This window comes from Aliirhizobium wenxiniae (assembly GCF_014201355.1).
In the GTDB taxonomy this organism is placed as follows: domain Bacteria; phylum Pseudomonadota; class Alphaproteobacteria; order Rhizobiales; family Rhizobiaceae; genus Neorhizobium; species Neorhizobium wenxiniae.
Window position 1 is genome coordinate 113,460 of sequence record NZ_JACHEG010000002.1, and the last position, 57,671, is coordinate 171,130.

The window sequence follows — 57,671 nt, forward strand, 5'->3', positions numbered from 1 at the left end:
AGACCGGTTTCCTTGGAATAACGCACTGGGGCTGCACGTCGTTGATGACGCGCTGAACGGCCTGCGAAGGCGGATCCAGAAAACGACGCATATCATTGCCACTGGCGGAACATATCGCCCGGACATCATTGGCAATAATTTCGCCGACGAGTTGCAGGCTTGCCTCCGTAAGATGTCCATAGAAAGCGTAACGCGCAGCCAGAACCTGGGGCTCCGCCGGTGCGTAGAGCTGGGAATTATTCAGAAACTGAAGCATCTCGCTCGGCTGTTCGCCGGTCGCCTGATGCAATCTGGCCAATTTAAGCCAGAAGTCCCCATTCGTGGGCAAACAACCTAGTGCGTGGCGACCAAAGGCTTCGGCTCGCTCCATGGCCATTACCCAGCTATCATAACCGGTATCTTGGTTTTCAGTCTCCAGCTCCGCCAGCAAAATGGTGTAACCGCTTTTGACGAATATCCCCTGACAGATGCCGGCTTCCCGTACACCCTCTGCAACAGGAACCAGCTCCCTGACCGCCTGCGTTGCCGTTGGCGTGCCGCTTTCAAGGCGGTGAGCCATCGGTAAAAGAGCACCGAAGCGGACAAAACGTGCGATTTGTGTCGCGGAAAGCCACAAGACAAAGATCGACAGCGCGAGGAGGATGCCGACAAGCGCAGGGCTTCTTCCACGATGCATGTGGTTTAACTAGACTCGTGATAATAGCGGGAGTAGCGGGAGTAGTAATAATCGTTGGAGCCATAGTCGTGGTACAGCTTCAATCGATCCTGATCGACTTTGTTGAGGATCACACCGATGCATTTGTCCCGCACCTGCGGATTTGCATTGAGGACTTCGATCGCAACCCGTCGCGCTGTCGCACCCCACTCCGCCACAAAGATGAAGCCATCGACGCGATCCGCAATTGCGCGCGCATCCACGACAGGGCCGAGCGGCGGCAAATCGACAACAATATAATCGTACTGTTCGCTCACCTTCTTCAGCAGCCCTCGCATGCCTGACGAGGCCAGCAGTTCGGAAGAGTGCGGCGTTCTCTGACGCACTACCGCCGGCAATACCGACAGGCCGGTTGCATCGTCGCTCAAGAGCAGGCGATCCAGATCCTGGCCGTCCAGCAGCGCTTCCAGCAAGCCTGCATCGGCATGACGTGCAATGGCTCGCGTAGTACCCGGATTGCGAAGATCAGCATCGATCAGAAGCGTCTTGCTGCCCTGGCGAGCAAGAAGTTCGGCGAAGTTGATCGAGATTGCAGACTTTCCTTCGGCCGGCAGTGACGACACGACGCCGATCACCTTACAGGGCTTATCCGAGAAACGAAGATCTGCCGCAATCTTTGCGCTTCTGAGAGTTTCGGCAAACGGTGACAACGGGTGCTCAACCACATAAGTCACAAGCGGGCTTGTCTTCTGAATGAGCCCCGGCTTCTGCTGGACATCGCTCTTGGCACGACCTGCAGCATTCACAACAAGCGGCGTCATGCCGAGGAATTCAAGGCCCAGGTAATCCTGGACCTGTTTTCCGGTGCGGAAGAACCGGTCCCGATATTCCCTCCAGCCTCCAACGCTCGCACCCGCAGCAGCCCCCAGAAGGAAGAAAAGTGCAAGAGTTAGAGGCTTTTTCGGATGGCTGGGGCCTGCAGGCGGAACTGCATTGGTAATAATGCGCGCTTCGGTAACAGGGAAAGACTGTTGCTGGATTGCTTCCTGATATCGCTGCAGGAAAGTCTGATACAGGTTCTTGTAGGTCTCGGCCTCGCGCTCTAGTTCACGCAACTGAACCTGGGTCAGGTTGGCGGTTGCGCTCACGCCCGTCGCCTGACTAACAGATTGCGTCAGGTTCTTCTCGCGGGCAATGGCAACATCGAGATCGCTCTTGTAGCTTTCGGCGATACGATTGAGTTCAGCGAACATCTGCCTCTGATACTCGGCCATTTCGCTACGCAGGCGAGCAGCCTGAATGTGGCTCGAGCCCAGCCGGTCGGAAATCTCCGTCTCACGCTTGGATGCAGCAAGATACTTCTGCCGCAACTCATTAGCGACAGGATTGTCGAGTAGATCAGTCACCATTGCATCGGACTGGCCCGATGCAATGATATTTTCGATGCGCTCAAGACGTGCCTGAGCCTTCGACGTATCGGACTGAGCGACGATCAGCGCGCTGTTCAGTTCCGACAACTGCTGATCAGACATAAGCACGCTACCAGCAGCAACGAGCCCATGCTCGCCGCGAAATTTCTGAACCGCGAGATCGGAGTCGAGCGCCTTCTGGCGCAGTTCCGCAATGCGATCCTGCAACCAATCACTTGCACGACGCGTCGCATCATATTTCGAATTCAGCTTGTCGACGAGATAAGAGTCACCGATCGCGTTTGCGACGCGCGCTGCCATATCCGCAGATGGAGACCTGTAGCTTACTTCGAGAACGTAGGTGCGATCGACCCTCATCACACTCATATTGGCAAGGACTGCATCAGCGGCCGCGCGGCGCTTTTCCTCGCTTGTCGGGATGTCAGCCGGTTTGGACCCAAGCCAACCGGTCACAGTTACCAGCGACCGCACGGTTCCCATGATCGTCTGTATCAACGAGGGTCTTGCCGTCATGAATGTCGGATCATTCGACAGGTCGAGCTTGTCCACCACGGTCAGAGCCACGGTATCCGACATCAGCAACTCAACTTGGCTGAGGACAGTCGGCTCGTCATCGGTAACACCGCCGATGGTGGAAAGCTGCTGGACGACCTCGCTGTTACCGCGGTCGATCAGGATCTTTGTGCTCGCAGTGTAAAGCGGCACGGCGGTGATGATGTTCACGACGCCGAGAGCAAGCGCCACAGCAATGCAAACGGCAACAACCAACCATTGCCGGCGGACTATTGCGAAAATCGCCTCGAAGTCTATGCCACGGGGCGATTTATCGTCATCCGTGTCGTCAACCCGCCAGTTTCTCTGAAAGTCCCGGTTATGGAGCTGCAATTGACGACCTCGATATGGGATGGCTTAGCAGTTCGGAGTGGAGCAGCTTATGTCGCCGCTATAAGTAACGTTTCGCAGACTGAAGGTCTGCACGCTCGTCGGCGTTGAAGTCGAGCCGTCACCGGAAGTGCCGGCACCACCATCGGAGGCCCCTCCTCCGCCGATCGCAGATGCGCCGCCAGCCGCCGCAGCGCCACCAGCAGCGCCTCCACCGAGCGCCGCGGTCTGTGTTTCATTCAGACCTGAAGTAAATGCCGTCTCAAGCCCGGCCACTTCGACATCGGCAATTGCGGCCTGGATCTGGGCAACATATTCAGGATCGGCTGCAACGCATGAGCGAGCCACGCGCGCGAGACCGGCGCCGATCGCGGCGGCCTGGGATGGGCTGGCCTGCTTGGCAAGAGCCAGAAGCGGCGCAAGCGCATCGGCGCTGGAACCGGCAAGAGAGCGCACTTGGCTGGAAAGAGTGAGGCCACCGGATGGAAACTGGGTCAGCAATGCATCAGGAGCATCGAGAAAGGCCTGAATATCGGCGTTCGGCAGCTTGGCCGGCTCAACGAAACAACCTGCAGCCGGAGCGCTTGTCTGAGCACTGGCGCCAGCAATTCCAAATACTGCTGAGATAATCGCACCTGCAGCGGCGATTTTAGTGATGTTATTGATATAACGAGCACGCATTATACTTCTCCACCTTGGGCACTTCGACTGCAGCTTTTGCACGGATACATGCCACGATCAAGTTAAAGGTTAAGCCAAAGTTAATAACGATAGAAACCCAATATTTACGTCAGTTTAAGTCCCGAATAGCATCACGCGTGGATACTGCATCGGACGTTACGCCGGAAGCAGTCGACGTGACAGCATTCAGAATCTCCAGGAACTTCAGGACTTCCACGGAGTCGGAATTCGATACGTAAATGACGTCCTTGTCCTGCATCGGGAACTTCTGTACCGCGAAGAACGCACCGGGATCACGAAGATTGGCTCGGAAGATAACGGGGACGGTATTTCCCGTAAACTTCGCCGTATCTACACCAAGCTTGGACAGGAAGCTCTTTTCCACAGTGCGATAGAGCATCAACTGAGCCGGGTTAGCCCGGGCATCAAGAAGCCCGCCGGCCTTGCCGAGGGCTTCACCCAAAGTCAGGTTCGACTCCTCGAAATCGAAGCGACCATTCAGGCCGGATGCGCCGAAGGCCAGATAAGTACGGCGCTCGCGATCAACGAGGATCGTATCGCCGGGAGCAACATAGATATTTTCAGACGGCGTCGCCACGAGATGATCGTACTGTACGGTCGCAGACTTGCCGCGACGCTGCAGCGTCACATAAGTTTCGACGCCCGGCGCGCTCAGGCCACCGGCTTCCGACAGGACATCAAGAATGCGTTCGCCGGCTTCCGTAAGCTCGATCTTTGACGGAGTGCGAACGTCGCCGAGAACGGAGACCTGCGCCGAACGGCTTTCAACCTTCGTTATGACTACCTGTGGCTCGATCGCGCGGTTAGCGAGAACGTCTTCAATGTCACGCTGGACATCTTCAACAGCGCGACCAGCAGCACGAACACGGCCGGCATAAGGAACGCTCAACGTGCCATCGCGGTCGATCGTCTGCTGCGGAAGAGTTACATAATTGCCGGGACGGCTGCCTGCGTCGTTGGGGATGAACAAACCGCCAGATTGCGATTCAAAAATGGAAACCTGAACGATGTCACCGACACCGAGGGGCAGGCTCGGGGCGCCACCACGCCCACCACCGAAACCACCAACGAGCGAGGTGGCGGTTGCCGACTGGACAAAATTCAGGACGGTCTTGTTGAGATCGACCAAAGCATAGTCGATGCCAACAGCCTGCGGTTTTTTCGCAGAGGTTACCCTCGCCGTCGCCTGTGACTCGACATCTTTCACTGCCGGGCCGGAGCTCGGCAAGGATGTGCAACTCGTCAATGCCGTCGTCGACATGATTAGGAAAGTAGCGGCGGCTTTGATTTTCACTTTTTATCCCCTGAAACCCGCCGCCAATATGCATGAACCAGCCGCTCTGGCCAGACCAGTTGCCCCGACCAATTTGAAACAAGTAGTTCTTGCCGACGAGCTGTTGCGCCCTCGCAACATATTACAAATACACGAATAACGAATGGTTACGCTTAAGTTAATCCCGCACAATAACTGGGCGATGAAATGTTCAGAAGATTAGTTAACAGGCATCCTCTTTATTCCTGATCGCAGCGGCAGCAGATTTTCTGTCAGTAACTCAACAGGAAAACACCGAAAAATAACAGTCCTCAATTCTCGACAAGAAAAACTAAGGATTGATATTGCCGCTCTTCACAACCATCACGGATATCGTGCCGACGATGATTTGCCTGGCGGGTTCAGGCTGATTGTTACAAGTGGCGCCAGCAGGACCGCGACGATGACAGCCATCCCCGAGATCTGCAGTGAAAAGTCGAAGGCCGAATGAATGGCGACAAGCAAAAGGGCAGAAAGGCCTATCTCTGGCCCAAAGCGCAGCCCACGCCGCTGTCGCAAGCCGATCCAGAAAAAGCGGAGCAACATCAGAAATGCTACCATCGCCATCATCACAAACATCAGGCCGAATGTAAAAATTCCCTCCAGATAGAAGTTATGCGCCCGGCCCCAAATACCATAGAGGCCACAGGCCGGATCGCGGTAACCGGGAAAAACATCCTCGAAGCTTGCAAGACCCGCCCCCCACGGAAACTGGTTGGCAACCGCAGACAAGATGCCCGGCATGACACAGTAACGACTATCGCCCACCCCCTGCGCCTCCGCCCGCAACAATGTTCTGCCGCCGAAAATCTGAAGCACCAGGAACAAGATCAGCACGATGGCGACCAATTGGAGGCTGCGCTTCAGCCATGGCGCAATGCGCGGTGCAGAAGACGGCCGTCCTACTCTTTGTCTTTTAGACCGGCGGAACAGCCGGAGTACAAGGAGGCAGGTTATTGCAAAGAGACAGGAAAGAAGACCAGCGCGAGATTTAGTCAGCATGAGCGCAATCAGCGAGGTCGAAAACCACAGCCCATAACCAAGCGCTCGCCACTTGCTGTCGCGGTACCACCAGCGTCGCAAATCGGCAAAACCGATCCCCGGATCACCTAGCGCGTGAAGAAGCAAGGCGAGGTTCAGCAGGAGGATCAGACCAAAGTAGGTGGCTGCGGTATTTCGATTGACGAAAAAGCCGGTGAGGCTATCCAGATAGGCAATCTTGGGCCAGAAGAGCAAGGCATCCGGCGCAACCTCGAATTGGAGGATAGACAAGACAGAAACGATTCCGCCTGATACCGCAAGGGCTTTGACAGCTCCAACTGCACGATCATCAGTGTCGAACAACAGCAAGGCGAGCATAAATATTCCGAGCGGCAGGGCGATCCGCAAGGCAGAGGGCCAATCGTCTCCTGGCGCAAGCGATATGCTCGCGCTGCCGGAGGGCGCGATGCCGGCAACATCCTGCCAAGCAGGCTGCGCAAACAAAGCGGAAGGCAGGGGCATCGCCTGCAGCGCAACCCACGCAAAAGCCATGATGATCAGAACCAGAGCCGAAACCAAGGCAACCCTGGTTCGCTCCGATATGCCGTTTACGATCGACACAACGGCGATCATCAAGAACACCGGCACGACCATTAGCGCGACCGTCTGGATCTCGACGGCACCGTAATTCAGGAGCCCGATCACGATCGGCCCCCAGAACAGCAGAACCAGCATGTAGCGCAGCCCCTTGCTGCCGGTGCGTTCCAGCGAAAGTTCCGACATCATCTCCTCAGGCCCCTTAGCCATGCGCCCGGTCGCTGTCGCAATAGACATCCAGACAGCTCATAAGCTCCCGCGCCCGCCAGCAAGATCGAAATCAGCATTCATACAGTCGGCCACGAGGTTTGCAGACGTGAGCTTGTATCGAATACACCGATGTAACGAAAGCATAGACGACAGTAGAGCAAAGCATTTTTTGTATACACTTAAAAAACCCGTGTGCATCACCATGAAAGCCGAAAGCAGCTGCAACGAACCATCTTGGCGATCGTGATAAAAGCGCCACGCCGTCCTTTGCGATCCTTACCTTCTGCAAGAATTCGGCCAGCCGATTGAGACAGCCCGATCTGCTCCGCCTCAGGAACTCGCCCCTCCCCCAGAACTGCCAGTCGAAAAGGCGATCAGGAACGCTCATCCACAGGCATGTCGTATTGTTTCAATGCACATTCCCGAAACAGCGCGTTCGGCGCCAGCTGAAATTAAAGAAGCATAAACCATATGCTTTGACAGCGTTTTAACCATCGCCAAAGCCGAGGCATGATCAGAATCATGACACGGCGTTTTAAAAATTATCTCCTGGTTTTCAGTATCTCGTTGGCGATGTGGGCACTCGTCATCGGGTTCATATTTTACATGTGGTAACGGGCCACCTTCCGAACAATAACGCCTAAGTTGCACCATTTCTCGCCCAGCGTTAATGCAAATTCGCACAACAACTCCCGCAAATAAAGGCGTACGGACGGTACAGGCGCACGCAAACCGCGCATCTAGGAGAGAGATGGATGCGCCTTAACCCACTATAAACAGGCACGAATCGACCGGCATTACTTGGGATTGCTCACTTAAGTGCAGCCCACATGCGTGCATATACATCGCAACGGGCATCGTATTTAACCTTTTTTTAATTTCTTCGCTGACAGCGCGATAGTTGTGCGCTATTAGATCAATATAAAGTTGATCCATAATATACTTGTGCGGTGAATCCGGTGAATATCCTACAGTTGGACGGACCCGAAACATTATCTCCCAATAGCGCGACATCGCAATTGGGGTTGAACCAGCTGCGGACCAGGATTTACTGGCATTTCGTGGCCAAAAGGTTCATCGACGTCATAATTTCGGCCAGTGCTCTGGTAATTCTGGCACCGGTGCTGCTGACTGTCTGCCTACTCATCAAGATTGAGAGTAAAGGTCCGGTTTCCTTCAGGCAGAACCGATGGGGCAAAGATTGCAAGCTTATCAGGATCTATAAATTCCGCTCCATGTATGTCGAACAATGCGACCACTCCGGAGTTGCTCAGACCGTTCGGGATGATCCACGCATCACCAGAGTGGGACGGGTCATACGGCGCCTGAATATCGACGAACTGCCACAATTGCTGAACGTGCTGAAGGGTGACATGTCACTTGTCGGTCCTCGCTGCCACGCTGTCGGGATGCTTGCGGCCGGCATACCCTATGAAGAACTCGTGCCGGACTATCACGATCGGCACACAATGCGCCCCGGCATGACTGGCCTTGCCCAGATGCGCGGCCTCAGAGGACCGACCGATCGTGCCTCCAAGGCAAGGGCACGCATTGCCTGCGACCTCCACTATGTCCAAAACTTCTCTCTGTGGATGGATATTTCAATCATGGCGGGAACCGTCTACTCCGAAATCAAGGGCGGCAACGGGTTTTGAGCATGGGTTGGCATCCAACTGTCCCAAGCCTTAATAATCGCGCCAAGCACATTATCATCCGCTTTGCGAAGCAGGTTTCAGGCTGAATCTGCTGGCGGCGGGTATTCTGCCGATAACTGTCGCCGAGTTCGGGCGTTAAATATATTTTCTGAAAGTCGGGCAAAATCTGAGCGTATCGTCTAAGTAGACGAGGCTTACAATATAATGGATTGGCGATGAAATTCGGCACGAGCGGACTGAGAGGCCTGGTTACCGATCTCGAAGGGCGTGCATCAGCACTTTATGCACAGGCATTCGCGACCCACCTGATTCGAAGCGGTCTTGCAAAGACCGGAGATCATATTCTGGTCGGACGTGACTTCCGCCCTTCCAGCCCATCCATCACCGCAACCTGCATAGGTGCGCTGGAGCGCGCGGGATTGGTCCCGCTCGATTGCGGAGCGCTGCCGACACCGGCGCTTGCACTTTATGGGCTGGAGACCGGCGCTGCTTCGCTGATGATCACCGGTTCCCATATTCCGGCCGATCGTAACGGCATCAAGTTCTATCGCGCGGACGGCGAAATCGACAAACAGGACGAATTGCAGATCTCGGCGATCGCCACCGAACTGGGTGATGCCGAGATCGATGCAACGCCTGGCACGGCACCCGACAAAAGCGATGCTGCGAATGCGCTGTTTGCCAAGCGTGTTTTATCCATCCTGCCGGCCGGCGCGCTCACCGGATTGAAAATCGGCGTCTATCAGCATTCGACCGTCGCACGCGACCTGCTGGTCGAAGCGATCCGGCACTACGGGGCCGAGGTTGTCGAACTCGGATTTTCGGAGGATTTCATTCCGGTCGATACGGAGGCGGTTTCACCGGAGACGATCGCGTCGCTGCGCCAATGGGTTCGTGAACACGGTCTGGACGCTATCGTTTCAGCCGATGGCGACGGAGACCGCCCTCTCCTGTCCGATGAAACCGGCGAGCCGGTACGCGGCGACCTGCTCGGACTGATCTCCTCCCTCTTCCTCGGCGCAGACGTGGTCGTGACACCGGTCACATCCAATTCCGGCATCGAGGCGAACGGCAGCTTTCGCGTGGTTCGCACGCGGGTGGGCTCTCCCTTCGTCATTGCCGGCATGAGCGAGGCACTGGCAGCGGGGCATGAGAAGGTCATGGGGTTCGAGGCCAATGGCGGCCTGCTGACAGCCTCCACCTTCTCCCTGTCGAGCGGATCGATCCGTCCGCTGCCGACACGCGACAGCTTTCTTCCCGTATTGGCGCCTCTCTGGCTTGCCGCGCAAAAGAAACTGCGCCTTTCGCAACTGGCAGAAGATTTCCGGATGCCGGTTGCCATGGCGGACCGGCTGGAAAATTTTCCGATCGAGACGAGTTCCGCACTGATGAAATATCTCAGGCAATCGGACAAGAACCTCGAGACGTTCCTGTCGCCGATCGGCAAAGTTTCAAAGCAAAGCGATATCGACGGTTTGAGGGTCACCCTTGAGGACGGTCGCATCATCCATCTGCGTCCATCGGGCAATGCACCCGAAATGCGCTGCTATGTCGAGGCACCGACGGAAGAGGCTGCTGCGGCGCTGCTTGAAGATGGTCTGGCGCTGATCCGGCGCTTTGCGACCGAACGCAATATCTAAAGACAATTCCGGCACTGAACACAGAACGGCACAAGGCGGGGCAAGCATGACTGACAAGATCATTCCGGTAATCATGGCGGGTGGCAAGGGAACGCGTCTTTGGCCGCTTTCGCGTGCGAGCGCGCCAAAACAGTTCATCCAGTTCACCGATGATCTCAGCCTGTTCCAGAAGACGCTGGAGCGCATTTCCGACAGCAGCCACTACGAGGCGCCTGTCGTCATCACCAATGAGGATTTCCGCTTTCTCGTTGCCGAGCAGGCCCGCGAACTGGACATCAAGCTCTCCGGCGTGCTGCTGGAGCCGACCGCGCGCAATACTGCGCCGGCCGTCGCGGCTGCCGCCGCCTTCGTGATGAAGAAATTCGGCGATGACGCCATCATCCAGGTTCTCGCTTCCGATCATGAGATCGTCTCCGGCCAAAGCTATCAGGAAGCCATCGACATCGCATTCAAGACTGCCAAGGCTGGCAAGCTCGTCACCTTCGGTATCATGCCGACCGAAGCGGCAACCGGTTACGGTTATATAGAAGTTGGCAAAGATCTCGGTGACGGTGCCAAGGCTGTGAAACGTTTCGTCGAGAAGCCGGATGCCGACAAGGCCGCTGCCATGCTGGGTGCCGGCGGCTTCCTGTGGAACTCGGGCATCTTCATGTTTGGCGCCGCACAGGTTCTCTCCGAAATGCAGAAATATGCGCCCGCCGTTGCCGATGCGGCGGCTGCATCCGTTGCCAAGGCGCAGAACGATCTCGACTTCGTGCGGCTCGATGCAGAGGCGTTCAGCAAGGCCACCGACATTTCCATCGATTATGCGATCATGGAAAAGACCGCCAATGCTGCGGTCGTCCCCTCCTCCTTCTCCTGGTCCGACATGGGAAGCTGGGATGCCGTATGGAAGCTCGGCAAGCAGGATACCGACGGCAACGTCGCGCTCGGAAATGCTACGGTCGTCAACACCCGCAATTCGCTCGTCATGTCGCGCACCAGCCATCTCGCAGTTCAGGGATTGGATGGCGTTGCCGTCATCGCCAGCGAGGACGCCGTCTATGTCGGCAAGCTCGATGAGAGCCAAAGTGTCGGTTCTCTGGTCAAGCTGCTCGGATCAACCAAAGGCACCGCAGCACTGACCCAGACCCATCCGACCTCCTATCGCCCCTGGGGCGGATATACGTCGATCCTCAACGGTGACCGGTTCCAGGTGAAGCGGCTGTTCGTGACGCCGGGCAAGAAGCTGTCGTTGCAGAAGCATCATCACCGGTCCGAACACTGGATCTGCGTCAAGGGTACGGCGGAAGTCACGGTTGGCGACGAGATCAAGATCGTGCGCGAAAACGAGTCGGTCTACATTCCGCAGGGCGAAGTCCACCGCCTCGCAAATCCCGGCAAGATCATGCTCGAAATGATTGAGGTACAGACCGGTTCCTATCTCGGGGAAGACGACATCATCCGCATTGTCGATGAGTTCGGACGAGGGTAATAACTGCCCTGACAAAAAGCGTAGCCGGTACTTATGTTGCCGGCTACGGTGTCATCGATCTGTCGGCGAAAAGTCTTATCGGTCGATTGGCATGATTTGATAGGAAGGCAGCTTTATGCGCATCGTCATGGTTGGCTCGGGATATGTCGGGCTTGTGTCTGGGGCATGTTTTGCCGATTTCGGTCACAAGGTGATCTGCGTCGACAAGGCGGAAGAGAAGATCGAGGCGCTGAGGCAAGGCATCATCCCGATCTTCGAACCGGGCCTCGATGCGCTGGTCGAAACCAACGTCAAGGCGGGCCGCCTCTCCTTCACCACCGAGCTTGCGCCGGCTGTGGCCGAAGCTGATGTCGTGTTCATCGCTGTCGGCACGCCTTCCCGCCGCGGCGACGGTCATGCCGACCTTGGTTATGTCTATGCCGCTTCGAAGGAAATCGCCGAGGCGATGAAAGGCTTTACCGTTGTCGTCACCAAATCGACCGTGCCGGTCGGCACCGGTGACGAGGTGGAGCGGATCATTCGCGAGAGTAATCCGGATGCGGATTTTGCCGTGGTCTCGAACCCCGAGTTCCTGCGAGAGGGTGCTGCCATCGAGGACTTCAAGCGGCCGGACCGTATCGTCGTCGGCATCTCCGACGAGCGTGCCCGTCCGGTGATGAACGAAGTCTATCGGCCGCTTTACCTTAACCAGGCGCCAATTCTCTACACCAGCCGCCGCACGTCCGAGCTGATCAAGTACGCGGCCAATGCCTTCCTCGCCATGAAGATCACCTTCATCAACGAGATTGCGGATCTGTGCGAGCGGGTCGGAGCCGATGTGCAGGACGTATCGCGCGGCATCGGGCTTGATGGCCGTATCGGCTCGAAATTCCTGCATGCCGGCCCCGGTTATGGCGGCTCCTGCTTCCCGAAGGATACGCTGGCTCTCGCCAAGACCGCACAGGACTACGAAAGCCCGGTCCGCCTGATCGAAACGACGATCGCCATCAACGACAACCGCAAGCGGGCCATGGGCCGCAAGGTGATTGCAGCTGCAGGCGGCGATGTACGCGGCAAGAAGGTGGCCGTCTTCGGCCTGACCTTCAAGCCGAATACCGACGACATGCGCGACAGTCCGGCAATTGCCATCGTCCAGACGCTGAAGGATGCCGGTGCGATCGTTGCCGGTTACGATCCGGAGGGCATGGACAACGCACGTCAGATGATGGAGATCGATTTTGCGACCGATCCTTACGAGGCGGCCGAAGGCGCGGATGTCGCGGTTCTCGTGACCGAATGGAACGAGTTCCGGGCGCTCGATCTAGACCGACTGAAGACGATCATGGCGACACCGGTGTTCGTCGACCTGCGCAATGTCTATCGCGCTCATGAGGTCGAGCCGCATGGCTTTACCTATCACAGCATCGGCAAAAACAGCGGCTGAGAAGGTTCATATCGGCGGAAATTATGACGGTCGGAATGCGGTTTCCTGAAATTGTCAGCATTTTCATCGGCTATTGCTAACCATTTCGGTTCACGTCGCGCAAACTTTCAAATGGCACATTGAGCCTTCATTCAAGAGGTTCGAATGTCGTCTCGTCTTCGCAATATGATCGTGGTGTTTGCCGTATCGATTCTGATGTGGGCAGGCATGCTGCATGGAACTCTGGCGCTTTATGCCGGCCTAACCGGCGCGTCGACGGATGACATGACGACGGCAAGCGTCCGCTAGGAATTCTCAGCTTAAAAACCGTGGGCGCTCGGGTGCGCGAAAACACCGGGCGAGAAATCTCGCCCGGCGATAATCTTATGATCAAACCAGATCGAAACGGTCTGCGTTCATGACCTTTACCCAAGCGGTCACGAAGTCTCTGACGAACTTCTCCTTTGCGTCCGACTGGGCGTAGACTTCCGCGATAGCGCGAAGCTGCGAATGCGAACCGAAGATGAGGTCGACGCGCGTGCCGGTCCATTTCAGTTCGTTCGAATGACGATCGCGCCCTTCGTAAACGCCGGTCTCGCCAGCCTTTGGAGTCCAGACTGTCGCCATATCCAGAAGATTGACGAAGAAATCATTCGTCAGTGCTTCCGGCTTGTCGGTTAAGACACCATGGGTTGGTGCACCGGCGTTCAATACGCGCAGACCACCGAGCAGGACGGTCATCTGCGGCGCTGTCAGGGTCAGCAACTGCGCCCGGTCGACGAGAGCTTCTTCAGCCTTGAGGAACTGAATGCGCCCGGTGTTGACGTAGTTGCGGAACCCGTCAGCACGCGGCTCCAATGCGGCGAAGGACGCAACGTCGGTCTGCTCCTGCGAGGCATCCGCGCGACCAGGCGTGACCGGAACGACGATGCTGTGACCTGCTGCCTTGGCGGCCTTTTCCACGCCGGCAGCACCAGCCAGCACGATCAAGTCAGCCATCGAGATCTTCTTGCCCGCCGTATTGGCCGCATTGAAGCTCTGCTGAATGCCTTCGAGCACGCCAAGCACCTTGGCGAGCTGTTCTGGCTGGTTGGCTTCCCAGTTCTTCTGCGGCTCCAGACGTATACGAGCACCGTTTGCGCCGCCGCGCTTATCGGAGCCGCGGAAGCTCGAAGCAGAGGCCCAGGCGGTCGAGACCAGTTCCTGAACGGAAAGCCCGGTCGCCAGAACCTTTTCCTTCAGGCTTGCTATATCCGCATCATCGACCAGTGGATGGTCGACGGCCGGGATGACATCCTGCCAGATCAGATCTTCGGCCGGCACTTCCGGACCGAGATACCGGACCTTCGGTCCCATGTCGCGATGGGTCAGCTTGAACCAGGCGCGGGCAAAGGCGTCAGCGAATTCGGCCGGATTTTCGAGGAAACGACGCGAGATCTTTTCGTAGATCGGGTCGAAGCGTAGCGCGAGGTCGGAGGTCAGCATGGTTGGGCGATGCTTCTTCGCGCCGTCGAATGCATCGGGAACGGAGGCATCCGCATCCTTGGCGACCCACTGATGGGCACCGGCTGGGCTCTTTGTCAGCTCCCACTCGAAACCGAAGAGGTTTTCAAAGAAGTAGTTGCTCCACTGCGTCGGCGTCTGGGACCAGGTGACTTCAAGACCGCTGCCGATGGCATCGCGGCCAACGCCACTGTTGAATTTGCTCGACCATCCGAGGCCCTGGGCCTCCAGTTCGCCGCCCTCGGGATCGATGCCGACAAAGGACGCGTCACCGGCACCATGCGTCTTGCCGAAAGTGTGACCGCCGGCGATCAACGCGACCGTTTCCTCGTCATTCATCGCCATGCGGGCGAAGGTATCGCGGATATCGCGCGCCGATGCGAGCGGATCGGGATTGCCGTTCGGGCCTTCCGGATTGACATAGATGAGACCCATCTGCACGGCGCCGAGCGGCTCTGCCAGTTCACGCTCGCCGCTATAGCGCTCGTCGCCCAGCCAGGTGCCTTCCGGCCCCCAATAGAGTTCTTCCGGCTCCCAGACGTCGGCGCGGCCGCCGGCAAAACCGAAGGTCTTGAAGCCCATCGATTCCAACGCGACATTGCCGGTCAAGATCATCAGGTCGGCCCAGGAAATCTTGTTGCCGTATTTCTGCTTGATCGGCCACAGGAGACGGCGAGCCTTATCGAGGTTGACGTTATCGGGCCAGCTGTTGAGCGGAGCAAAACGCTGTTGGCCCATGCCGGCGCCGCCACGACCGTCGGTGATGCGATAGGTGCCGGCGCTGTGCCAGGCCATACGGATGAAGAGACCACCGTAATGGCCGAAATCGGCCGGCCACCAATCCTGGCTATCGGTCATCAGCGCGTGGAGATCCTGCTTCAGAGCGTCGAGATCGAGCTTCTTGAACTCCTCGGCATAGTCGAAGGACTTGCCCATCGGATCGGCAAGCGACGAGTGGGTGTGAAGGATCTGTACGTTCAGATGGCTGGGCCACCAGTCGCGGTTCGAATGTCCGCGCGGCGTGCTGCCGTGAGCGACGGGACACTTACCACTGTTTTCGCTAGACTTAGCATCCATGACTATCTCCTTCCGGTCATTGTTATATCTCGGCGAAGGACGGGTTCGGGTGAGATCGTCCTCGCGCCTCCATTGTGTTGCATGAGGTTAAGCTGGTGCAGATCCTCTCTTGGGCAAATCAAATAAACGGATTTCCCGATAGTTTTAAGTTGGATTTAAATATAACATCGATAGGAAAAAGATATCGCGCTGCAAGATTGCCGATGTGCGAGGTGGACGAATTGCGCACTTTGAACTTACTGAAATTCAATGATATAAATACGGGGAGGAGATTTTCGTGGCAAACGTCTCAGCCGCGTCGGATCCGAACACGCAAATTCACCCCGAGCCATGGATCCAATGGCCCCTCGCCCTTACTCCCGGATGGCCGCTTCACCACCTAGACCGGCGAAACGCTGGCCGCTGATCGTGTTGATCCTTGCGGTTATCACCGCGGTTGCAGCGACTGTGTTGTTTGCCAACGATCAACGAAACCTCAAGACGTTTTCTTTGTTTCTCGGCATTCGCCTTCCGGTACCCGCAACAAGCGTAGCGACCGTACCAACCTCGAGTGATACGGCGAAGATTTCGAAACCCATCTCCCGGTGGCCTTGGCCCGGTTTCACTACAACGCCTGGCCTGATCGAGGCCAACCCTACCCCGGCGGATATGTGCAGCAGACAGGCGGCAGGCGCGCAGGAAATACCAGCCTTTGCCGAATCGGAGCAACGCGGTTGGGAGTGCTCGATGCTGCGGGATGGTCTCGGAGCGAACCGCTCTGCCTCACTTTTCCTGCAGGCCCGTGGCTCTATGCATGAACCAGCAGATAATATTCGCGTGAAATTCAATCTCGCCAGCGGCAAACTGGATGGCGAGCTTGCGACGCAGGCTCTAGCCTTTTTCCGTCTGGCTACTGCCATGCCGCGCGACCCGGCTCTTTCCGAAGTCCTGGCGAAAATGCTCACGACCCAGACGGACTTCTACTTTTACGCAGGTTACCAAGGCCTGACATTTCGACAGGAGCTCGGCGACCCCGGTCGATATAATCTGATCGGCACAGACCGGACATCGAAAATCCCGGGGGATCATCCTAGACTTTGGCCGACAGAACAAAAAATGGATATGCCCACGCAGGCAACGAAGACGGCAAGGATCCCGCGTCTCTTAACCCTGCCTGCAGTAAACGATTGAAGACTGCCTGATTTGCGAATATCGACAGTATGTTAACCCTCCTTTAGGGGCGGGTTCCCATTGTCTATGGGACTTTCCTGTCTGTGATTGGCGGCACTGAATGCGCAAACTCATTGGCTGGATGAAGGGTCGCCCGATGGGGCAGCCCTCTCCGCCTTCTCGACGCCGGATAGATTTGGGTGACGAACCCGCAAGCTATCCGATCTACGCGATCGGCGATGTGCATGGCTGTCTGAAAGAACTCCAGGATGCCGAAGCCCGCATTGCAGCAGACATAGCCAGAACGGGCCGCCCGGGCCTGATCGTATTGCTTGGTGACTATGTGGACCGCGGACCAAGCTCCTATCAGGTGATCGAACATCTGCAGAAACCCAGCGATCTGGGCCTGCGCAGGCTTGCGCTCTGTGGCAATCACGACGACATCTTCAGCAAGTTCATCGAAGAACCCGAGCTTTATAGCGACTGGCTCAGCCTTGGCGGCGAACAGACATTGATCTCCTACGGTATCGATATCCATCACCTTACCGCCAGGAGAAAAGGGCGGTTGACCGATCTTAAAGAGGTACTTGCCGAGGCCATTCCGGTAAACCACAAACAGTTCCTGGCCAACCTGCCCATATGCCTGAAGATCGGTAATATCGTTTTCGTCCATGCGGGCCTGCGGCCCAGGGTCGGAATGGAGAAACAGACCGATGAAGACCTGATGTGGATCCGTGAGCCGTTTCTGAGCCAAGGCCCGGGCCAGCCGTTGCTGGTCGTTCACGGACACACGCCGCAACCGACGCCGGATATCGGCATGGGCCGCATCGGCATCGACACGGGCGCCTATTACTCGGGCAAATTGACCGTACTCAAGATCGATGGCAGCCAAAAGGCTTTCGTTTGAAGCTGACGGCTCTTTGTCCTATCTGCCCAATTTCAGCCGATACCAGATCTCGACAAACGGTCTTGCAAGAGCACCAAACAGGGCAAGCGCCGAGATCGACGCCGTGAAATAAACATGGGCACTGCGGCGGTCGATCCCGGAAACGAGTCTTTCCGCAATCTCTTGCGCGCGTCTCGGCTTGATACGACCCATCAGCAATTCAGCCTCCTTCGGCCGGCTTTCAAGCTCACGGGAAAGCTGAGGCGTGTCGGTATCGGGAGGGAAACAGACGCCGACCGTTACACCCTTCGGCATTGCTTCCAGTCTGAGGGAATCCGCAAACCCCACCAGGGCTGATTTCGAACTGCAATAGGCGGCGTAGGCAGGGATGCCGATAAAGGCAGCAGCGGAGGAAACGATCATGATGCGCCCTGCCCCGCGGCTTCTCATGCCCGCATAGACGGCTCTCACGGCGTTGACCACACCCACGAAGTTGGTCTGCCATTGGCTCTCGAACAGGTCAGGCGCCTGTTCGTGGAACCAGCCTGGCTCCACCACGCCGGCCGAGGCGACAAGAATATCGCATGGCCCATGGACTGCCTCGCAGGCAATGATTGCAGACGACATCTCAGTGCAGACAGCTGCGTCGGCGGCCGCGAAAAAGACCTTTGCCCTTCCCCCGGAAGATTTCTCTATCTCGCTGCACGCCTTTTCCAGACGATCAAGGTTGCGGGCGATCAATGAAACGGACGCACCACGCAGAGCGTAGACCTTCGCAACTTCAAGTCCAATGCCGCTAGATCCTCCGGTTACGACGACATGCATGGCCGTGCGCCCCCGAGGTCAGCTGTTGGGCGATTGAAGCAGTGGTGAAAGCTGCATCATCTGCTCCATGTTCAGCGATGCCAGACCGAAATTACGTTCCTGCAAGGCCTTCAGCCGACGCGCGGTTGCTTCAACGGCGTGTCTAATCTGATCGTCAGTGTGGTTGCAGGTAATGAAGAAACGCAGGCGTGCCTGCCCTTCCGGTACGGCCGGATGGATGATCGGCAGTGCGTTGACGCCATCTTCCAGAAGTTCGTTAGACAATTGCACGGCCCTAAGCGAGTCGCCCACGAGAACCGGAACAACCGAAAACCCGACGCTGAGGCCTGTATCGAGGCCAGCCTTCCTGGCTTCTTGCAGGAACAGCGCGCCGTTGCGGTGAAGCTTTTCAGTTCGTTCCGGCTCGCTGCGCAGAATGTCGAGACCGGCCTTTGCTGCTGCTGCCAGGACAGGTGCGAGCCCGACGCTATAAACGAATCCGCCTGCCTCGGCTTTGAGGATATCCGCAAGTGCCTGCGAGCCGGCAATATAGCCGCCGCAGCTGGACGTCGTCTTGGACAGCGTTCCCATCCAGATATCGACTTCCTGCGGATCAACGTCGAAATGCTCGAACGTGCCCCTGCCCGTCTTACCCAGAACGCCTAGCGCATGGGCCTCGTCGACCATCAGCCAGAAACCGTACCGACTGCGCAATTCCAAAAGTCTCGGCAGGTCGGCAATGTCGCCGTCCATCGAATAGACGCCCTCGACGATGACGAGGACCCGGCGGAACTCCGACGAAAGCGTCTTCAGCACGGTTTCGAGATTATCAACATCGTTGTGGCGGAAGAGCCGCCGCGTCGCGCCCGACTGCTTGATACCCGCAAGCGCACTATTATGGATGAACTCGTCATGCACGACGAGATCCTGCGGGCCAACGATGCAGCTGATGGCTGCAACATTGGTCAGATAGCCGCTGACGAAGCAAACCGCTGCCTCGACACCATAAACCTCGGCCAGGGTTGCCTCAAGTTCCGTGTGGACGGGACGCTCGCCGGCAACAAGGCGGCTGGCGGAAGCGGAAATGCCGTAACGATCGATCGCTTCCTTGGCTCGGCTCGTGACCTTCGGATCCGTATTCGTCCCGAGATAGTCGTAAGAGGCGAAGTTGGCAAAGTTCCTGCCAGCCATGACGGTGGTGGCACCAGCCGCCACGTCGTGGGACCGATAGAAGGGATTGTCCACGCCGATCACTTCCCCGACCTTCCGTTGGGTCAATACCCGCTGGTATTCAGGAAGCTGATCGAATTTCAGGCTCTGGCGAAGCGGAGCCTGTGGTTGACGGTTCAGGCGCGCTTCGCGATTTCGGCCGGACACTTCACTGGTCTGCCGCATTTTTTCCAGAAAACCAAGCTTCGCGCCCCCCGCGGGAGGTACTGTCGTTTCCGGCTTGTCTTTCTCTGTCACTGAGCAGCTGCTTTCTGGCTTTGGGTCGAGTGGCTCTTGACCAGACGGTCGAGCACCTCGTCCTGCGGAGCCTCCTCCTCCCCGCCACTACGTTTCGAAACTCTTTCGCGCAGGCGCGTGACCACGTCACTCACCGTGGTATCCTCACCTACACCGCTCAAGGGAATATCAAATCCGGTCTTCTGCTGGAAGCTCATACCCAGCTCCATCGCCATCAGGCTGTCGAGGCCGACATCCTTAAGGACCTTTTCCGGCGTGATACTGTCTTCGGTGACACGCAGGATCGCAGCGATCTCAGCAGCCACGATCTTGTGCAGGATAGACTGAGCCTCATCGGCAGACTTGCCGTGGATCAGAGCTTCGAGATCTATCTGATCGCCATCGGCAGATGATTGCGCATTGCCAGCAGCCCGCATTGCGGTCTCGAACACGCTTGCCGTCGCGATCGGCAGCATGCGGACTGCGTTCCAGTCCACTTCGGCGATCATTACCGCCGCACCATCGATACTGCCGGTCTCGCTCACCAGATAATTCTCGACCTGCTCGAGCGCATCGCGCGCCTTCATCGCGGTCTTGCCTATCCTCTTCGAAAGAAGCTCGTTGACCTCGGCGTTGCGAGCAAGGAAACCCGTATCGGCAATCGCACCGAAACCGACGGCCAGAGCCGGACGGCTGGCCGCGCGGCGCATGCGTGCAAGCCCTTCTAGGTAGCCGTTGGCGATAACATAGTTGGCCTGTCCGGGGTTACCGAGCATGGTCGTGGCAGACGAGAACAACAGGAAAAGCTCAAGGTCATCGTCGCGAGTCAGCTTATCCAGCAGTTCAGCACCGCGAACCTTGACGTCCACGACCGGTCGATTGCGGTCATCGGTCAGGTTCGACAGCAAAGCATCGTCCAGCACCATGGCGGCGTGTATGATACCCTTGATCGGAGCCGCGGCGCGCAATTCGGACAGAAGAGCGGAGAGAGCTTGCTCATTGGTGATGTCGCAGGCATGCAGTGTTGCGACGACGCCGAGGCCAGCCCATTTCTCAATCGCCTTTATCGTCGCCTCATCGGCGATACCACGGCGGGAGCAGAGCGCGATGCGGCGCGCGCCCCTGGTGACGAGCCAATCGGCTGCAACGAGGCCGAAACCACCAATGCCACCAGCAACGAGGAAGCCACCCTCCTCACTGAAGCGCAATGTCCGGTCGCTGGCGACAACCACCCGATCCTTGCCACGAACTGGCGGACGGATGACGATCTTGCCGATCTGGCCGGCATTCTGCATCAGCCGGAAGGCACTGCCGATCTCGTCGTAACCGAAGGCACGATAAGGCAGAGGCACAAGTTCGCCGCTCTGGAACAGTTCACCGATCTCGGCGAAGATCCGCTTGGTGATCTTCGGTAGATTGACCAGCAGCTGGTCGGCGTCGATGCCGAAATAGCTGATGTTGCGGCGGAACGGACGAAGGCCGATCTTGCGGTCGGAATAATAGTCGCGCTTGCCGAGTTCGAGGAAGCGGCCGAAGGGCTTTACCAGCTCCAGGCTTCGCTCCATCGCTTCGGAGAAGAGCGAGTTCAAGACGAGATCGACGCCCTCGCCATTCGTGACTGCGCGAACGCGCGAGACGAAATCCAACGAGCGGCTGTCAAAGATATGATCTGCGCCGAGCGCTTCGAGAAAGCGGCGCTTTTCGACCGTACCGGCCGTGGCGATGACCTTTGCACCCTTCAGCTTAGCGATCTGCAGTGCGGCAAGACCGACACCGCCGGCGGCACCGTGAATGAGGATCGTCTCGCCCGGCTCGATATGGCCGAGCTGGACCATGGCATAATAGGCTGTCAGGAACGCGACCGGTACCGTTGCGGCAGCGGCAAAATCGAGCCGATCCGGGAATTTCGTAACCCCATCACGGCGGACACGAACATGGGTCGAGAAAGCAGCCGGGCCGATGCCCATTACGCGATCGCCGGGCTTCAAGTCCGCGACGGCTGAGCCCACGCGCTCGACGCGACCGGCCATTTCCATCCCGATCGTCGCACCGGCAAAACCGTCTTCAAGCGCTTCTTCAGGCAACAGGCCCATGGACCACATGACATCTCGGAAGTTGAGACCAGCAGCCTCAACAGCGATGATGACCTCATCCGCACCGGGTTCCTGAAGCGCACAGCTTTGCCAGATGATGCTATCGACGCGACCGCTGGTGAGCTGGTGGATGGTCGCAGCCTCGAAATCGGACGTCGTTCCATCGCGGCCAGCAGACGGGCCGGACGCCGCGCGGATTTCCAGGAGGCCATGTTCACCCAAAAGCCACTCGCGATTGGCGCTTGTCAGCGCCGCGATTCGATCAACAAGGGCAACCGCTTCATCGCCTTCGGCATCGATCATGTGAATGTCGACGGCATCATATTCATTCTGCAGAACACGAGCAAAGGTCCACAAACCGGCGTTAGCCGCATCACTGTTTTCTCCCGCAAGCGGAGAGCCACCCGGTGCCAGCACGATAAGCCGTGGCCTGCCCGTCGAGCCATTTGCCTGCCGCGTCATCCCCTCGGCAAGAGCCTTGAAGCGCGACAGTCTTGCAATCTCAAGTGCCGAAACGGCCTGTTCGATGCCGCGATCGGCAAGATAAACGATGCAAACGGGTGAGTTCGAGTCTTCCGGTACCAGTTCCAGCGCACGTTCAGCCTCGGTCGCCTGAACGATAGCGGCATCGACAAAGGAAGACGCCAACATCTGTTCGGATGCCTGTTCGGCAACAACGATCAGCCTGCCCCTATCCGCTTCCGTCAGCACAGCCTCGGTTTTGGCTCGGGATTGGGCAATGGCGAGGACAAGAGCCCCCTCGTCCACCTGTACATCCTTCACCGACGCAGCCTCAAAGCCGAGATCAGACAGAAGTGTCTCGACCTGCGCTGCGGTGGCAAGTTGACCAACGGGGAAATCCGCAGCCTGGCTTGCCGCGAACCATCCGTCCGACAACCCGAATGCGAAGTCGTTGAACGCCGAGGGAGCGCGATCGGCGAAAACGATCGCTGCTCCTTTTGCTGCAGCGGAACGAAGAGTCTGACGAACATCTTCGTCACCGGTCAGCATAAGCTGGCTGGACAAGCCGCCGGCAACGATCAGATCAACACGCTCGAGGCTGGCAAGAGCCCGAGGTTCAACAACGGAAACATGCACATTCCGCTCGAACGCCAGTTCCAGCATGCGACGCGCATTTTCCTTCGGTTCGGCGATTACCAGCGTCGCGCCAATGGATGCCGCCAGACCGGCAAGCCGTGTGCTGGCAGACTGGCTGGTTGTGCCGAGTTCGACGATAAAGCTGATTTTTCCGGGGTTCTCATCACAGAAACGCTGCGTCAGATCGAAGCCGGTTTCTGCACGGCGATGACCGAGCGGAGAGTGGACGAGAACGTGATCCAATGTTGCTTCGCTGACATTGTTCGCATGTTCGTCTTCAGCATCGACGGGTTTTCCGGACAGGGAAAGACGTTCGAGCGCATCACGGTAGACGTCGTTGACCAAGACGGCCTCAGCGACACGCGAGGAGTCCTCACGGTAGATTTCCTGGATCAGTTCTTCGATACTCGGGAAAGAGAACTCCCTGGGGACTGTCCAGCCGTCTCCGGAGGATACCGCGATACCCGCATCCTCCAATGTGAACAGGCAGGATGTCAGGAATGCACGGAAATCCGTGTCTCCCGGCAAAGTCGCAGAAAGGAGTACCGCACTGTCACCGGCGAGCGACAAGGCGATCTCGTGGCATGCCCGATAGATGGCTGCATCGATCATCAACGATGCATTGTCCTTCGCATCCGAGGATGCAAAATCGGTCAGGGCCGGCAATTTTGTAGCTGGCGGTTCGGATTTTGCCAGAAGCGCACTCGGGACGGCGTCGAAATGGAAAGCGACGGTATCCAAAGTATGGTGGCGACGCAGAGACGTGCGGCGGAAACGGCAATCCGAGAGGATGGCAATCTGTTTACCGGCAGGATCGAACAGGCGGAAATTGACCTTGATCGAGAAGCTGCTGAACCGTTCGATCTCTATCCTTGCCCTGGCAATCGCACGTCCCCTGCCCGTGACCCGGATGGAGCCGAAGCGAACCGGAATATAGGGAGAGCCAGCCTCCGTACCGGAAAGCCGGTCAAACAGTGCGACAAGGCCATGGAAGGCGGCATCGACCGAGAATGGATTGAGGTTGTAGCCGACATATGGATGCGCAGGTTCCGCGGCCTGTCTGAGCTCAACGTCGACAACGTTATCGCCCAAAGCCACAGCTTTCGAAAGTAGCTGGAAGCGAGGCCCATATTGCAGGCCGAAGCGTTCGGCTGTTTCATAAACCTGGACAGACGAGAGGCTATCACCGCCTTCGGCAGACGTCGCGATTTCCACCTGATGGATTTCTTCATCCACCGGCCGCCGACAACGACCGACCGCATGAATGGTCCAGTCATCACTGCTCAACCGTTCGCGGGAGCGGATCTCGATATTACCGGTTTCCGGAGAAAGAAGCGTCGAAAGCTCCAGTATCCGATCGGGTCGCAATTCCAGTGGTCGAACGATCTCCATGTTGGAGATCTCTACCTCGTCCGTGCCGAAATGCGCTTGGGCGGCGGTGACCGCAATTTCCAGGAAACCGGCTCCCGGAAGGATCGCACGACCATCGACCACATGTTCGGCCAGATCCGGAAAGAGCAAGGCGTCGATATGGTTCTTCCAATGAGAACCGTTCGGATCATTCCGCCAGCCCAGCAGCGTGTAGCTGTTCTTGAAATCGCGACCGAACATATCGATCTCATCCGTGGTGGCCGGCACTTTCAGCTCGGTCGGTTCGAATGGCAATGGCGGCAGATCGATGACTGGGCTGCGTTTCCCCGAATGCCTGGATGGTGCAGGAACCGCGCCGTGGGCGATGGCGCGGGCAAACGCGCGAGCGACCGGATCCCGCCCCGCGACAACTGTTTCGCGCTGAAGCGAACCGATTACCGTGGCTGGCTGAGCCCTACTTTTGGCGATTTCCGAGACGTAGTTCGACAGGATCGTGCGCGGTGAAATCTCGATGAACAGATTACAACCGAGATCGAGCGCAGCTTCTGTCGCCGAGCGGAAGAGCACCGGTTCGCGCACATTGTGCCACCAGTACTCGGCATCAAGGCCACGGCCGTCATATATTGCACCGGTAACGGTGGAAATGAATGTGCAGCCGGCGGCCTGCGGCTCAATCGCCGGAAGTTCCGAGAGGAATCCGTCACGGGCGCTGTCGATGATCGGATGGTGGAACGGATAATTGATATCAAGAATATGAACGACAGTCTGAGACTTACGGGCAGCATCCCGAAAAGCCTGAATTTCCGCGGCCGGACCAGAAATCGTAACCGAATTCGGCGCATTTATCGCCGCCACATGAATGCCGTCCAACCCGTGATTCTTGGCGAAGGCCACGGCCGCCTCTTCGCCCATTACGGCCGCAGCCATCTTGCCCTGCCCGGCAAACAGATGCTGTGAGTGCGAACGCTTGGCGACGATCGCAACGGCTTCTGCAGCCGTCAACGCTTTGGAAGCATAGGCCGCGGCAATCTCGCCAACGGAGTGACCGAACACAACATCTGGCCTGATGCCGTAGGCGCTGAGGCTGTCTGAGAGCGAAGCCTGCACGGCAAACAGCAGCGGCTGCGCAATCGTCGCATCAGCCAAACGAACCCCGAGATTGTCCGCGACTATGAGGTCCGTCAGCTTTTCACCGAGGTGGTATTCGAACAGCGCGCTAAAGGATTGGAAATACTGGCGGAAATGCGGGTTTGCGCGGTAGGCTTCTACACCCATCCCGGCCCATTGCGCACCGTTTCCGGAAAACACGAAGGCTATTTTGCCAAGCACGGACGGAGCTTCGCCACGTTCCCCATCGGAAGCATCGCCGGCAAGATGCGTCTTGATCGCATCGAGAACGCCGCGCTCGCCTCGAGTATCGACTGCAAACCGATATTTCAAGGCATCACGGTTCGTTGTCGTCGCGGCGATGATGCGGCGCGCTTTTTCGGGCGTAGCGGCGGAAAGACGTGCTTGGTAATCCTTTAACAGGCTTTCGAGCGCACCTGCGCTGTGCGCGCTCGCCAAGAACAGCAGATTGTCGCCCTTGGCCGGTGAGTCCGCCTGTGTTGCCGGCTCCGGATCACCAATCACAACGTGCGCATTGGTGCCGCCGAAACCGAAGGAATTGATCCCCACGAGCCGCGCTTCCTTTGCCGGAAGCAGTTTGATGGCGGATGTATTGACCCTTACGTTGAGTGCATCGAAATCGATGTCTTCATTCGCCGTTTCAATATGTAGCGTGGCAGGAAGATAGTCGTTCTCCAGAGCCAGCATGGCCTTGAACAGACCAAACAAACCGGAAACCGGCTCAGTATGACCGATATTCGACTTGATTGAGCCGATCGGCAGCGGAGCGCGACGTCTCTGGCCGATGACATTACCGATTGCCCAGACTTCAGCGGGATCGCCGACACGCGTTCCGGTTCCGTGACCTTCGATGAAGGCCACGCGGTTCACATCGATGCCGTGGCCCTTGTAGATGGAATTGAGCAGATCGGCCTGTGCCTCACGCGACGGAAGGCTGATGCCGTTGGTGCGGCCGGAAGAATTGACGCCGGTCGCGTGGATTCGGGCATAACTGCGATCATGCTGCTGACGCGCGACATCGCTGCGGCGAAGAACGATTGCAGCGCCGCCTTCCGCACGTACATAACCTTGACCGTTGGTGTCATAAGCACGGCAGAGGCCTTCCGGCGACAACATTCGTGCCTGAGCGAAGCCGACGAAGGAAAGCGGATGGACGAGAAGGTTAACGCCGCCAACAATTGCGGTGTCGATATCACCACGTTCCAGCGCACGTGCCGCCTGGTCCAACGCGACCAGCGAGGAGGAACAGGCCGTATCAATCGTCATGCTTGGGCCGTTCAAGCCAAAAACGTGGGAGATGCGGTTGGAGACAATCGAAAGCGTATTGCCCGTCATGAAATACGGGCTGCCGGAAGCAGGATCTTCCGCCGAAAGGTTGCCACTGTCGAGGCTTGAGGCCCCGATATAGACCCCAACCTTCTGCTTCGAGAGCGTGCTTACCGGCAGGTTGGCATCCTCAAGTGCCTTCCAAACAAGCGTCAGCAGGATGCGCTGCTGAGGATCCATCTGCATGGCCTCACGCTGCGAAAGACCAAAGACAGCGGGATCGAAATCATAGACCGCGTCGATGACACCGGCTGCAAAGGTGTAGGTCTTGCCGGGTGTCCCTTGAGTAGGATGCCAGAAACGAGCGAGTTCCCACCGATCGGCTGGGATTTGAGTGACGGTGCAACGACCGGTTCGGAGAACTTGCTGCAACTCTTCGATGGAGTTGGCACCGGGCGCAACGCAGGCTCGGCCAATTACTTCTATCGTCATCGTCACTCTTACGTTAGTCATAGCTACAATAGCTAATGCAGATTAAGCCGACACCGACTTTAACAACATACTTACCCGCGCTTGTCACCAAAAAAGCAGAACAAACCACTACTTCCAGATGACAATCCGGGCTTATTACAATCAATGATTCGGGTGCATATACGCCCGGCTTTACAGCTAGTCACTCAGATTGTTGGAAATCGCGGCCCCCTGAACGGCAATTCCGACGGGCGCGCCAACAACGCGAAGGAACTTCGTCAAGTCGACCGCCGGATGGCGAGACGCGTAAATCACGTCACGGCTTTTAACAGGAAAGGTCTGGCCGACAAGCATGCTGTCCGGATGGCTCATATCGAACCTGTAGACGATCGGATAACGTCCTTCCTTATCAGCCTGCATTCCCTTTCGGGTGAGTTCGTCGAAACGGCGCTTACCCAGGAGACCGACGACCACTTCCGGATCCTCGTAGCGGAAAAGGAAAAAGCCCTTTGCATTGACGGTTTCGTCATTGCCGCCGCGGCCGAGTGCTACTGCTTCCAGAAGGTTCAGATCGTTCGCACCGAAATCGATGCGAGAATTGCTTTTGACGGCACCTAGGAGCGTAAAGGTTCGAGGATCCTTGCTAACGAAAATCTGGTCACCGGGCTGAACATAGATGTTCTCTGACGGATTCTCTACGATCGACTTCAGGAGCGCCGTGCCGGTCCGTTTGCCGCGCACGACAGTCACGTAGGATTCGTATGGCTGTGATGTTGGACCACCCGCCTTGGCGATTACGTCGGTGATCTGCTCACCGCTCAGATTAAGCGAAATCTGCGCCGAACGATTTACTGCGCCGGCGACCGTGACCGAGCGGGATGGCGTATCTCCCATTGCAATGATCACGTCGGGCTCGACGGCTTTGCTCTTCAGAGATGAAAGAATTTGCTGGCGCGCCTCTTCAAGAGTGCGGCCGGCAAATCGCACGGTACCCACATATGGAATGGCGGCTGTGCCATCGGGCTGCACAACAATTTCAATCGGAGTCTGCTTTTGCTCACTGGTCGAGAACAGTCCGTCGGCACCGGCTTCGAAGATGGTGACCTTCAACTGGTCACCGATACCGATAACAGCCCTGCCCGGACCTCCTCCGATACCGAATCGGCGCTTCAACGCCGTCGAAACATAATCCGAAACCAGTCTTGCCGTGTGATTGTCGACATCAACGATGTCGAAAACCGCTGCGTTCACGCGCCCGATGTCTGCCGGAGAACGGCCGGCATCTTCATTGATCGCGGAAGCAAGTGGCCCCTCACCGGGCACCGCCTGACACCCGGCCAAAGCGGCACAAATCACGATCGCAGTTACTCGAACCAAATCTCGATACTCCAGTCAGGACCGCACGAGGCCAGAGCCGCCCCAGCTTGATCCAAAATTTGATGCCCTTGAAAGCACACCGGACGACGAACGACAAGCTTCATGGCTTGGGCTCCCCGGAAAATAAAATCCGGTGCGGTTTTAAGGCCATAGTCACCAGCGAACTGATATTCAAAAGTGAAACTAAAAAAGTTGACTTAAATGCTTACTAATTAATGTGGTTAACGGCGCTTCCGAATTTGTGTGACAGATGTGAGGATGGCGCTCCCCGTTCACCATTATCGCGAATCATACTTGGACACGAACCTGTCCAATATGCCAAAGCTTGTCGGCATATCGACCTGAAACGGAGCTATTTCCTTGGCGGACAAGGCGGAACTTTTGACGCCTCTGATGCGCCTTCGAAGACGGCGGCGAGCAGCAAAGGCATTCGGCGCCTTGCTGGCCGTCGGCCTTGCGCTGCTGTTTGGTATCGTTCTTTCCGTCAATAACGGGCGCAACTACCAACGGCTGGTGACATGGCTTGGAATGGACGAATACCTTGCGCGGCCTTTTGCCGCTTCACCGCCGCCGGCTTTGCGTGCGCGCCGCACGACGCTGCTCATCAATGCGCCGCCGCGACTCATCCGGCCCGCTGCCGGCCTGCACGACCGGCTGAGTGTGCTCCCGCATCTGACAACCCACGAGCGATGCGAGCGCCTGGGTGAGGATGGCCCGGCCTCCAGTTTCCAGGCAGCCGGAGGAGAATGGGAATGCCTTTTTTCCAAGGAACTCGGCACAATGCCGGAGCCTTCTGTGATATTCATCCAGATCAAGGGAGTATCGTCCAGCACGTTCCGCACGTTTCGTCTCAAGCTTAGTCTACTCGACTCAGCAAAGGACGGTGAAATGTTCAAGCTGGTGGCCCGATCAATCGATCGTTTCGGGCTCGAAATGGCGCCCGAAAACCTGCATTACCTTTACGACCGGATCAGAACAGGACGTAGCTTTTCGTCGCGATTCGACAGCTACCGTGTCAGCTACGAGCGTGAAAGGGACGATGATCGTCGTTTCAACCTGATGATCACGCAGTTGCCCGAGACCTCGACATGTGGCCAATCGACAGTGGCGTCGAACGGGGCCTCGATGCGTTCCTCGATCGTGCGCTTTCCGCTCGAATGCCTGCCTTTGCAGCAACGAGCCTTGTCACACCCGATCCAGCCTAACTAGATCAACATCATCGCCCAGTTCACGCTGCGCGGTATCCATCAAACTCATCTGGTGGGTAAATAGGATCGACTGGAACGCGCCGCTCGATTCTGCCAGCGTCCGAAGGCCAGCTGCAGTACGTTCGTCATCGAATGTCTGGAAGATATCATCCAGTACGAGCGGCGCCGGTTCATTGCGAGCGCAATAGTCCTGGAGGAACGCAAGCCGAAGCGCCAGATACAGTTGATCACCGGTTCCCTCACTCAATCCGGAAAGCGGCACCTGCTCGCCGGTCTTGCGCTCGACAGCCAGTTGCAGCTCATCGTTATCATCATAGACCTGAATGAGGCGAGCGAACCGGCCGCCCGTCAAATCGGAAAACACCTCACCGGCGCGTGTCATGACAGGATCTGCCTGCTGCTGGCGATAGGTTTCCATCGAATGGGACAGCAGCGATCCTGCGAGCTTCAGAACCACCCAGCGACGGGCGAGGTCCTTTGCTTCCTGCTCGGCTGCCAGTTTCTCGAAGACGGCACGTTCGGCGCCGGTACCCTTTTCCAGCTCCTGCCTGCGCCGCAGATTGTCAGCCTCGCCAGCGCGCAGATCGGCAAGGCGATTGACCTGCCTACTGTCTTCGGCCTCCAGCCGCTCGATTTCGACACCGGCCGAGATCCTGTCGAAATCGACCAGTGCTGCCCTCACCGCCTCTTCATCCAGGCCATCCGCCTGATCGATGAAGCGATTGCGGCAGAGTTCCTCGCTGGCAAGCAATCTCCTGCGCTCCACGAGGTCAGCATGGACGGCTGCGAGTTGATCCGCTGGAACGGCAGCGGCATTTGCCAATTTCTGCCGTTGGGCATCGAGTCCAACTGCCTCGGCGACGTGACGGGCATGGACAAGCTCGTTGCGTTCCAGGGCGGTTGCAAGCGTCTTGCGCTGATTGTCGGCAGCACGCGCCTTGGTTACGCGCTCGTTCAGCATGCCACCGGCAACATCTGCCGGGATGGAAGCGAGATCCGGCGCAAGCGATCGCGACAGGCTGACGATCTCAGCCTCGAAGGCTTCCATGTCCCGGGCCATGCCACGCACACGCCGGTCACGGTTCTGCCGCTCGGAAAGGAGGTCCGGCAGCGTGCGCCAGATATCCAGCGCGGCATTGGCCATATCGATCGTCGCATCCTCGGCCAGCCCGGCGGATGAAGCGGCAGCGGCAAAGCCGGACCGCCAGAGATCGGCCTTTCCGCGCAAATCCGCCTCGTCGGCCTCCAGTCGCTTCAGCGTCTGGCTTGCCGTATCGCGCATCCGCTCGATGGTGCGACCCTCGCTCCACTGACGGGTGATTTCCTCCAGGCGGGTCGAGATTTCCCGCGCAAGGCTGCGCGGCGGCAAGACACCGGCGGACGCGCCCGTGGCATCGGCGAGTGCCGCCAATGCCGGCTGCAACGCCTCCTCCCTTGAATGCAGGATCTCGTATTCGTCTTCCGCTGCATTCAGGGTGGAGGAAAGCGCCATCAATCCATCGACCATGCGGCGCCATTCGATCATGCGCTCAGGCGCGCCGGGCGTTACCGGGACGGCGTGGAAGAGATCCTCGAATTCGGTCACCGCGTCGGAAGCGGCAATAGCGGCCTCCCTGGCGGCACGTTCCGCAGCGGCAATCGCATCGGCAATTTTTCGCTGTTGCAGTGTCAGTTGTGCATGGCGCGAGACACGCTCGGCATCGGCAAGCGCCATGTCGGCCAGCCGATCCGCTTCCTGCACGGAAGACCTTGCTGCCTGCAAAGCCACGTTTGAAGGGGTGGAGACCAGAGCCTCGATGAGGCCGTCCCGTTCCTGCCGCGCAAGCTCGATCGTGTCGCGCGAGACGATCCTGCCCTCGCCTTCCAGAAGCGCCAACTGGGCTTGAAGCTCGTCCGCGTCATCCTTCAGCGCCGCCAGCTTTTGCACTGCCTGCGCATTTTCATGCCTTGCAGCCTCGATCAGGCGGCGGTGGTGGACAAGTGTCTCCATATCCGGCAGCGGCACGGAGAGAAGAAGGTCAAATTCCCTGACCGGAGGATCGAGGCGGGCGGACGCCGCATCGAGATCGCTCCTGGCGCGGGCGGCGCGGATCTTCAGCGTTTCGAGATTGGCGAGTTCCTCGATCTCGGGCCGCAGGGCCGCGAGCTGGTCGCTCAGCGGCTTGGGGTCGACGATGCGGGCAACCGGCGCATCAGCTTCGAGCTTGCGCAGCGCATCGGCCTCCTCGTCGATCCGCTTGCGAAGCTGGCGCATCTCACGGTCGAGCTCGCCGCCCTCCTCCACCAACTGGCGAAGGCGGACAAGGTCGGCATCGGCGGGCTGCATGCGCTCAAGATCGGAAAATTCCCTGAAACCGAGGCGGCGCGAGGCCTGCAGCAATTTCTGATCGAAATCGTCCACTTCGGCTCGAACCCGTGCGATATCTTCCCTCGCCTTGAGATAGACGCCGCTGCGGCCATAGGCTGCCAGAATGTCCGGTGCTGCCAAAAGCAGCGCGTCATCCACCTTGATAGTCTCGATCTCTTCGCGAAGCCTTGTCAGCTCGTTTTCGGAGGCGACAAGCGCTTCGGCATTTTCCCGTCCGGACTGGAGCGTCGCTGCAAGCTTTACCTCGAAACCGTCCGGCAGGCCGGCCAGTGCCTCATGATGGACCAGAAGCGCACGTTCGCGGTCCAGTTCGCGCAGCAGGGGCTCAAGGGCTATCTGCCGACGCAGGCGGTCGAGCGCGCGCTTGGTTTCCTCACGGCCCTGCTGGAGTGTGTGAATTTCCGCGCCGAGTTCGGCCTCTTCCTTCAGCAGTGCCTTCCAGTCGCCGGCTTTCAGCTCGTTGTCGCGCTCCGCCTTGCGGGCTGCATCATGGCTATCGAGAGCCTGATAAAAGCTGCGATCCTTGGACCGGCGCTGGGAGTAGATCGCGTCAGCATCCGCATCCAGCGACTTGCGCAGGCTGGACAGGCCTGTCAGGCCCGACGCGGCGGAGAAAAGCAGGCTACCGATCTCGCCGCCGCTTTTCAGCATGGTCTCACCCCCGGCCCGAAGCGAATCCGAATTCAGGCCGAAGGCGCGTTCGAACACATCGCGGGAGAGATTTCCGAGATAGGGTGCGAGCGCATCGTCGGCCAGGTTTTCTTCCGCATCGGAGTGCCCGAGCAGCGTGTTCTTGCGCCCCTTGCGGCGGCGGAAGGAGAGTTCCTGTCCGTCGCGTGCCGTCAGCTGCGCACCGATGCGCAAGGCCCCGGCATCATGCAGAAAGCCATAGGCCGAACGTTCCGGAAAACCGAAGAGCAGATCCGAAATAGCCGAGAGCGCAGAGGATTTTCCGGCTTCGTTCGGCCCGTAGACGATATGCAGCTTCGCGCCCGGGCGAAAGACAAGCTGGCGGTCGGTGAGCGCGCCGTAACGCAGGATGTCGAGACGATCGAAACGCATGGTCAGCCGGCCTCCGCCGCACGGGAAACGAGCAAGTCACGCGCCTCGACGAGAAGCACATCGATATCGTCGCCAAGCGGCAATTCCCCTGCCCCGCTACCGCCCGGCAGTCTGGCGGCGATTTCCGCAATACGGGCAGCAGCCTCCTCCAGCAGTTCGGGCGGAAACCCTTCCATGCCCAGCAGGCCATCAAGGCCAAGCGTTCCGGAACTGCGCTGGGACGCTCCGTCATCGGGTTCAAGCCGGAGGTCGAGCTTTTCAAGCCAGATATCGGCATGGCCGCGATGGCAGGCGGCCTGCACTTCATCGCGGAAATCTTCGACCTTCGACAGAAGCTGACTGCGAACGCGGCTCTTGCCGGTCATGCGGACACGCAGCGCAAGCGGCCGCCCTTCCATGACATCGACAAGCGGCTCGAGTGCATCCTCTACGCGGCGCAGCAGGGCGGCGGGCGTATCGTCGCTCTCCACTGCGATCGCCAGTTCGGCAAAACGGGCGCTATCGGTGATCAGGCGCTCATAGGCGATGCGGCCATCCTCGACCGTCACCAGCACGGCGCCCTTGGCTCCGGTCTCACGGATCGAGCGGCCCTGCAGGTTACCCGGAAAAACCACCAGTGGGTCTTGCGCGACGATCTCGAAATCATGGACATGGCCGAGCGCCCAGTAGTCATAACCACGCGAGCGCAGGTCCTCGACCGAGCAAGGCGCATAAGGCGCGTGCGGCTCGCGACCGGTCAGCGACGTATGCAGCACGCCGATATTGAACCAGCCGGTTTCGGGCCTAGGATAGGCGAGCGCGAGGTTTTCGTTTGCAGAGCGTTCGGCAAAACCCTGTCCGTGCAACGCGACCTTCAACTTCTCAAGCCGGAACGTACCGGGCTTGCTGGTCGGGAACTCGCTGACATTCTTTGGCAGCGTGATGGTTCGGGTAATGACGCTTTCGGCGTCGTGATTGCCCTTCAATAGGAAGACCGGGATTCCGGCGCGGTCCAGCCGCGCCACTTCGCGGTTGAAAAACAGGCCGATCTTGTTGTCCTTCCAGTCGCCGTCATAAACGTCGCCGGCAACGATGAAGAAATCGGCCTTGCGCTCCACCGCTTCATCGACAAGCGCCGAAAAGGCCTTGCGGCTTGCCTCGACAAAAAGCTCGGCGAGATCGGCATCCTTAAGGGCCAGTCCCTGGAAGGGGCTGCCGAGATGCAGGTCTGCGGCATGGATGAAGCGGAAGGAACTCATCGAATCGTCTCATGCGAACACATCAGGAACGCCAGACTTAAGGTAGCAGGCCCCAAGAAAAAAGGCCGGGTGCGCAAACACCCGGCCTTTTCCTGTTGAAGATGAGGATTCGATCAGTTGGTGACCTTGAGGGTGACCGGCAGAAACAGGGTCTCGCCGGATGAGTCGTCAACGCCGTCATTGTCGGTGACCATGAAGGCCTTGCCGGACTTGTCGAAGGCAAAGCCTTCCAGCTTGTCGAGAACGTAGCCGTTGGTGGCGCTCTTCAGATCGGGCAGGAAGTCATGAACTTCTTCCTTGGTGACGAGCTGCAGCTCGCCGCCGATCTTGGCCGGCTTCAGATCCTTGATCGAGACGCGGTAGAGCTTCTTCAGCCTGGCGGCGTCACCGACCTGATTGTCGCGTTCGACGATGTAGAGATAATCCCCATTGGCGGTGATCTCAGACAGGCCGATCCAGCCCTTTTCAGCCTTTTCGAGCGGATAACGAACGGCCGCCCATTCCTTCGACTTCGGCTTGTAGGAAAGAAGCTTCACCTGTCCCTTGGGGTCATCCTTCCATTCGCGCTGGATTGCCATCCAGAGCGTCAGGTCGTCGCCCGAACCGGTCGTGGTGATGCCTTCGAGACCGTAACGGCTCTCGCCGGCGAGCAGCTCTGCCGGAAGACCGATCTCACTCTTGATCTCGCCCTTGGCGTTGACGTTGTAGAGGCCGTGGCCGACGAGCTTGGCGCTGTCGCCTTCCGAAGCCAGCCAGAATCCGCCCTTGCCGTCGAGCGCGATGCCCTCGATGTCGAGCTTCTGCGCCGGCTGGCCGTTGCGGGTGATGCGGACGACGTTAGTGATCTCGGCCGGCTTCTTCGTCGTGTCGATGGTGAAGATCGACGGCTGCATGGCGTAGACGGAATCGTTGACCGCATAGAGAATACCGTCCTTATCGGCGTCACCGACGAGACCCGACAAAGCGCCCCAGCCGATCAGCTTGCCATCGACATCCTTGGAAACGATGGTCGGATAGGCTTTTTCGCCTTCGGCAAGTTCATAGATCATCACATGCGAGCGCGGGCCGCCGTCTTCGCCTAGATCGGCTTCGTTAGCCGAGGCAAGCAGGTTACGGCCCGGGATGGCGACGGCACCTTCCGGGGATACGCCCGACGGCAGAAGCTGGACGAGTTCCGGTTCGCCACCGGTGTCCTTGTAGACGGCGATCATCGAACCGCGCTCGGAGAGGACGAAGAAATACTGCTGGCCGTTGAAGACAGCGGCTTCCATGCCTTCCGGCTCGATGCCCTTGTTCTTGGCGCGCTTTTCCGGGAAGTGACCGTGGCGGGCGATTTCGTGCTCGAGCGTCATGCCGGCATCGAAAAGAACCTTGCCGGAGCGGTCGAAGATCGTGAAGCCGCGCGAACCGCCCTTGTAGTCGCCTTCATTGGCGATGACGAGGCGATCGGTGCCGAGCCACTTGACGGCATCCGGCTCGCGCGGAACAGCGGTCAGCTTGCCGGAAAAATTCAGCGAGCCATCGGTCTTGGCATCGACGCCTTCGAGATCGACCGTACCGGCTGTGAAGTGGCCGGTGACCTTGGCGGTCTTGCTATCGATGATGATGACGTGGTTGTTTTCCTGCAGCGTCAGGGCGATTTCGCCATTGGCATTGATGTTGACGAATTCCGGTTCCGGATCTTCCGGGACGACCGTCGCCAGACCAGTGACGTCAACGCGCTTGATACTGTCGCAGGCCGGAACGCCGTTGTTCAGGGATACGATCAGCAATTCGCCGGCAGGAAGCTGCGGCAGGGCGCCGTCGTTCAAGTCTTCGTCGCGCTGGTTTTCGATGGCGATGGCTGCAAATGTGCCATCGGGAGCCACAACGACGCTATCCGGCTGGCCGCCGAGATCGCAGGTGTTTTCGAGTTTCTTCGACGCGATATCGACAACGCCGAGCCGACCGGCCGGCTTGGTCAGATCCTTGGTGTCGTCGATGGTCACGAGGACTTTCGTGCCAGCAGCGGCAACCGAATTCGGCTCACCGTCGATCTTCAGGGATCCGCCGGCCTTCGGAGCCTTCGCGTCGGTAATGTCGATAAAACCGATCGTGCCGCCCGGCGCGTCGGAATAGATGAGTGTATTACCATCGGCCGTCGCGGTGATGATTTCCGACGACGTCGCCTTGTCCTCGCCCTGGGGCAGGTTCTGGGCAACGGGGAAAGAAGCGATGCGGTTGAAGACCTGTTCGGCGCTGGCGGGTGCCACCACCGAGGCAAGCAGGAATGCCGTCAAGGCGGCGCGTGTCGAGAATGTCATGGGAAGCCCCTCTTTAAAACCACGGGTGGTTTTCTGAGCTAGAGGCATGACACGACAATGACAATTTGATGATCATGAGTTGCATTCGCAGTCGACATGGCATGCCACATCGATTGCAGCAAAAAAGGCCGGGCAAGCCCGGCCTTCCGATAGGTTCAATCGAGGTGACCGAAGGATCACTTCTTCTTGGCAGCATAAGCCTTGATGGCTGCGGATACTTCGCCTTCAGCATGGGCAGCGTTGTCGAAACCGTTCAGTTCGACTGCCTTGCGGCCGGCCGGAAGCTGCTTGTAGACGCGGAAGAAGGCCTGAAGGCGTTCCTGCTCGATCTGCGGGAGATCGGTGATTTCCTTGATGTTGTCGTAGGTCGGGTCGATCTTGCTGGTCGGTACGGCAACAATCTTGTCGTCAACTTCACCGCCGTCGATCATCTTCAGAACGCCGATCGGGCGAACCTTGATGATGGCGCCCGGAACGATCGGCTCGCGGGTGTAGACGAGCGCGTCGAGCGGATCGTTGTCGCCACCGAGCGAGCTGGTGATCGAACCATAGTTGGCCGGGTAGATAACCGGCATGGACTGGTAGCGGTCGACAACGATGTGGCCGGTGTCGGCGTCGATTTCATACTTGGTGAAGCTGCCCTGCGGGATTTCGATGGCAACGTTAAATTCCTTGCCGTCATCCTTCTTCTGCGGAACGTCGAGATAGGAAACATATTCAGCGGAAGCAACGCCGGCAGTTACGAGAAGCGCGGCGGCGGCAGTCAAAAGCGATTTCATGGGGAGCCCTTCAGTATGATGAGGCCCCTCACCTAGGCAGGCGACATGACAGCGCTATGACAATATCCACACTTGCCGGACATTCACGGGAGAAACGAAAAAGGCCTGGCAAAGCCAGGCCTTTCAATTTCGCCGCCGGGATTACCGAAGGCCAATTCTGCAATAATCGATCAGAATTTGACCGTATAATTGCTGCGCAGCCAGACCGTCGGATCCTGGCCCTTGGTCGTAGCATTGACCATGAACGAGGCGACGCCCTTGCCGAGATCGAATTCGGCGCCGAGACCACCGCGCGCCCAGAACTGCTGCAGATCCTGGCCTTCAAGGTTGAAGTCGCTCATGCCGACCGGCAACCCGGCAATCGTGCCGCTCGTCGCGGCAGCATGACTTTCAAACTGGTAGTCCAGCTCGGCCTTGGCCAGCAAACGAACAGTGTCATTTAGCGGACGAACGAAATCGGCACCGAGACGGGCGATCGTGGAGTGATCGCTGCTGCCGTCGAATTCAACAGGGAACGAGCCGCCGGTTTCGGTGAAGGCATCGACCTTAGTGTGTGCGTAGGAAAGGCCGATATAGGGGGTGATCGCCGTTTCGTCGATCGTCACCGCATTCAGCCAGTCGAAGCGGATCTTGGCGCCCCAGGTTTCGGCATTGGTGTCACCGTCGGAATAGTCGGTCCCGGCTCCGGCCAGATAACCGCGGCGGCTGTCGATGCTGCTGCGTCCCCAGTAGCCGCCGACCGTCACATAGACGTTCTTGCCGAGATCGGCCGAGACTTCCGGCGAAAGGTAGAAGCCGCGCTGGCGCACGTCGCCGCCAGCATCGAGATCCTGATCGGTATAGGTGACACCGGCAGAGATGCGTGCCGTGACGCCGTCGGCAATGCCGTAACCGAAGCCGAAGTCGCCGAGAGCAAGGCCACCATCGGCATGATCGCCGTTGTCATAACCGCCGTCGATAGTACCCCAGACGGAGCGCTGGCCGACATCAAGCAGGTTGCGCATCGGCGCGCCCTGGGCACCGAACATGATAGTATCGGCGCTGCCGACGCCGCTCTGGACGATGACGTTGCTTGCTGCAACGACGGTCGGGAAAAACTCGGCCGTGTCGATGATGCTGGTCCGTGCGATATAGGTCGTTCCGCTTGCCGTCTGGCCTACAATGACATTGCCGTCATCGGAAATGAAGTCGGCGGTCTGAGTCGTAATCTCGCCGATGGTGCCGCCCTGGTTCTCTACCCATTCCTCGACCGTCTCCATACCGGTCGCCTCGGTCCAGACAAAGCCGTGATAGACAGCCTCGGCATCGTTCGAAGTGCCGATGACGACGGAACCATCGGCACTCAAGTCGCGGGCATAGGAATAGTCACCGCCGAGCGTACCGAGATCCGTCATTGTCGATGTGGCCGCAGTGTAACGATAGGCATGACGTTCAGTGTTGCCCGTAAGATGAGCGGACCCCACCAGCACGCTGCCGTCGCCGTTCATCGCAGAAAAGCTGGTCCAGGTTCCACCGAGTGACCCAATGTCCACCATGCCCGTTGCCTCGGTCCAGCGAAACACGCCGCTCGTCAGGTTATTGCTACCGGAACCGGCGACAACCGAGCCGTCGTTGCTGACCGCACTGGCAGCGGAGTATTCATAAAGCGTATCGATGTTGACCATCGTCTGGGTAGCCGCTTTCCAGACGAAAGCATGATAATGCTGATCGGCTGTGAAGGCCTGGCCGACAACGGTAGTGCTATCGTCGCTAATATCACTGGCATATGAATAATCTCCGCCCAAAGTTCCGAGGCCGATCATCCCGGTCGTTGATGTCCAGTAAAAAGCCTGGCTATACGTGTTCGGGCTATAGGCGCTTCCTACTACGGCAGTTCCATCACCGCTGACAGCCCGAGCCAAAACCTCGGTGGCATTTGCATCAATGGCGCCAAGATCGACGAAACCATTCGCGGCGGTCCATACGTAAGACGAGATCCGACCGGTCGTGCCGTCCTGATAGTAGCCCGTCACAGTCTTGCCGTCGGAGCTTAGATCGCTCGCATAGATATAACTCGCGACGGACGGCGATGCGATCTCCTGAATTTCGCCGGTTACAGTGTTCGTAAGCTGTATGACGTAATTTCCCGTGTTGGGATCATAGACTTCATCAAGCATGACGGATCCGTCACTGCTCAGACCGGTAATACTCGATCCCGACGCTGCCTGCGCGAGCGGAACAATACCGAAAAAACCCGCGAGCGCCGAGCTCGCAAGTAGACAAATAGTTTTATGCTTCAGAAACATTTTCAGAACACTCGCTGATCATTCGAAATGGATGCCGACAGCGATGCCGAGATATGAAATGCCCCAGAAAAAATTGAACCGCTCATATTTCAAAATTTAGAATCGCTTGCCCCCAACAACAAAAGAGCAGCGATGCACTTGAGCTGACAAGTAGTTGGAAAACCACTTGAAGCACTTTCCTGACGAACGCCAATAAAGGGAACCATGTGTTGCCGCGCAGCATCACTATGGGATACCTGGAATTGATCTTCGCATGCAGTCTCCATCACAGATGGAGACATAATCGAGCGCAACAAAAAACCCCGGAGACAATCCGGGGTTTTGTTACCATGGCAGATACACTGCCCGGTAAAATCTTACTTGCCGTTTACGGCGTCCTTCAGACCCTTGCCGGCCGAGAACTTCGGAACGTTGCGAGCCGGGATATCGACTTCTGCGCCGGTCGACGGGTTGCGGCCCTTGGAGGCTTCGCGGCGGGATACGGAGAAGCTGCCGAAGCCAGCGAGGCGAATGTCGCCGCCGTTCTTCAGTTCGCCCTGTACGGTTTCGAATACTGCGTCCACGGCGGATGCGGCGTCAGCCTTGGAGAGACCAGCCTTTTCGGCAACTGCGGAAACCAGCTCGTTCTTGTTCATGTTTCCATCCCTTTCTACGGTTTTGGAACGACTCGATTAGTCGGCGCCGACAATAGTTTTGCGTCGGTGCTTGGCAACCCAAAAGCTCTGAGATCGCCTGAAAAACAAGGGGTTTCATGCATTTTTCACAAAAAAAGCCGGCTTTCGCCGGCTTTCTCCACAATTCAAACTTGGTTGGCCCGAGCGATCGCTCAATGGGCGATCGTCGTTGCGCCGTCTTCGGAGCCTTCGACATTGGCGATAACCGGTGTCTCAACCGTGCCATCCCATTCAATCGGTTCGGGGCGACGCACCAGAGCATGCTTGATAACTTCGCCCATGCGGGACACGGGGATGATCTCCATGCCGTTCTTCACATTGTCCGGAATGTCTGCCAGGTCCTTGGCATTTTCTTCCGGGATCAGAACCGTCTTGATGTTACCGCGAAGAGCCGCAAGCAGCTTTTCCTTCAAGCCACCGATCGGCAGCACGCGGCCGCGAAGGGTGATCTCACCGGTCATGGCGACATCCTTGCGGACCGGGATGCCGGTCATGATCGAGACGATCGCGGTGGCCATGCCGACGCCGGCCGAGGGGCCATCCTTCGGGGTCGCACCTTCCGGCACGTGGACGTGGATGTCCGACTTGTCGAAACGTGGCGGCTCGATGCCGAAATCGACAGCGCGCGAACGGACATACGAAGCCGCAGCCGAGATCGATTCCTTCATCACGTCCTTCAGGTTGCCGGTAACGGTCATGCGACCCTTGCCCGGCATCATGACGCCTTCGATGGTCAGCAGCTCGCCGCCGACTTCCGTCCAGGCGAGACCGGTGACTACACCCACCTGATCCTCACCTTCGGCCTCGCCGTGGCGATAACGCGGAACACCGAGGTAATCCGAAATGTTGGCAGCCGTGATGGCAACCGACTTCGTCTTGCCCTTGATGATCTCGGTCACTGCCTTGCGGGCGAGCTTCATCAGCTCGCGCTCGAAGGAACGAACGCCGGCTTCGCGGGTGTACTGCTGGCTGATCGCCATCAGGGCATCGTCCGAAACAGAGAATTCGTTCGGCTGCAGCGCATGTTCCTTGATGGCCTTCGGCAGAAGGTGACGCTTGGCGATCTCGCGCTTCTCATCTTCCGTGTAACCGGCGATGCGGATGATCTCCATGCGGTCCATCAGCGGACCCGGAATGTTGAGCGTGTTCGCCGTGGTGATGAACATCACGTCGGACAGGTCGTATTCGACTTCCAGGTAGTGATCCATGAAGGTCGAGTTCTGGGCCGGATCGAGAACTTCCAAGAGGGCAGCCGACGGATCGCCACGGAAATCAGAGCCCATCTTGTCGATTTCATCGAGCAGGAAGAGCGGGTTGGACTTCTTGGCCTTCTTCATCGACTGGATGATCTTGCCAGGCATGGACCCGATATAGGTGCGGCGGTGACCGCGGATTTCGGCTTCGTCACGGACGCCACCGAGCGCCATGCGCACGTATTCGCGGCCGGTCGCCTTGGCGATCGACTGGGCGAGCGACGTTTTACCGACACCAGGAGGGCCAACGAGGCAGAGGATCGGTCCCTTGATCTTGGTGGCACGCGCCTGAACCGCCAGATATTCGACGATACGCTCCTTGACCTTTTCCAGACCGAAATGATCCTGCTCGAGGATTTTTTCGGCATTGTTGAGGTCGGCCTTTATCTTCGACTTCTTGGCCCACGGAATACCGAGCAGCCAGTCGAGATAATTGCGCACGACAGTGGCTTCCGCCGACATCGGGCTCATCTGGCGAAGCTTCTTCAGTTCGGCATCCGCCTTTTCGCGGGCTTCCTTGGAAAGCTTGGTCTTGCCGATGCGCTCTTCCAGTTCGGCCATCTCGTCACGGCCTTCCTCGCCGTCACCGAGCTCCTTCTGGATCGCCTTCATCTGTTCGTTCAGGTAATATTCGCGCTGGGTCTTCTCCATCTGGCGTTTTACACGCGAGCGGATGCGCTTCTCGACCTGAAGGACGGAAATCTCACCTTCCATGAAGCCGAGCGCCTTTTCCAGACGCAGCTTGATCGACACCGTTTCCAGCATTTCCTGCTTTTCGGTAATCTTGATCGACAGGTGCGAGGCAACCGTGTCAGCAAGCTTCGAGTAGTCCTCGATCTGGCTGGCGGCGCCGACGACTTCCGGCGAGATCTTCTTGTTCAGCTTGACGTAGTTCTCGAACTCGGAGACGACCGAGCGAGACAGGGCCTCGACCTCAACGGCGTCTTCCTCCGGTTCCTCGAGAACTTCGGCCTTTGCCTCATAGAACTCCTCACGGTCGGTATAGGTGTCGATCTCGGCGCGCGCGCGGCCTTCGACCAGAACCTTGACCGTGCCGTCGGGCAATTTCAGGAGTTGCAGAACATTGGCGACCGTGCCGACCTTGTAGATTGCGTCGGGTTCCGGATCGTCGTCGCTGGCATTGATCTGGGTGACTAGCATGATCTGCTTGTCCGACCCCATGACCTCCTCAAGCGCGCGGATGGATTTCTCACGTCCGACGAACAGGGGAACGATCATGTGCGGGAAGACCACAATGTCGCGCAATGGCAGGACCGGATAGGTCGCAGTGCCGGATGCTGCAGACGTTGAACTTGTCATCTTGTTTCCTTTCCATCGTCCCGTTTCCGGGATGGCCCGAGCAATTACCCAGGCACTTCACTCCCGCTCAAGGTGGAGCTTTCCTATGTCATTTTCAAGCCTTGCAGCAGCCCAGCCATCACCAACATGACAGGGATATTACAAAGCGCCCGCATAAATATCTGACGTTGCCATTATCCGCGGGGCCGACCCGGCCATCGACGGAAACGTGAATCGCATTCAACCTAACACAGAAGCCGAAAAACCGAAGCAGCGAGAACAATCATGATCTGCGTGCTTCACGTCTAAAGCAAGCTGAATATCGCGCAACCGTCCGCATTGGGGATTTCCCCAGAACGCAGCTAACAACCACAGCTTACCTACGAAAAGAGGCCCCAATACGGGGCCTCGATCAAATCTATACTACTGGTCCCGGCTCAGGCCGAGACATTGGCTTTCTCGTCCTGGCGATCCGCATAGATGTAAAGCGGACGGGCATTGCCCTTCACCACATCGTCGGAGATGACGACTTCGCGGACGCCATCGAGGGCCGGAAGTTCGAACATCGTGTCGAGCAGGATCTTTTCCATGATCGAACGAAGGCCGCGGGCGCCGGTCTTGCGCACGATCGCCTTGCGGGCGATTTCGCGAAGGGCGTCCTCGTGGAAGGTCAGTTCCACGTCTTCCATCTCGAACAGGCGCTGATACTGCTTGATCAGTGCGTTCTTCGGCTCGGACAGGATCTGGATAAGCGCATCCTCATCGAGATCCTCGAGCGTTGCCAGAACCGGCAGACGACCGATGAATTCCGGGATGAGGCCGAACTTGACCAGATCTTCCGGCTCCAGTTCACGCAGCACTTCGCCAACGCGGCGGTCGTCAGCAGCCTTGACGGATGCGCCGAAACCGATCGAGGTCTTCTCGCCACGGGCGGAGATGATCTTGTCGAGACCAGCGAATGCACCGCCGCAGATGAACAGGATGTTCGTCGTGTCGACCTGCAGGAATTCCTGCTGCGGATGCTTGCGGCCGCCTTGCGGCGGAACCGAGGCAACCGTGCCTTCCATGATCTTCAGAAGCGCCTGCTGAACGCCCTCGCCCGACACGTCGCGGGTTATCGACGGGTTGTCCGACTTGCGCGAGATCTTGTCGACTTCGTCGATATAGACGATGCCGCGCTGGGCGCGCTCGACGTTGTAGTCGGCAGCCTGCAGAAGCTTCAGGATGATGTTTTCGACGTCCTCACCGACATAACCGGCTTCGGTCAGCGTCGTTGCATCAGCCATGGTGAAGGGAACGTCGATGATGCGGGCGAGCGTCTGGGCAAGATAGGTCTTGCCGCAACCGGTCGGGCCGACCAGCATGATGTTCGACTTCGCAAGCTCGACATCGCCGCCCTTGGAGGCATGCGCGAGGCGCTTGTAATGGTTGTGTACGGCGACCGACAGGATGCGCTTGGCCTGCTGCTGGCCGATGACGTATTCGTCGAGAACCTTGATGATGTCCTGGGGCGTGGGAACGCCGTCGCGGGACTTGACCATCGAGGTCTTGTTCTCTTCGCGAATAATGTCCATGCACAGTTCAACGCATTCATCGCAGATGAATACGGTCGGTCCGGCAATCAGCTTGCGGACCTCGTGCTGGCTCTTTCCGCAGAAGGAGCAGTATAGGGTATTCTTGGAGTCGCCGCCGTTGCCGCTGCTGACTTTGCTCATATCACTTTCCTTCCAGCACTCTGCGCTCACGTACAAACGGGCGCAGTCCACTCAACCGCTGCCGGCACGTGACACCGACGGGCTTCACGTGCCTGCCCTTCTTCGGAGGTACTCTACCGGTCCGTATAACGGTCCGGCGGCAACGAAACCCCTAAGAAACAAATGCTATGTCATAAAAGTTCAACACAGCATTAATAGTTACTAATAGCGCTTTCCGACCGACTTGAAACCCCTTTTTGCTCACATCGGGGTTACAGTGGCGGAAAGGCTACAACCCAATCAGCCTTCCGAGCCGCCTTCGAGCTCCTGACGCGAGGTCAGGATCTTGTCGATGACGCCCCATTCCTGGGATTCGTCAGCGGTCATGAAGTGGTCGCGATCGAGGGTCTTTTCGACTTCCTCGTAGGTGCGGCCGGTGTGCTTTACATAAACTTCGTTCAGGCGGCGCTTCATCTTGAGGATGTCGCGGGCATGACGCTCGATGTCCGAGGCCTGACCCTGGAAGCCGCCTGACGGCTGATGCACCATGATGCGGGCGTTCGGCGTTGCAAACCGCATACCCTTTTCACCAGCGCAAAGAAGCAGCGAGCCCATCGAGGCGGCCTGGCCGATGCAAAGCGTCGAAACGGCCGGCTTGATGAACTGCATCGTGTCGTAGATCGCCATGCCGGCGGTAACCACGCCACCCGGCGAATTGATGTAAAGCGCGATTTCCTTCTTCGGGTTCTCGGCTTCGAGGAAAAGCAGCTGGGCGCAGACGAGCGACGCCATGTGATCTTCCACCGGACCGGTCAGGAAAATGATGCGCTCCTTCAACAGGCGCGAATAGATATCATAAGAGCGCTCACCGCGATTGGTCTGTTCGACGACCATAGGCACCAGGGCCATTGCGGTATCAACTGGATTTTTCATGTCCGTCCTTTGTCAAATGCCTTGCCGAAGGCAGCATGGCGCTCCGGAATCATTGGAATGGGTCAACCCCTACATAGAGTGTCAATGCCCGGTACTTCAAGACGGAGAGCCCGATATCCTTAACTCGCAATCCTCAACCCCGTAACGACGACTTCAACTCTAAAGGAATCACCAAGCCGATCGCATCCGCGCTGTCGCGAATAAATCACTCCGGCTCAATGCTGCACAGGTAATGCGCACCGGCTTTTTCGCAGCCAAGGTAAAGCGGAGGTAAATCATACAACGCAACCGCACCTTATGTCGGATACGATGAGTCAGACAGGCACTTTACGCAAACCTCACCTTAAACTTTCGACGTTATACACGCCGCATGCCGAGGTTCGGCGAGGAGTGTTGCGTTGGATATTGTCACAGGTTTCATGATCTGGGCCGCTGAGGCCAGCACGATCGGTGTGCTTTTATGGTCACGCTGGTTTTATGAGCGCCAGTCATTTTACTTCACGTGGGGAACCGGCTTCATTTTTCACGGCCTCGGCGTCGGCATGGTCGCGCTGCGCGGGACATTGCCGGATTTCATCTCGATCGAAATCGCCAATGTCATGGCGCTCGCCGGCATAGGCTTGTGGGTTGCCGGCATGCTGCAGTTCGACAAGCGGCGGGTGGAACCCTTCATCGCCATTCCGTCGCTGATCTTCGTGGCGGGCATGCTGCTGGAGCCGGTACGGAACAATTTCAGCTATCGTGTCGCCTTGTTCCACGGTGCTGCATCGGTAGGATATCTGATGCTGATCGCCACCGTTCTATGGGGTGAAAACGGCCGCTCGCAGACCCGCCGCGTTTTTGCCGCCTGTGTCGGTGTCCAGGTTCTGTCGAGCACGGTCGTTGCGATCTTTGCCCTGATCAGCCAACCGCAGTCCTTTGCGGCCGGCAACAGTTCCTTCCTGCTGCTTCTGGTCGCTGCACTATGCTTCATCGCCGCCATCATGAGCGGCAGCAAGCTCATCAACGAGCGCAATGAAGCCAAGCTGAAACTGCTCGCCGTTACCGATCCACTGACCAACCTTCTCAATCGTCGCGGATTGATAGACCAGTTCCACACTCTGAAGCGAATGCACTCGGGCGAAGGCGGATTACTGGCTCTGATCCATCTGGATCTAGACGGTTTCAAGCAGATCAATGATCTATACGGCCACCAGGCTGGCGACGAGGTGCTGGTCGCCTTCGCAAAAATCGGCACGGCCGCGCAGCGGGGACGCGGATCATTCGGCCGCATGGGCGGCGAAGAATTCGCCTCAATCATGTATGTTGCCAACATGATTGAGGCCGCGAGCGTCGCAGAGGCGATCAGGACTACGCTGAAACAGCAGCCCATCAGCGTCGGCGACCATCAGATACCCGTAACCGTCAGTATCGGTATTTCGCTGGCGGAAATCCGATCGGCCAACCTGGACACTCTGCTCAGCACGGCAGACCGCGCACTCTATGTCGCCAAGACAAACGGCCGCGACCGCACGGCGATCGGTACGGAGAGCGATGTATCGGTCGTTCCTGCGATCGACCACGTTGATACGCAGGATGCCCCGGTCCAGGCCAGCATGACGCAGCAGGTCGCTGCACTGAGGCGGATCGTGGCGATCGGCAAGTAAGTGTTATGCTCGAAGGAGGCGGCTCCGTTTTTCGGTGCCACCCTCTTGTCTTCGCATGCAGTCTCACCCAAATCCCTCCCACACAAAAATGAGAGAGTGGGACATGGCGAAGACACTTTACGGGGCTGTGGTCATCAGCCTGTTATCGATTTCGTCCGCACCTGCGCAGCAGGCCTCCGACACGACCGCCCCCGAAGGCGCGACCGGCAAGACAAGCGCCAGCCGAGTGGAGGCAACCGGTTTCATGGTTGCCGCCGCCAATCCACTTGCCGCACAAGCTGGTCGTGAAATTCTCGCCAACGGCGGCAATGCCATCGATGCGATGGTGGCGGTGCAAGCCGTTCTCGGCCTTGTCGAGCCGCAGAGTTCGGGCCTAGGCGGGGGCGCCTTCCTCGTCTATTACGATGCAAGTGCGAAACGGCTGACGACATTCGACGCCCGCGAAACTGCGCCGATGGAAGCGACGCCGAAGCTTTTCCTCGACGATGCAGGTCAACCGCTCAAGTTCATGGACGCAGTTGTCGGCGGCCGTTCGGTCGGCACGCCCGGCACGGTGCGACTGCTGGAGGATGTTCAGATACGTTATGGCCAGCAGAGCTGGCCGGCCCTCTGGAAACCCGCAGCCAAGCTGGCCCGTGACGGCTTTGCGGTATCCCCTCGCCTCGCTTCAATGATAGCGGCAGAAGGCGACGCGCTAAAACGATATGACGGTGCCCGGAACTACTTTTTCGATCAGTCCGGCGCCCCACTCAAGGCCGGGCACATTCTCAAGAATCCCGAATATGCGAAAACCATCGAAGCGATCGCCACAGGAGGCGCCGACGCCTTCTATCGCGGCCCGATCGCGGAGGATATCGTCAAGACGGTGCGCGGCGCCCGCGACAATCCCGGCGTGCTTTCACCAATCGACCTTGCCACCTATCACATCAAGGAACGGGAGCCGGTTTGCTTTGCCTATCGCGCTCTCGATATCTGCGGCATGGGACCGCCATCTTCGGGCGGGATTGCGATCGGTCAGATGTTGGGCGTAGCAGAGAATTTCGACCTCAAGGCGCTCGGGCCAGAGAATGTCGAAAGCTGGCGGATCATTGGTGATGCACAGCGTCTCGCCTTTGCAGATCGCGAGCGTTACGTCGCGGACACGGATTTCCAGCCGCTGCCGATCAAGGGGCTCCTGGAAAAGACCTATCTCGGCGAACGGGCAAAACTGCTAGACGGTGACAAGGCGCTTGCAAAGGACGCGGTGAAGGCGGGGGTGCCCGAATGGGACCATGCCATGCTTCTTGGTCGGGATGCCGCGATAGAACTGCCATCCACCAGCCATTTCGTCATCGTCGACAAGCAAGGCAATGTCGTCTCCATGACGACCACGATCGAAAACGGTTTTGGGTCGCGCCTCATGACGCACGGCTTTCTGCTCAACAACGAGCTGACCGATTTTTCCTTCAAGACCCATGACGGCGCCTTCGCAATCGCCAACCGCGTCGAGCCGGGCAAACGGCCGCGCTCTTCAATGGCTCCGACGATCGTGATGAAGGACGACAAGCCGCTACTCGCACTAGGCTCTCCGGGTGGCAGCCAGATCATCGGCTATGTGGCGCAGGCGCTGATCGCCTATATCGACTGGGGCATGCCGGTGGAACAGATCGTCGCCCAGCCGCATCTGATCAACCGTTTCGGCACTTATGATATCGAAGCGGGCACGACAGCCGAGAAATTCGGCGAGCCACTGAAGGCGCTCGGCTACGAGGTGAAACCCGTCGAGATGACATCCGGTCTGCATGCCATCGAGATCACCGGAAACGGACTTGTCGGTAGTGCCGATCCCCGTCGCGAGGGCGTTGCTCTCGGCGAATAACTGCAACCGGCTTTCCCGATTGCGCAGCGCCAAAACTTTGCGCTACGCATCGGGAATGACATCGCTCCCTGATTTTCTCCGTATTGATCCTACCACCCGACATATTTCGCTCGAAGGCCGCAATCCGGCTTTCTACAGCGATCCGAACTACGTCTATGCCGCGCTGCATAAGCATTGTCCCACCTTCTATTGGGAGGAGCAGCGGCAATGGTTCTTTACCGGCTATGACCATGTGAACGCGCTGCTGCGTGACAGGCGCTTCGGGCGCCAGATCCTGCACGTGGCAAGCCGCGAAGAACTCGACTTGCCGGAGCCACAGGCGCATCTCGCCAATTTCGACCTAGCCGAGCGTCATTCACTGCTCGAAATCGAGCCGCCGGAACACACGCGACTTCGCACGCTCATCAACCGCGCCTTCGTATCCCGCCATATCGAAAAGCTGAGGCCGGAGATTGCCGATCTCGCGGAAAGACTGATCGACGGTTTCGAGAAGGATGGAAAGACCGAGCTGCTTTCCTCCTTCGCCGACATCATTCCGGTAACGATGATCGCACGAATGATCGGCATTCCCGATGAGATGGGGCCACAGCTGCTGAAATGGAGCCATGCCTATGTCGGCATGTATATGTTCAAGCGATCGAGAGAGGACGAATACGCAGCCGACCGGGCGGCGAAGGAATTCGCCGATTACGTCAAGACGCTGATCGCCGAGCGCCGCAGGACACCTGCCGAGGACCTGCTCAGCCACATGATCCATACCGAGCATAAGGGCCAGCACCTTACCGACGACGAGCTGGTATCGACGACAATCGTGCTACTCAATGCCGGCCACGAGGCGACCGTGCATCAGATCGGCAATTCGGTTCGGGTCATTCTCGAGAGCGGCCTCTCGCCGGCCGAGCTTTTTCGAGACGAGGCAGCCACGGAACGGACGGTGGAAGAAACGCTGCGCATCTGCGCGCCCGTCCATATCTTTCAGCGCTGGGCCCTGGAAGACGTGGAGGTCGATGGCGTCAGCCTGCAGCGCGGAAACAAGGTTAGCCTGATCCTGGCGGCCGCCAATCTCGACCCAAAGGTGTTTTCCGATCCTCTCACCTTCAAGCCGGAACGAAGGGAAGCTCAGAACCTCTCATTCGGAGCGGGCATCCACTTCTGCATCGGTGCGCCGCTGGCACGGCTGGAACTCAATACGGTTTTACCGATCCTGTTTCGACGGCTGCCCGACTTGAGACTGCGGGCCAAACCCACCGTCAAAGATATCTATCATTTCCATGGCTTGGAGCGGCTCGATCTCGTTTGGTGATGCAAAATCAGGCATCGAGCGACAGTACGCCACATCGAAAACACATGGCTCTTATGCAATCTGTTCGATTGTTTAGCGGAAACAGTACCTTATAGTACGGCTGAGGGAGGATCGTTGAACAGGACCCCTTCCGTGACCAAGCGCAAGACCGCCATTCTCCTGCACAAGAGCCTCCACGGCAACCGTTTGGCACAGGTTGCACTGATTGTGCTTCTCTGGCTTGCCGGTGAAGCCGTATCGCGCAGTACTGGCCTGCCGATCCCCGGCAGCGTGCTTGGCCTGTTTGCACTCCTCTATCTGCTGATCACCGGCACGATCCGTCTTTCCACGATGCGGCGCGGTGCCAATGTCCTGCTGGCGGACATGTTGCTCTTCTTCGTGCCCGCCGTTCTTGCCGTCCTCGACCACTCCGAATTTCTCGGCCTTGTCGGGCTGAAGGTTCTTGCGGTCATCTTTGCTGGCACGCTGATGGTCATGTGCATGACCGCATTGGCGGTCGATGTCGGCTACCGGTTGATGCTCCGTATGGAGAGCAAACATGCCGTCTCTTGAGACGATCCTGATCACCGTCTTCTGGTCGGCAGCAACGATCGCGATCTATCTTCTGTCCAAACGAACCTATCGTCGCTGGCCGGCAATCTGGTCGTCACCGCTGGTTTTGACACCGGTCCTGCTCGCGGCACTGGCGCTGTCGCTGCACACGACCTATAGCGAATATATCGGCGCCACCCGCTGGCTGATGGCCATTCTCGGCCCGGTGACCGTCGCCTTCGCAATCCCGATCTACGAGCAGCGGGCGATGATCATGCGCTATTGGCCCGTGCTGGCATTCGGCATCGTGGTCGGCAGCGGCACCGCAATCCTTACCGCCTGGGCCCTGGCGAGCCTGCTTTCCATTGACGGCATGCTTCGCCTCAGCCTGCTTCCCCGCTCGGTCAGCTCACCGTTTGCCATGGCGATTTCGGAAAAGGTTGGCGGCGTGCCGGACCTGACGGCATTGTTCGTCGTCATAACCGGCGTGGCAGGCGCTGCATTGGGTGAGAAGCTGTTACGGATCCTGCCGCTGAAATCCTCGCTTGCGCGAGGGGCGCTGTTCGGCATGGGAGCCCATGGCGCAGGTGTGGCCAAGGCCAACCAGATCGGCGCCGAGGAAGGCTCGGTCGCCGGACTGGTGATGGTGCTGGTCGGTCTCGTCAACGTGCTTGCAGCACCGATCCTCGCCTATATCCTGCGTTAGCTCGAAACGCCGTAACGAGCTGCCGGCTTGCGCAGCGACAGATGCGGGCCGAGAGCACCGCGGGCGGCGAGATAGGCATTCCAGATGCCATCATCCGACAGGGCCGGTATCGTTACAATCTCGCCCTGATCGAAGCCGGCCAAGGCTGCATCCACCAGATCGGTCACATCCATCACCTTTTCCGGATCCAGACCGTCGAAGGAACGCCCGACACGATCGAAAATCTCGGTGCGTGTCAGGCCCGGCAAAACGGCCTGAATGCGGACGTTCTTGTCCTTGAGTTCGGCGGCAAGGGATTCGGTCAGGCTCAGCACAAACGCCTTTGTCGCGCTGTAGGTGCCGTTGAACATCTGCGGGGCGAGAGCCACGACGGACGCCGTGTTGATGATCGCCCCTGCCCGGCGCCTGGCGAATGTCTGTGCGGCAGCGACGGCAAGGCGATTAGCGGCCGTGACGTTGAGCGCCACCATCGTGTCCAGATAGTCGACATCGCTTTCAAGCAATGACGTGACAGGTCCGATGCCGGCATTGTTGACGAAAAGCGTGATGGCCTCATCCGTCCTGAGCCTGTCCTCGACCTTGAGGACGTCGGCGCGATCAGCGAGATCGGCACGCAGCACATCGGCCTTGATACCGTGAGCGGTTGCCAGCTTGCCCGCCAGTTCGCCGAGGCGACCGGCATCACGCGCAACAAGGATAAGATCGTATCCGCGGCGGGCAAGCCGGTCGGCATAGGTGGCGCCGATCCCCGAAGATGCGCCGGTTACGAGTGCAGTTCCAAGTCTGGATGTCATGACAATTCTCCTGTTTCCATGATGGCTGGAATTTACTGGCATATGCCACTATATTTGAGCGAGAATTTTGCGAGTGCAAGTGGGTAGATGATTTTTTTGGAGCGGCAGCCCGGAATGGGACGTCTCAAGCGTTGCCTGAGCCGGCAAGGTCGGGAATGATCGGAACATGGAAAAGCAGGAAGAGAATATCTGGGCGCATTGCAGCAGCAGTTCCGTCCGCCGGGCATCGCGCCAGCTCGGGCAACTCTATGACGATGCGATGGGACTGAGTGACCTGCGCGGCACGCAGTTCTCACTATTGACCCAGATCGGTTATTTGCAGGAACCGACCCAAAAGGAACTGGCAAAGGCGATGGTCATGGATCTTTCGGCGCTCGGTCATACGCTGAAGCCGCTGATCCGTGACGATCTGGTGGAACTTGTGCCGGACGAAAAGGATCGCCGCGCCAAGCGCGTGCGATTGACACCAACAGGCCGCGCGAGACAATTGGAACTGGTGGCGAACTGGCAAGAGGCGCAAAGACGTTTCGATGCCGTGCTGGGTGCGGAAAAATCAGCGGAGCTTCGTCGGACACTTGCCTTCATCGCTTCGGAAAACTTTGCCGAAGCCTTTGCTGCCGCGGGAAAGAAGGGCGACTGAGCGTCGCCCCAAGGTCTTCGGAGTGTTACAGCCAGCTGCGTCCATCGGCACCGGCCTGGCAGCCGTAAGGCGGCAGAACATTGCCGAATGTGACATGCAGCCTGTCGCAGCCCCATTTGCGCAACGGCGTCGGGAGGCGGCTGTTAATCTCGATGCCGACTTCATCATAGGGGCTGTCGGTATTGCTGACATAACGGTACCAGCGGAAGCCGATCACGACCGAGATGGCGATGACGACGGTCAGGAGAAGTCTCAGAATGCGCATTGCGATGTCCGGGTTATTATCGATCCCGGATGTCTATCGCGATCGATAACGGCTCGAAACCCTCGATACAGGCTTTCCCCAATTCACGCCGGAACGCGATAATTCTAAAGCCGGATGACATAGTCCTTGCGAGTCGTTTCAACGACTTGCCAGGTTCCCTTGAAGCCGGGTCTGAGCACCATGCGGTCGCCGGCGCGAAGGTGAACCGGTTTGCCGCCCTCCTCCGTCACGATGGAATGGCCAGAGAGGATGTGGAAATATTCCCATTCCTCATAAACGATCCGCCACGTTCCCGGCGTTGCCTCCCAGACGCCCGCATAGATGCCGCCGTCGGCCTCCTCGACATTCCAGGTGCGAAATTGAGGATCCCCTTCGATGAGGCGATCGGGCGCCGGGGCGCCTTCCTCCGGCTTGATCGTTGCAAGATCGAATGTCGTCCAGGCCTGCATCGTCACTCCTTGTTGCCGTCCTCATTTGTACTCTTGCGCGACCAGCGGTCAGGCGGCACTTTCCAGCTGGCTTTTGAGACCTTCCGCAGCGATCGCGGCCATGACACGCAAGCGCGCTGTCGGCATGCCATTGCGGGCACTGGCCGACAGGCCGGCAAGAGACATCATCACATAGTCGGAGGCAAGATCAGCATTGTCTTTGTCGAGGCCCGAAATCCTCTGATGGATATAGGATCGGCTCGCCTCCATACGTTCGCGCGCCTTTTCGCCAGCCGCCGAATCCGCAGTGCCCCTCGCCGCCTCGATCACCATGCAGCCACAGGCGTCTCCGCTGGCATAGGCATCCGCAGCGTAACGCAGGAGCCTTGCCACACCATCGGAAAGCGACGTGCCCGGCGCGAGTGCCGTATCGACATCCAGCCCCTCGGTCTTTTCATAGCGCTGCAGCGCTTCGTAAAAGAGTTCGAGCTTGCTGCCGAAAGCCGCATAAAAGCTTGGAGGATTGATGCCGAGCGCCTGCGTCAGGTCGGCGACGCTCAGAGCATCATATCCCTTCGCATGTAACAAGGCCTGGGCCTTGGTCAGCGCCTCTTCACGATCGAATGCGCGAGGCCTTCCGCGTCTCGTCGCTGGTTGCGCTTTTATTTTTGTATCGGTCACTACAAAATCCTTGACGTCGTCAATCTGCAGATTTATGTAATGCACACTACATTAAATCTCAAGCCTGATGCAGGGAGAATGACAATGACAGACTTCCATGGAAAAAAAGTACTGGTTCTTGGCGGCAGCCGCGGTATCGGCGCCGCAATCGTCCGCCGCTTCGCAAATGACGGCGCCAACGTGACGTTCACCTATGCCGGCTCAAAGGACGCGGCCGATGCTCTTGCGACAACAACCGGCGCAGAAGCAGTTAAATCGGACGCGAGCGATCGCGGCCAGACGATCGCAACGGTCAAGGCTGCAGGGCCGATCGATGTTCTCGTCGTCAATGCCGGCACGCTTGTGCTCGGCGACCCGCTCGAAACCGATCCCGATGCAGTCGACCGGATGATCGACATCAATGTGCGCGCGCCCTACCACGCCTCGGTGGAAGCAGCCCGCCTTATGCCGGAAGGCGGCCGCATCGTCATCATCGGCTCGGTGAACGGTGACCGGATGCCGTTTGCCGGCGGTGCTGCCTATGCGCTTACCAAATCTGCGGTTCAGGGCATGGCGCGCGGTCTCGCCCGCGATTTCGGCCCGCGCAACATTACCGTCAACGTGATCCAGCCCGGCCCGATCGATACCGACATGAACCCGGCCGATGGCCCGATGAAGGACACGATGCACGGTTTCATGGCGCTGAAACGTCACGGTCGGCCGGAAGAAATTGCAGGCCTCGCCGCCTATCTTGCCGGCCCGGAAGCAGGCTTCATCACCGGCGCAATGCACACGATCGACGGCGGCATGGGAGCCTGATCCGGCTCCTGATCTTCAACGATAACAGGGCGTTCTGCGATCCGGTAACACTCCGCCAGACTTGTCTTCTCGAAAAAATGAACACGGCCCGGATGCAATTATGGCAATAATCGGCTATAGCGCTTCGCCATGGACAGCCGATTGCGTGTGTCCGGCCTGATTGTCCGATCGAAATCGGCAAGGACATCGGACCGGACGTTCCACCTTCAAGGTCGAGAGACGACCGCGCCCCGACGAAAGTCGGGAGCGCCTGTACACGCTATCCCCTCTATTCATAGCCTGCTGCCGTCCCCGACCTGGGGCGGCATTTTTTGTTTTCCCTTTCAATCACAGAAGGATTGGCCACCAGAAACGGTGTGCCGCTTGTCATCATGATATTCGAATGGATGTCCGACCCCGCCGCATGGGCGGGTCTCGCCACCCTCATTGTTCTAGAAATCGTTCTCGGCATCGACAATCTCGTCTTCATCGCGATCCTTGCCGACAAGCTGCCCGAACACCAGCGCGAGAAGGCACGCCTGATCGGCCTCAGCCTTGCGCTGATCATGCGCCTCATATTGCTTGCCTCAGTCGCCTGGATCGTGACGCTGACGGCACCACTTTTCACTGTCGCCGGCCTTGAAATTTCCGGCCGCGACCTGATCCTGCTGTTCGGCGGTCTGTTCCTGCTGTTCAAGGGCACGATGGAACTGCATGAACGGCTGGAAGGGCATTCCGGCCCCAAGGACGGCAAGGTCGAGCATGCCGTCTTCTGGCAGGTTCTGGTGCAGATCGTCGTGCTCGATGCGGTCTTCTCTCTCGACAGCGTGATTACCGCCGTCGGCATGGTCCAACATCTTTCCGTCATGATGATTGCCGTGATCGTTGCGGTCGGCATCATGCTGCTCGCCTCCAAGCCGCTGATGGCCTTCGTGTCGAAACATCCGACCGTGGTCATTCTGTGCCTTGGTTTCCTGATGATGATTGGCTTCTCGCTGATCGTCGAAGGCCTCGGGTTCCATATCCCGAAGGGCTATCTCTACGCCGCGATCGGTTTCTCGGTCCTGATCGAAGCCTTCAACCAGATCGGCCGGCGCAACCGCGAACGCTTCATGAGCACGGGTGACCTGCGCGAGCGCACGGCCAGCGCCGTGCTCTCCCTGCTCGGCAGCCGCCGTGGGGAGAGTTCGCTCGGCGAGACCGCTGACGTGATTGCCGAACGCGCCTCGGAAAACGAACTTTTCACGCCGGTAGAACACGAGATGATCGAGAGCGTTCTGACGCTCGCCGATCGCCCAGCGAAGTCGGTCATGACGCATCGTCTCGACATCGACTGGCTGGATATCGAAGACAGCGACGAGGAACTTCGTCGCAAGGTTCTGGAATCGGGCCATTCCCGTTTCCCGATCGCCCGCGGAAGCCTCGACGAATTTCTGGGTGTAGCCCTCGCCAAGGACCTGCTGCGCGACTTCATCGAGACCGGCAAGATCGATTTCGAACGCTCGCTGCGCCAGCCGCTTGTCGTGCATGAAAGCGTCAATGCGCTTCGTCTGCTCGAACAGCTGCGTCAGTCGCCGCTTCAGGTGGCGATCGTGCTCGACGAATACGGATCTGTCGAAGGCATGGTCACGGCAACTGACCTGCTGGAAGCGATTGCCGGTGATTTTGCCGATGACGACGAGGAGCAGCTGACAGTAGAGCATGGCGAAGACGGCTCGCTTCTGGTCGACGGCTGGATCGACATCCGCCACGTCTCGCGCCTTCTCGACAGCGATCTGGTCGACGATGCCGACCGTTATTCGACGCTGGCAGGTCTCATCCTCTGGCGTCTCGGCCATCTTCCCGAACAGGGTGAGACATTCACCTTCGGTGGCCTGACTTACGAAGTCGTCTCGCTCGACGGGCGTAATATCGACAAAGTGCGGATCAGGGCGGCATCGTCCATCAGCGCAATGGCCGAAACAGCCTAAACACCCTCATGAAAACAAAAATGCCGCGGATCGATTTCCGCGGCATTTTCATTTGTCGATGTTCGAATATCAGGCGCTCTGGCGCTGTGCCTGCCCGGCGGCACGTTCTTTCGCCTTCAGCACGCTTCCGACGGTCGAAAGCAACGAGGCGGCGGTGCAGGGTTTTGCCAGTCGGTGCGCGACATCCGGCAGACCAGCCAGATCACGGTGGCTCCGGGCCGACGACACGATGATACTGATTTTCGGCGCGCATTCGGCGATCATTTTCGCCAGATCGATGCCGTTCAGGCCACCCGGCATATCGATATCGGTGAGGACCAGGTCGATATGTTCGTGCTGGCCGAGCTTGCCGACGGCTTCCAGAACA

General features: G+C 58.2%; 41 protein-coding genes (2 of these 41 cut by a window edge). 17 read left to right on the forward strand and 24 right to left on the reverse strand.

Annotation, left to right across the window (positions count from 1 at the left end):
- The 4 genes from HNQ72_RS08590 to HNQ72_RS08605 all read right to left on the reverse strand — a co-directional run.
- Nucleotides 1-676, reverse strand: the 5' portion of a protein-coding gene (locus HNQ72_RS08590; RefSeq protein ID WP_183991634.1) for a hypothetical protein. The gene continues 2 nt to the left of window position 1, outside the view; only the first 676 of its 678 coding nucleotides appear in the window; its start codon is at nt 674-676; only part of the stop codon is in view: it crosses the left edge, with 1 base visible at nt 1.
- Between the two features lie 5 nt (nt 677-681).
- Nucleotides 682-2,970, reverse strand: a complete 2,289-nt coding sequence (locus tag HNQ72_RS08595) for a polysaccharide biosynthesis tyrosine autokinase (protein ID WP_210319547.1) — start codon at nt 2,968-2,970, stop codon at nt 682-684.
- Nucleotides 2,971-2,994: 24 nt separating this feature from the next.
- Nucleotides 2,995-3,648: a hypothetical protein gene (locus HNQ72_RS08600; protein ID WP_183991636.1), complete on the reverse strand. Its 654-nt coding sequence runs from the start codon at nt 3,646-3,648 to the stop codon at nt 2,995-2,997.
- Nucleotides 3,649-3,757: 109 nt separating this feature from the next.
- Nucleotides 3,758-4,798, reverse strand: a complete 1,041-nt coding sequence (locus HNQ72_RS08605; protein ID WP_244654245.1) for a polysaccharide biosynthesis/export family protein — start codon at nt 4,796-4,798, stop codon at nt 3,758-3,760.
- Between the two features lie 10 nt (nt 4,799-4,808).
- On the opposite strand from HNQ72_RS08605, the gene HNQ72_RS30495 reads away from it, so the two are divergent.
- Nucleotides 4,809-5,102 carry a hypothetical protein gene (locus HNQ72_RS30495; RefSeq protein WP_244654244.1) on the forward strand — a complete coding sequence of 98 codons (294 nt, stop codon included), beginning with the start codon at nt 4,809-4,811 and terminating at the stop codon, nt 5,100-5,102.
- Between the two features lie 203 nt (nt 5,103-5,305).
- Here HNQ72_RS30495 and HNQ72_RS08610 read toward each other — a convergent pair whose 3' ends face one another.
- The gene (locus tag HNQ72_RS08610) at nt 5,306-6,697 is read right to left on the reverse strand and encodes an O-antigen ligase family protein (RefSeq protein ID WP_183991638.1); all 1,392 of its coding nucleotides are present in this window, start codon (nt 6,695-6,697) and stop codon (nt 5,306-5,308) included.
- 1,091 nt (nt 6,698-7,788) lie between these two features.
- On the opposite strand from HNQ72_RS08610, the gene HNQ72_RS08615 reads away from it, so the two are divergent.
- The 5 genes from HNQ72_RS08615 to HNQ72_RS08635 all read left to right on the forward strand — a co-directional run bounded on the left by HNQ72_RS08615 (nt 7,789) and on the right by HNQ72_RS08635 (nt 13,249).
- Nucleotides 7,789-8,424 (forward strand): sugar transferase, encoded by a 636-nt coding sequence (locus HNQ72_RS08615; RefSeq protein WP_244654336.1) that lies wholly within the window; start codon nt 7,789-7,791, stop codon nt 8,422-8,424.
- Between the two features lie 215 nt (nt 8,425-8,639).
- Complete coding sequence (locus HNQ72_RS08620) at nt 8,640-10,064, forward strand: phosphomannomutase (RefSeq protein WP_183991640.1); 1,425 nt, start codon at nt 8,640-8,642, stop codon at nt 10,062-10,064.
- A 46-nt stretch (nt 10,065-10,110) separates the two neighbouring features.
- On the forward strand, nt 10,111-11,538 hold the full coding sequence (locus HNQ72_RS08625; protein WP_183991642.1) for a mannose-1-phosphate guanylyltransferase/mannose-6-phosphate isomerase: 1,428 nt from the start codon (nt 10,111-10,113) through the stop codon (nt 11,536-11,538).
- A 115-nt stretch (nt 11,539-11,653) separates the two neighbouring features.
- Entirely contained in the window at nt 11,654-12,961 is a 1,308-nt protein-coding gene (locus HNQ72_RS08630) for a UDP-glucose dehydrogenase family protein (protein ID WP_183991644.1), read from the forward strand.
- Between the two features lie 144 nt (nt 12,962-13,105).
- A complete protein-coding gene (locus HNQ72_RS08635) occupies nt 13,106-13,249 on the forward strand; it encodes a hypothetical protein (protein WP_183991646.1) in 144 nt (47 codons plus the stop codon).
- 81 nt (nt 13,250-13,330) lie between these two features.
- Here the strand turns inward: HNQ72_RS08635 and katG are convergent, their stop codons facing one another.
- Nucleotides 13,331-15,520: a catalase/peroxidase HPI gene (katG, locus tag HNQ72_RS08640; protein ID WP_183991648.1), complete on the reverse strand. Its 2,190-nt coding sequence runs from the start codon at nt 15,518-15,520 to the stop codon at nt 13,331-13,333.
- Nucleotides 15,521-15,928: 408 nt separating this feature from the next.
- Between katG and HNQ72_RS08645 the strand changes: the two genes are divergently transcribed.
- Together HNQ72_RS08645 and HNQ72_RS08650 are read left to right on the forward strand one after the other, a co-directional pair.
- The gene (locus tag HNQ72_RS08645; RefSeq protein ID WP_183991650.1) at nt 15,929-16,690 is read left to right on the forward strand and encodes a DUF6030 family protein; all 762 of its coding nucleotides are present in this window, start codon (nt 15,929-15,931) and stop codon (nt 16,688-16,690) included.
- A gap of 100 nt (nt 16,691-16,790) precedes the next feature.
- A complete protein-coding gene (locus HNQ72_RS08650) occupies nt 16,791-17,576 on the forward strand; it encodes a metallophosphoesterase family protein (protein ID WP_183991652.1) in 786 nt (261 codons plus the stop codon).
- A gap of 18 nt (nt 17,577-17,594) precedes the next feature.
- On the opposite strand, the gene HNQ72_RS08655 is transcribed toward HNQ72_RS08650, so the two are convergent.
- From HNQ72_RS08655 to HNQ72_RS08670, 4 genes are all read right to left on the reverse strand, one after another.
- The gene (locus HNQ72_RS08655) at nt 17,595-18,380 is read right to left on the reverse strand and encodes an SDR family NAD(P)-dependent oxidoreductase (protein WP_183991654.1); all 786 of its coding nucleotides are present in this window, start codon (nt 18,378-18,380) and stop codon (nt 17,595-17,597) included.
- Nucleotides 18,381-18,398: 18 nt separating this feature from the next.
- Nucleotides 18,399-19,754 (reverse strand): aminotransferase class I/II-fold pyridoxal phosphate-dependent enzyme, encoded by a 1,356-nt coding sequence (locus HNQ72_RS08660; protein ID WP_183993054.1) that lies wholly within the window; start codon nt 19,752-19,754, stop codon nt 18,399-18,401.
- 68 nt (nt 19,755-19,822) lie between these two features.
- Entirely contained in the window at nt 19,823-27,253 is a 7,431-nt protein-coding gene (locus tag HNQ72_RS08665; RefSeq protein WP_183991657.1) for a type I polyketide synthase, read from the reverse strand.
- A gap of 177 nt (nt 27,254-27,430) precedes the next feature.
- Nucleotides 27,431-28,609: a polysaccharide biosynthesis/export family protein gene (locus HNQ72_RS08670; protein ID WP_183991659.1), complete on the reverse strand. Its 1,179-nt coding sequence runs from the start codon at nt 28,607-28,609 to the stop codon at nt 27,431-27,433.
- 360 nt (nt 28,610-28,969) lie between these two features.
- Between HNQ72_RS08670 and HNQ72_RS08675 the strand changes: the two genes are divergently transcribed.
- The gene (locus HNQ72_RS08675) at nt 28,970-29,818 is read left to right on the forward strand and encodes a DUF6030 family protein (RefSeq protein WP_183991661.1); all 849 of its coding nucleotides are present in this window, start codon (nt 28,970-28,972) and stop codon (nt 29,816-29,818) included.
- On the opposite strand, the gene HNQ72_RS08680 is transcribed toward HNQ72_RS08675, so the two are convergent.
- From HNQ72_RS08680 to clpP, 9 genes are all read right to left on the reverse strand, one after another.
- A complete protein-coding gene (locus tag HNQ72_RS08680; protein WP_183991663.1) occupies nt 29,795-33,247 on the reverse strand; it encodes an ATP-binding protein in 3,453 nt (1,150 codons plus the stop codon). The genes HNQ72_RS08675 and HNQ72_RS08680 overlap by 24 nt on opposite strands.
- A 2-nt stretch (nt 33,248-33,249) precedes the next feature.
- Entirely contained in the window at nt 33,250-34,485 is a 1,236-nt protein-coding gene (locus HNQ72_RS08685; RefSeq protein ID WP_183991665.1) for a metallophosphoesterase family protein, read from the reverse strand.
- A 113-nt stretch (nt 34,486-34,598) separates the two neighbouring features.
- Nucleotides 34,599-36,788 carry an esterase-like activity of phytase family protein gene (locus tag HNQ72_RS08690; protein ID WP_183991667.1) on the reverse strand — a complete coding sequence of 730 codons (2,190 nt, stop codon included), beginning with the start codon at nt 36,786-36,788 and terminating at the stop codon, nt 34,599-34,601.
- A 176-nt stretch (nt 36,789-36,964) separates the two neighbouring features.
- Complete coding sequence (locus tag HNQ72_RS08695; RefSeq protein ID WP_183991669.1) at nt 36,965-37,567, reverse strand: inorganic diphosphatase; 603 nt, start codon at nt 37,565-37,567, stop codon at nt 36,965-36,967.
- A gap of 170 nt (nt 37,568-37,737) precedes the next feature.
- Nucleotides 37,738-39,723, reverse strand: coding sequence for an autotransporter domain-containing protein (locus tag HNQ72_RS08700; protein ID WP_183991671.1), 1,986 nt, complete (start codon nt 39,721-39,723; stop codon nt 37,738-37,740).
- 485 nt (nt 39,724-40,208) lie between these two features.
- Nucleotides 40,209-40,487, reverse strand: a complete 279-nt coding sequence (hupB, locus tag HNQ72_RS08705) for a DNA-binding protein HupB (protein WP_112457241.1) — start codon at nt 40,485-40,487, stop codon at nt 40,209-40,211.
- Nucleotides 40,488-40,678: 191 nt separating this feature from the next.
- Nucleotides 40,679-43,099 (reverse strand): endopeptidase La, encoded by a 2,421-nt coding sequence (lon, locus tag HNQ72_RS08710; RefSeq protein ID WP_183991673.1) that lies wholly within the window; start codon nt 43,097-43,099, stop codon nt 40,679-40,681.
- Nucleotides 43,100-43,515: 416 nt separating this feature from the next.
- Nucleotides 43,516-44,793 (reverse strand): ATP-dependent Clp protease ATP-binding subunit ClpX, encoded by a 1,278-nt coding sequence (clpX, locus tag HNQ72_RS08715; protein ID WP_148147344.1) that lies wholly within the window; start codon nt 44,791-44,793, stop codon nt 43,516-43,518.
- Nucleotides 44,794-45,072: 279 nt separating this feature from the next.
- Nucleotides 45,073-45,705, reverse strand: a complete 633-nt coding sequence (clpP, locus tag HNQ72_RS08720; protein ID WP_183991675.1) for an ATP-dependent Clp endopeptidase proteolytic subunit ClpP — start codon at nt 45,703-45,705, stop codon at nt 45,073-45,075.
- A 398-nt stretch (nt 45,706-46,103) separates the two neighbouring features.
- Here clpP and HNQ72_RS08725 point away from each other — a divergent pair, with 398 nt between their 5' ends.
- From HNQ72_RS08725 to HNQ72_RS08745, 5 genes are all read left to right on the forward strand, one after another.
- Nucleotides 46,104-47,351, forward strand: a complete 1,248-nt coding sequence (locus HNQ72_RS08725; RefSeq protein ID WP_183991677.1) for a GGDEF domain-containing protein — start codon at nt 46,104-46,106, stop codon at nt 47,349-47,351.
- Nucleotides 47,352-47,454: 103 nt separating this feature from the next.
- The gene (gene ggt / locus HNQ72_RS08730; protein WP_183991678.1) at nt 47,455-49,209 is read left to right on the forward strand and encodes a gamma-glutamyltransferase; all 1,755 of its coding nucleotides are present in this window, start codon (nt 47,455-47,457) and stop codon (nt 49,207-49,209) included.
- Nucleotides 49,210-49,264: 55 nt separating this feature from the next.
- Nucleotides 49,265-50,512: a cytochrome P450 gene (locus HNQ72_RS08735; protein ID WP_183991680.1), complete on the forward strand. Its 1,248-nt coding sequence runs from the start codon at nt 49,265-49,267 to the stop codon at nt 50,510-50,512.
- Nucleotides 50,513-50,644: 132 nt separating this feature from the next.
- Entirely contained in the window at nt 50,645-51,064 is a 420-nt protein-coding gene (locus HNQ72_RS08740) for a CidA/LrgA family protein (protein ID WP_183991682.1), read from the forward strand.
- Nucleotides 51,051-51,749, forward strand: a complete 699-nt coding sequence (locus HNQ72_RS08745) for an LrgB family protein (RefSeq protein ID WP_183991684.1) — start codon at nt 51,051-51,053, stop codon at nt 51,747-51,749. The genes HNQ72_RS08740 and HNQ72_RS08745 overlap by 14 nt, the downstream gene beginning before the upstream one ends.
- On the opposite strand, the gene HNQ72_RS08750 is transcribed toward HNQ72_RS08745, so the two are convergent.
- On the reverse strand, nt 51,746-52,543 hold the full coding sequence (locus tag HNQ72_RS08750; protein WP_210319549.1) for an SDR family NAD(P)-dependent oxidoreductase: 798 nt from the start codon (nt 52,541-52,543) through the stop codon (nt 51,746-51,748). The two genes, HNQ72_RS08745 and HNQ72_RS08750, sit on opposite strands and share 4 nt — an antisense overlap.
- 166 nt (nt 52,544-52,709) lie before the next feature.
- On the opposite strand from HNQ72_RS08750, the gene HNQ72_RS08755 reads away from it, so the two are divergent.
- Nucleotides 52,710-53,183 (forward strand): MarR family winged helix-turn-helix transcriptional regulator, encoded by a 474-nt coding sequence (locus HNQ72_RS08755; RefSeq protein WP_183991688.1) that lies wholly within the window; start codon nt 52,710-52,712, stop codon nt 53,181-53,183.
- A gap of 25 nt (nt 53,184-53,208) precedes the next feature.
- On the opposite strand, the gene HNQ72_RS08760 is transcribed toward HNQ72_RS08755, so the two are convergent.
- The 3 genes from HNQ72_RS08760 to HNQ72_RS08770 all read right to left on the reverse strand — a co-directional run bounded on the left by HNQ72_RS08760 (nt 53,209) and on the right by HNQ72_RS08770 (nt 54,557).
- Nucleotides 53,209-53,448 carry a hypothetical protein gene (locus tag HNQ72_RS08760; protein WP_183991690.1) on the reverse strand — a complete coding sequence of 80 codons (240 nt, stop codon included), beginning with the start codon at nt 53,446-53,448 and terminating at the stop codon, nt 53,209-53,211.
- A gap of 104 nt (nt 53,449-53,552) precedes the next feature.
- Nucleotides 53,553-53,897 carry a cupin domain-containing protein gene (locus HNQ72_RS08765; RefSeq protein WP_183991692.1) on the reverse strand — a complete coding sequence of 115 codons (345 nt, stop codon included), beginning with the start codon at nt 53,895-53,897 and terminating at the stop codon, nt 53,553-53,555.
- Nucleotides 53,898-53,945: 48 nt separating this feature from the next.
- Nucleotides 53,946-54,557 carry a TetR/AcrR family transcriptional regulator gene (locus tag HNQ72_RS08770; RefSeq protein ID WP_183991694.1) on the reverse strand — a complete coding sequence of 204 codons (612 nt, stop codon included), beginning with the start codon at nt 54,555-54,557 and terminating at the stop codon, nt 53,946-53,948.
- Nucleotides 54,558-54,641: 84 nt separating this feature from the next.
- On the opposite strand from HNQ72_RS08770, the gene bdcA reads away from it, so the two are divergent.
- Both bdcA and HNQ72_RS08780 read left to right on the forward strand, forming a co-directional pair.
- On the forward strand, nt 54,642-55,355 hold the full coding sequence (gene bdcA / locus HNQ72_RS08775) for an SDR family oxidoreductase (protein WP_183991696.1): 714 nt from the start codon (nt 54,642-54,644) through the stop codon (nt 55,353-55,355).
- 371 nt (nt 55,356-55,726) lie between these two features.
- Nucleotides 55,727-57,304, forward strand: coding sequence for a TerC family protein (locus HNQ72_RS08780; protein WP_183993055.1), 1,578 nt, complete (start codon nt 55,727-55,729; stop codon nt 57,302-57,304).
- Between the two features lie 69 nt (nt 57,305-57,373).
- Here HNQ72_RS08780 and HNQ72_RS08785 read toward each other — a convergent pair whose 3' ends face one another.
- Nucleotides 57,374-57,671, reverse strand: partial view of a response regulator gene (locus HNQ72_RS08785; protein ID WP_183991698.1) — the 3' portion only. 113 nt of this gene lie beyond the right edge of the window; 298 of the gene's 411 nt are visible here — the last part of the coding sequence; its start codon lies off the right edge, out of view; its stop codon occupies nt 57,374-57,376.

Excerpts from the sequence above, each read along its gene's own strand:
- HNQ72_RS08600 (WP_183991636.1), bottom strand. The coding sequence starts at position 3,648 with ATGCGTGCTCGTTATATCAATAACATCACTAAAATCGCCGCTGCAGGT.
- HNQ72_RS30495 (WP_244654244.1), top strand. The coding sequence starts at position 4,809 with ATGCCAACAGCCTGCGGTTTTTTCGCAGAGGTTACCCTCGCCGTCGCC.
- HNQ72_RS08610 (WP_183991638.1), bottom strand. The coding sequence starts at position 6,697 with ATGCTGGTTCTGCTGTTCTGGGGGCCGATCGTGATCGGGCTCCTGAAT.
- HNQ72_RS08620 (WP_183991640.1), top strand. The coding sequence starts at position 8,640 with ATGAAATTCGGCACGAGCGGACTGAGAGGCCTGGTTACCGATCTCGAA.
- HNQ72_RS08625 (WP_183991642.1), top strand. The coding sequence starts at position 10,111 with ATGACTGACAAGATCATTCCGGTAATCATGGCGGGTGGCAAGGGAACG.
- HNQ72_RS08630 (WP_183991644.1), top strand. The coding sequence starts at position 11,654 with ATGCGCATCGTCATGGTTGGCTCGGGATATGTCGGGCTTGTGTCTGGG.
- HNQ72_RS08635 (WP_183991646.1), top strand. The coding sequence starts at position 13,106 with ATGTCGTCTCGTCTTCGCAATATGATCGTGGTGTTTGCCGTATCGATT.
- katG (WP_183991648.1), bottom strand. The coding sequence starts at position 15,520 with ATGGATGCTAAGTCTAGCGAAAACAGTGGTAAGTGTCCCGTCGCTCAC.
- HNQ72_RS08650 (WP_183991652.1), top strand. The coding sequence starts at position 16,791 with ATGCGCAAACTCATTGGCTGGATGAAGGGTCGCCCGATGGGGCAGCCC.
- HNQ72_RS08655 (WP_183991654.1), bottom strand. The coding sequence starts at position 18,380 with ATGCATGTCGTCGTAACCGGAGGATCTAGCGGCATTGGACTTGAAGTT.
- HNQ72_RS08660 (WP_183993054.1), bottom strand. The coding sequence starts at position 19,754 with ATGCGGCAGACCAGTGAAGTGTCCGGCCGAAATCGCGAAGCGCGCCTG.
- HNQ72_RS08665 (WP_183991657.1), bottom strand. The coding sequence starts at position 27,253 with ATGACGATAGAAGTAATTGGCCGAGCCTGCGTTGCGCCCGGTGCCAAC.
- HNQ72_RS08680 (WP_183991663.1), bottom strand. The coding sequence starts at position 33,247 with ATGCGTTTCGATCGTCTCGACATCCTGCGTTACGGCGCGCTCACCGAC.
- HNQ72_RS08685 (WP_183991665.1), bottom strand. The coding sequence starts at position 34,485 with ATGAGTTCCTTCCGCTTCATCCATGCCGCAGACCTGCATCTCGGCAGC.
- HNQ72_RS08690 (WP_183991667.1), bottom strand. The coding sequence starts at position 36,788 with ATGACATTCTCGACACGCGCCGCCTTGACGGCATTCCTGCTTGCCTCG.
- HNQ72_RS08695 (WP_183991669.1), bottom strand. The coding sequence starts at position 37,567 with ATGAAATCGCTTTTGACTGCCGCCGCCGCGCTTCTCGTAACTGCCGGC.
- HNQ72_RS08700 (WP_183991671.1), bottom strand. The coding sequence starts at position 39,723 with ATGCTTGATGAAGTCTATGATCCCAACACGGGAAATTACGTCATACAG.
- hupB (WP_112457241.1), bottom strand. The coding sequence starts at position 40,487 with ATGAACAAGAACGAGCTGGTTTCCGCAGTTGCCGAAAAGGCTGGTCTC.
- lon (WP_183991673.1), bottom strand. The coding sequence starts at position 43,099 with ATGACAAGTTCAACGTCTGCAGCATCCGGCACTGCGACCTATCCGGTC.
- clpX (WP_148147344.1), bottom strand. The coding sequence starts at position 44,793 with ATGAGCAAAGTCAGCAGCGGCAACGGCGGCGACTCCAAGAATACCCTA.
- clpP (WP_183991675.1), bottom strand. The coding sequence starts at position 45,705 with ATGAAAAATCCAGTTGATACCGCAATGGCCCTGGTGCCTATGGTCGTC.
- ggt (WP_183991678.1), top strand. The coding sequence starts at position 47,455 with ATGGCGAAGACACTTTACGGGGCTGTGGTCATCAGCCTGTTATCGATT.
- HNQ72_RS08735 (WP_183991680.1), top strand. The coding sequence starts at position 49,265 with ATGACATCGCTCCCTGATTTTCTCCGTATTGATCCTACCACCCGACAT.
- HNQ72_RS08745 (WP_183991684.1), top strand. The coding sequence starts at position 51,051 with ATGCCGTCTCTTGAGACGATCCTGATCACCGTCTTCTGGTCGGCAGCA.
- HNQ72_RS08750 (WP_210319549.1), bottom strand. The coding sequence starts at position 52,543 with ATGACATCCAGACTTGGAACTGCACTCGTAACCGGCGCATCTTCGGGG.
- HNQ72_RS08755 (WP_183991688.1), top strand. The coding sequence starts at position 52,710 with ATGGAAAAGCAGGAAGAGAATATCTGGGCGCATTGCAGCAGCAGTTCC.
- HNQ72_RS08760 (WP_183991690.1), bottom strand. The coding sequence starts at position 53,448 with ATGCGCATTCTGAGACTTCTCCTGACCGTCGTCATCGCCATCTCGGTC.
- HNQ72_RS08765 (WP_183991692.1), bottom strand. The coding sequence starts at position 53,897 with ATGCAGGCCTGGACGACATTCGATCTTGCAACGATCAAGCCGGAGGAA.
- bdcA (WP_183991696.1), top strand. The coding sequence starts at position 54,642 with ATGACAGACTTCCATGGAAAAAAAGTACTGGTTCTTGGCGGCAGCCGC.
- HNQ72_RS08780 (WP_183993055.1), top strand. The coding sequence starts at position 55,727 with ATGATATTCGAATGGATGTCCGACCCCGCCGCATGGGCGGGTCTCGCC.